Here is a 55291-nt window from a genome sequence, read left to right on the forward strand (position 1 = left end):
TTGGGAGGGTTTCCCGGCCCGTACTCCTCGTACGCCGAGGACACCCTCGGCATCGAACGCGTCCAGCGACTCGTCGCGGGCGAGGAAGATCATCGGGCGTCCTTCCGGTGTGTGCTCGCGTACTGCGACGGCGCGGACTTCGCGGCGAGTCCCGACCCGGTGGACAGGGACGAGCGCGCGCTCGCGGCCGCAGACGGCGAGCACCAGAGCGATTCGGGCGTGCCAGTCAAGCTCTTCGAGGGCACAGTCAGAGGGCGCATCGTTTCGCCGCGCGGCGACGGCGGCTTCGGCTACGATCCGATCTTCGAACACGAAGGGACGACGATGGCCGAGATGAGTACTGAAGAAAAGAACGCCATCTCCCATCGCGGGCGCGCGCTGGCGAAGTTCGGGGAATGGTTTGCTGAGCGATAGCGAAGTAAGCCAGACGAGTCGTAGCGCGAGCGGAGCGAATGAACCGAGTCGGAGAGATGAAACGATGCAACCACGCTGAGTTCAGCAGCGACAGAGAACCAGCGAGAACTAATCCTGCCACGAACGAGAGCCGCAAGCCATACTCCCCAACCGATTCGCTCACTCGCTCCGCTCGTTCGCTCATCCCTCGCACGAGTCGCGCACCTTCGGTGCACTCTCGCGCGCCACCGCTCTGAAAAGACGTATCGGTAGCATCCGCAGATGCATCTGCATGACCGGTCGGTTTGATTGCGTGTGGCTGGAAATCGAGAGCATGGATGTTCGCCCCGCGACCTACGAGGACCGCGCCGCGCTCCCGAAAGTACACACGGCCGCTGTCGAGGCGTTCGGTCCCGACGGCTACAGTGTGGAAGAGGTCCACGAGTGGGCCGGAGCCGACGAGCGCTCGCCCAACGATTACGCGATCGATGTCGGGGGCGAACATTTCACCGTTGCCGTTAGGAACGACGAAGTCGCTGGCTTCGGCCACCTCGTTCTCGATGTGAAGGAGGTTCAGGCCATCTACGTTCATCCCGACCACGCACGCCACGGCGTCGGGAGCACACTGCTCGCCGAACTTGAGGGATACGCCCGCGGTCGCGGACTTCGAAAACTGAACCTCCTGTCGTCGCTGAATGCCGTCGGGTTCTACGAGCGAGCGGGCTACGAGCGGGTCGGCGAGGGCGAGAGTCCGGGCGGGCTGGCGGTCGTCGGGATGGAAAAGCGGCTGTAGTTCATGCCCGCGGGTCGCGGTCCGGGCCGGGATAGTCGCCGCCGACGACCGTCGGATGGAGCTTTTCGGGATCGAACAGCCCGCAGAACCCCCGGGGATGTTTGACGCTCGTGGCAACGTGTTCGCGGATGCGCATGCCGGCTCTCGCGGTCCGGAGCGAGTCGTCGAACGAGAGCACGTGGGCGGCGTCGCCCGCCGCTGCCGAGGCGAGTGCCGGATGGTCCCTCGAGGGATGGTCGACGCGCACTCGAAGGTCGTCGACGCGTTCGCGCCAGTCGTCGGCGAGAGCGGGGTCGGCGAGGCGCGCGACGACGGCGCGGGCATCGGCGAGCAGCGGGTCGCTCGCGATCAGCGACACCCACGAGTGTGCACGGACGATGTCGAGTGCCTCGCGGGCGTCCCCGCCACAGAGCAGGTCGGCCGCGAGTACGTCGGCGTCCGCGACGACGCGCGCGGGCCGTGGCTCATCCATCGCGGCGCTCCCCGAGCACGCCCCGAACGTCGTCGAGCGCGACGTCGTAGTCCGCGGCGCGCTCGAACAGTCGTCCCCACGAGTCACTCATGCGCGGACTGAGACGCCCGTCGGCAAACGGTTTACGCCTCGACGGCCGGCCGAGCGGGGATTTCTCGCCGGGAAGCTCTCGATCACGTGGAAGCGCCGCCGACAACAGAGCCACAGCGCGGACACCACGAAAGTCGCGGTGAAAACACCGCGAGAGGGAACACCGTTTTCAGCCGGCACCGCTCATGGTGTGTGAACATGGACGACCCGAGCCGATTCAAGCGACCGCTCCGGTACGTGATGGGGCTGCTCTACGTCGGCGCTGGCGTGCTGCACTTCGTCGCCCCGAAACGGTATGCCCACGTCGTCCCGCCCCGGTTCCCGCGCCCGGTCGCACTCGTCTATCTCTCCGGCATCGCGGAGGTCGTCCTCGGAACCGGCGTCTTGCTCCGCCGGACGCGGCGTCGGTCCGCGTGGGGCATCGTCGCGCTCCTGATCGCGGTCTTTCCGGCGAACGTCCACATGGCGACCGGCGACGTGGCGACCGATGCGGTCTCCGACTGGGCCGAGGGCATTACCCGGGCGGCGCTGTGGGTCCGACTCCCGCTCCAAGCCGTCCTGGTGCTCTGGGCATGGTGGTACACGCGCCCGTCCGAACGCACCGCCTGAATCACGGAACTAATAGTTTCGAGGTCGGCGGCGAGAAGAGCGCGCCCAACCCGGAATCGTCCGTCTCGCTACCGTTCTTCGCCCGATTCGTCCCGTTCGTCGAGTTTCGCCTTGATCTTCTCGGCGGTGATCGGCAGATCGCCGACGCGGACGCCGACGGCCTCGCGGATGGCGTTGCTCAGCGCCGGCGGCACGCCGTTGACCGGGATTTCGGCGACGGACTTCGCGCCGAACGGTCCCGTCGGCTCGTGGGTCTCGACGATGAGCGACTCGATGGGTGGCTGGTCGGCGGCCGTCGGCATCCCGTAATCCCGGAAGCCGAGAGTCTCGGGCGTGCCATCCTCGTCGAAGGAGAGACCCGACGAGACAGCCAATTCGTAGCTCATGTGCAGCGCGCCCTCGATCTGGCCCTCGACGAGGGCCGGGTTGATGGCGACGCCGCAATCGACGGCGTAGACGAGGTCGTGGATCTCGAACTCGCCGGTGCGCTCGTCGACGGTGACGTCGACGAACTGTGCGCCAAAGGGCGGCGGCGATTCGTCGGTGCTGTGGCTCGCCTCGCCCATCACCTGCGCGCGCTTCTCGTCGCCGTAGATGGACTCGTAGCCGACTTCTTCGAGCGTGACCGATTCGCCGGTGCGCTCGGCGTGGACCGCGCCGTCGCGCGTTTCGAGCGTTTCCTCGGGTTCGTCGAGCATCGTCGCGGCGAATTCTATCAACTGTGTACGCGCCTTCTCGGCGGCTTTCTTGACCGCCTGCCCGGTGATGTAGGTCGTCGAGGAGGCGTAGGCACCGTAGTCGAACGGCGAGACGTCCGTGTCCGAGGGCTGGACGAGCACGTCCTCGGGAGGAGCACCGAGCACCTCGGCGGCGATCTGGGCCATCGCGGTGTCCGCGCCGGGACCGATGTCGACGGCCCCAGTTTGGAGGATGAAGGAGCCGTCCTCGTTCATCTTGATGTGGGCGGCACCGAGTTCGTCGCCGGCGACGCCGCTTTTCTGGGCGGTGAGCGCGACGCCACAGGCCCGGTGGAGATGCTCCTCGTCGGGCTGTTCGATCTCGTCCCAGCCGATAGCTTCCTTCCCACGATCGATGCACTCCTCCAATCCGCACGAGCGGATTCGGCGGGTGTCCGTGCCGCCCGAGAGTACCCCCGAGGCATCGTCGATGTCGCCCTCCCCGATGTGGTTGCGCGAGCGAAGTTCGAGGGGTCCCATCCCGAGTTCGTGGGCGACCTCGTCCATGTGGCCTTCGAGCGCGAAGTGGCCCTGTGGTGCGCCGTAGCCGCGGATCGCGCCCGCGATCGGGAGGTTCGTGTGGACCGCCGTCGCTTCGAAACGGATGTTCGGCGTGTGCGTGTACAGCGGCAACGGCTTCGACCCGACCGAGCTACCGACCGTCATCCCGTGTGGGCCGTACGCCCCGGAGTTCGTCACCGCCGCCATGTCGAGCGCCTCGATGTCGCCCTCGTCGGTGACGACGCTGCGCACCCGCACGCGGGCGGGCCGGCGCGAGCGCAGCGCGTAGAACTGCTCGCGACGGGTCGTTTCGAGCTTCACCGGCCGACCGGCGGCCTCCATCAGCGCGACCGTGATCGGCTCGATCAGCATCGACTGTTTGGCACCGAAGCCGGCACCGATGCGGGGCTTGCTCACGCGGATGTCCCGAATCGGCACGTCGAACAGATGCGAGAGCTGCCGGCGCGTGTGGTAGGGCACCTGCGTGCTCGTGATGAGGTGATAACGGTCGTCCTCGTCGCGGCGGGCGATGGTCGCGTGTGGCTCTGGCACGCAGTGTGACTGATATGGCAGTTCCCACTCCGTCTCGGTCACGACCCGGTCGTCGCGGTCGGTCGCCTCCTCGAACGCCGCCTCCACGTCGCCGATCTCGCCCTCGATGTGCGATTCGATGTTGCGCTCGTAGTCCGCGCCGGGCTGGTGGTTCTCGATGTCGTCGGGGTCGTGGATCTGCGGCGCGTCGGGGTCGGTCGCGGTCGCGGTATCGAAGACACCTTCCTCTTGCTCGTAGCTGACCTCGATAGCCCGCGTCGCCCGGTCGGCGGTGTCGCCGTCGACGGCGGCGACGGCGGCGATCGGGTCGCCGACGTAGTGGACTTCCTTCCGAAGGACGTGCAGGTCCCACGGGCTCGGTTCGGGGTAGGACTGGCCCGCCGAGGTGTACGGCTTGTCGGGAACTTCCTCGGAATCGGGCGTGATGACGGCGTACACCCCGTCCATCTCCTCGGCGGCGCTCGTGTCGATGTCGGTCACGCGCCCGTGGGCGATCGTCGAGCGCAGGACCGACGCCTCGGCGAGGTCTGGGAAGTGTCGCGCGTAGTCGGCGGTGTACTTCGACTCGCCGGTGACGATCTTGCGCGCGTCGTCTTTCTCCTCGCGCTCGGAGATGGTTTGGCGCTCGCTCGCGGGCTTGCGGTTGTTCGGCGCTTCCTCGAACTCCATCGGATGCTCGCTCTCGGCCGCCGGCGGCTGGCGCTCGCTGCTGCCGGCGTCGTCGGGCTTACTCATCGTTCACCCCACAGCCACAGCCCGAACAGGACGCCTCGGCATCGGGTTGTCCGCCGTCGGCGGCGATTTCGGTACTGCCGTCCATCCGTTCGGCCGCGTCCTCGACGGCGTCGAGGATCTTCTCGTAGCCGGTACAGCGACAGAGGTTTGCCGAGAGACCCTCTCGGATCTCCTCCCTGCCGGGGTCGGGGTTCTCCGCGAGGAGGGTGTGCGAGCGCATGATCATCCCGGGGATGCAGAAGCCACACTGGAGGGCGGCGTTGTCGACGAACGCCGCCTGTATCGGGTGGAGGTCCTCCTGGGTGCCGAGGCTCTCGATGGTTTCGACGGTCGCGCCGTCGATCGTTCCCGCCGGTTTGATGCAGGACATCGCCGACTCGCCGTCGACGGTGACGGTACAGAACCCGCAGTTACCCGTGTCACAGCCGCGCTTCGCGCCCGTGTACCCGTTCTTCCTGAGAACGTCGAGCAACGAGTCCGAGCGCTCGGCCTCGAAAGTCCGTTCCTCGCCGTTGAGCGTGAGGTCGATTTCGATAGTCATGTGGTTAGTCCTCGTTCGTCATGGAACCGTCTCCAGAGCTATGGATGTTGCTGTCGGTAGTCTTTTCGGTTTCGGGGATGACGAGATTGAGCACGAGTGCGCTGATTCCGCCCATGATGAGTCCGGAGCCGATGACCGTCTGGACGATCTGTGGGAAGTTCGCGATCGCGTCCGGTCGGACCTCGACCGCCAACCCGAGCGCGATGGAGACGGCGAGTATCGTCGTGTTGCGGTGGTCGAGATCGACTTGCCGGTTGATGATGGACACCCCGCTCGAAAAGATGGTCGCGAACAGGATGAGCGCGCCACCGCCGAGTACGGCGTCGGGCATCGCGGTGACGAGCGCGGCGATCTTCGGGACGAATCCCGCGAGTATCAAGAATCCACCGCCGATGGCGACCACGTGGCGGCTGAGAACGCCGGTGAAGTTGACGACGCCCACGTTCTGCGAGAAGGAGGTGTTCGGAAAGGCGTTGAAGACGGCCGCAAACGCACTCATCAAGCCGTCGGCGAGCAGTCCGCCACGGATCTCGTCACGCGTCGGCTCCCGGTTCGCCGCGGCCACGATGCCGGTCATGTCACCGATGGTTTCGACCGCGGTGACGGCGTAGAGGAAGGCGATGGTGATGATGGCGCTGGGTTCGAACGCGATGCCGAACTCCAGCGGAGTGGGGACCGCTATCCAACCGGCCTGTGCGACCGCCGAGAAGTCGGCGACGCCGAGCACGATGGCGACGATGTAGCCGATCAGAATGCCGAAAAAGACGCTTGCGATGCGAAGAAATCCCGAAAGAAACTGGTTCATGCCGAGCGTGATGAAGAACACGAGCGACGCGAGCCCGATGTTCGTCAGCGAGCCGTAGTCGGCGGCTCCCGCCCCGCCGGCAGCGTAGTCCATCCCGACCGGGATGAGCGTCAGTCCGATGAGCATCACCACGATACCGCTCACCAGCGGCGGGAAGAGACGGTCGACGTAGTCGTACGAGAAGCCGATACCGACCTCGACGACCGCACCGACGAGACAGGCCCCGAAGACCGTTGCCAAGCCGAACTGGCTGCCGATGGCGACGAGCGGTCCGACGAACGCGAAACTCGTCCCCATCATGACGGGGAGGTTCGAGCCGACGGGACCGACGGTGTACACTTGAACCAGCGTCGCCACGCCCGCGACGAGCAGCGCCATCTGGACGAGGAACGTCGTCTCGCCGGTTGCGAGCCCGACCGCACCGGCGATGATCAGCGGCGGCGCGACGTTGCCGAGAAACATCGCAAACACGTGCTGGAGACCAAGCGCTATCGCTTCACCGAGTGGCGGCCTGTCCTCTAGGTCGTACTGGATATGATCGGCCGATTGCTGTGACATGGTATCACAGATCACAGGTGAAGAGGATGCAATATATAAGTTCGTCTGAGAATTACTCCTGGAAATTTTGTATTCTTATGTATTTTTATTGTTAGTGATATAGGTGATGATCTGCTGGCGATCCGTACGACAGGGTTTCGACGGTTGCTCGCCGACCGCCGGAAGCTAATTGGCAGAGCGGGTGATCCAGCCCCGCTCGGCCGTCGATGGTGTCTCGCGGTCGTCGCGGCGACCACCACTTCCCCAACAATTAAGCGGGTTGGTAGTATGTGGGGAGGGTATGGCGAGCAGTGGCGAGCGCTCGACGGGCGACGGAGCCAGTGAAACGACCGACTCGGCGCTCGCGAACTACTTCGGGTTCGCCGACCACGACACCGACCTCCGAACCGAGGTCGTCGCGGGGATCACGACGTTCCTCGCGATGTCGTACATCGTCGTGGTCAACCCCTCGATCCTCACCGGGATCCCCGGCGAGAACGGCAAGCCCGGCATCATGATCGAGGGCTACACCGCCGGCGAAGTTCAGCAGATGCTCGCGGTCACGACCATCGTCTCGGCGGTCATCGCGATCGTCGTGATGGCACTGTACGCGAACCGGCCGTTCGCCCAAGCACCCGGGCTGGGACTCAACGCCTTCATGGCATTTACCGTCATCGGCACGCTCGGCATCCCGTGGCAGACGGCGCTCGCGGCCGTCTTCACCGAGGGTGTGCTGTTCATCGCGCTCACGGCGATCGGCGCGCGCAAGTACGTCATCAGACTGTTCCCCGACCCGGTGAAGCTCTCGGTCGGCACCGGCATCGGTCTCTTCTTGGGTATCATCGGCTTACAGGAGATGGGCGTCGTGGTCGACGATCCCGCGACGCTGCTCACCCTCGGCAACGTCGCGGCCGACCCGGCGGCGCTGCTGGCCGTGATCGGCTTCTTCCTGACGGCCGCGCTCTACGCCCGCGGCGTCAAAGGCTCCATCGTCGTCGGCATCCTCCTCACGACGGCCGCCGGCTGGCTGGCGACCACCATCGGGTTCGTCGGGCCGGGCGTGCTGTTCCCCGAGAGCCTGCCGAGCGCCCAGTACGATATCACGCCGCTGTTTGGCGCGTTCCTCGAAGGCTTCGCCAACGTCGATGCACTCGCGTTCTCGCTGGTGGTGTTCACCTTCTTCTTCGTCGATTTCTTCGATACGGCGGGGACGCTGGTCGGCGTCGGACAGGCCGGCGGGTTCCTCGACGAGAACAACGATCTGCCGGACATCGACAGACCGCTGATGGCCGACGCGATCGGGACGACCGTCGGCGGCATCGTCGGCACCTCGACCGTGACGACGTTCGTCGAGTCGGCGACCGGCGTCGAGGAGGGCGGTCGGACGGGGATGACCGCGCTCGTCGTCGCGGCGCTGTTTCTCGCGACACTCGTCGTCGTGCCGCTGGCGGCCGTCATCCCGTTGTACGCCTCCCACATCGCGCTGGTCATCGTCGCCCTGTTGTTGCTCAGAAACGTCGTCGCGGTCGAGTGGGACGACATCACGCAGGCGATTCCGGCCGGACTCACCGTCCTCATCATGCCGCTGACGTACTCGATCGCGTACGGCATCGCCGCCGGTATCGTCTCCTACCCGGTGATCAAGGCCGCCGTCGGCGAGTCCGACGAGATCAGCGCCGGCCAGTGGCTGCTCGCGGTCGCGTTCGTGGTCTACTTCGGCGTCCGCACCAGCGGTGTGATCGAAGGGATGGTCTGAAGATCGTTCAGTCGACGACCGTCTCGACGTACTCCATCGCCCTGACGTCGACGAGTCCGTTGTTCGTGAGGCGCAGTTCGGGAATCACTTCGAGCGAGAGGAAGGACAGCTCCATCAGTCCACCATCGTGGTCGAGACCGACCGCCCGAGCGGCGTTTTCGACCGCGGCGAACTCCTCGGCGACGGTGGCGAGCGGTTCGTCTGACACCAGCCCCGCGATCGGGAGCGCGAGCGCCGTCAAGCCATCCGACTCGGCCGCCGGGTCGTAGACGGCGACGCCGCCGCCGATCTCGCGGAGGTGGTTCGTGACCGTCGCCATCGCGTCGTGGGACGCGCCCGCGACGACGAGGTTGTGTGCGTCGTGGGCGACGGTGCTCGCGACCGCGCCGCGGTCGAGTCCGAGCCCGTGGACGAACCCGCGACCGATACCCCCATCACCGCCGTGGCGCTCGACGACCGCCAGCGAGAGCACGTCGTCGTCGGTGTCGGGTTGGAGCACGCCCGCCGACCGGGGAACGTCGGTCTCCAGCCGTGCGGTCTGCAGCCCACCGACGGCATCGATGGCCCGCACCGCGACCGGACCGTCGCCGTCCGCCGGCTCGATGGCGAAATCGGAAGCCACGACCGACTCGAACGAGACGGTGTCGGTGGGCACGGTCGACGACGGGGATTCCGAGTGGTCGGCGGTCGGGTCGAGCACGCCGTCGACCATCACGCCCTCGACGGTCCACGGGTCGAGATCGGCGAGAAAGAGGAGATCGGCGGGCGAGCCTGGTTTGAGCCGGCCGAACGGCAGGTCGTAGCTCTCGGCGACGTTGATCGTCGCCATCTGTACTGCCGTCACGGGGTCGACGCCTTCGTCGATTGCCGTGGCGACCGCGAAGTCCACTCCTCCATGCTCGACGAGGTCGGTCACGTGGCGGTCGTCGGTGCAGAGTCCGAGCCACCGATCCTCGACCGCTTCGACGAGACCGAGCAGGTCGACGAGGTTCTTGCTCGACGACCCCTCCCGCAAGTAGACCCGCAGACCGACGTCGGCCTTCGCGCGCGCTTCGTCGAATGTGATGCTCTCGTGGTCGCTGTCGAGATACCGCGCCGCCTCGTGGAGGTCCGCCCCCCGAACCTGTGGCATGTGGCCGTCGACGGGCAGGCCGCGCGCACGGGCGGCGTCGATCTTCGCGTGAACAGTTTCGTCGTCCGCAACGACGCCGGGCACGTCCATGACCTCGCCGAGCGCCACCACCTCGGGTGCATCGAGCAAGTCGGCGACCGCGTCGGCGTCGAGGGTCGCACCGGTGTCCTGGAGATCCGAGGCGGGAACGCTCGACGGCACGGTGAAGCGAGCCTTGAGCGGCGTGTGGTCGGCGTCAGCGATGACGGCGCGGACGCCCGCCGTACCGCAGACGTTCGCGATCTCGTGAGGGTCCCAGACGACGCCCGTCACGCCGCGCGGGACGACCGCCGCGCCGTAGTGCGGGAGCGTCACCATCGACGATTCGACGTGCATGTGGGCGTCGATCAGCCCCGGCGCGATGTAGCCGACGGCGAGTTCGCGCTCGGCCGGCCGCTCGGCGAGTGCGACGATCTCGCCGTCGTCGACCGCGACCGCGCCGTCTTCGAGGCAACCCGTATGAACGTTCACCAGCGTGCCGCGCACGACGGTGTCGACTGGTGAGGTCACGGCGCTTCGGCGGCGAGCGCGTCGACGTCGGGAGCCGCGTTCCGGGCCTCTCGACGGATCGCTTCGGCGTCGACGTGCGCGAACTCGCCGCCCTCGTAGAGCACGTTGCCGTCGACCATCGTGAACTCGACATCGTCGCCGTGGGCCGCGAACACGAGATGCGAGAGCACGTCGTGCAGCGGCGTCGCGCGCGTCAAGTCGGTCGAAATCCCGATGACGTCGGCCTTCCAGCCCTCCCTGAGTTTGCCGACCCGCTCGAAGCCGGCGGCGTCGGCCCCGTTGATCGTCGCCATCTCGAAGACCGTCTCGGCGGGGGTGCTCGTCGGGTCGAGCGCGTCGACCTTCTGGAGCAGGCTCGCTTGACGCATCTCCGTGAACGGGTCGAGCGTGTTGTTGCAGGGTGGCCCATCGTTACCGAGCGCGACGTTGATGTCCCGGTCGAGGTAGTCGGGAATCGGCGCGACGCCCGAGGCGAGCTTCATGTTCGAGGACGGACAGTATGTGACGTGCGTACCGGTTGCTTCGAGCACCTCCCGCTCGGTCTCGTCGGTGTGGACGCAGTGGGCGAGCACAACGTCCTCGCCCGTGAGTCCCACCTCGTCGAGCCAGTGGATGTTGCGGTGGCCGGTCTCGCGCTCGACGGTTTCGATCTCGTCTTGGTTCTCACTGGCGTGTGTGTGGATCGTCACCCCGTCGTACCGATCGGCGAGGTCGCGCGCGCCGCGGAGACAGGCCTCCGAACAGCTCACCGCGAACCGCGGCGTCACCGCATAGCGGATACGGTCGTCGAACGCGCCGTGGTACTCCTGGATGAGCTGCTCGCTTTCGTCGAGACCCGCGTCGGTCTCCTCTAAGAGTCCGTCGGGCGACTCCTGATCCATCAGGACCTTCCCCAGTCGCCCCCGGATACCCATCTCGCCGGCGGCGTCGAAGGCGCGGTCGGCGTGGGCAACCGACAGATGGTCGATACAGGTGGTCGTGCCGCTCTCGATGCATTCGAGGTAGCCGAGTTTGGCGGCCGCCTCCATCCCGTCGGCGTCGAGGTTCGCCTCCATCGGGAGGACGTACTCGAACAGCCAGTCGAGGAGTGCCGTGTCATCGGCGATGCCCCGGCCGAGGCTCTGGACCGAATGGATGTGCCCGCCGACGAGACCCGGCGCGAGCACGTCGTAATCGGCGCTCGCGTGGTCCGGGTAGCGCTCTTCGAGCGACGCTGCGTCGCCGACGGCAGCGATCCGGTCGCCCTCGACCACGACCGCGCCGTCGTCGAGGACGGTGTGTGCGTCGGCGACGACGGTGCCACGTAATAACATGACCGAGTGTCGGTCGCCCGCCGACGAACAAAAAGATTGCTAGCGCCACTCGCGAGCCGACAGTCGTCCGGGAACGCTCTCGGTGGCCACGCCGACCGTCCGGAGTGCGTCCCACACGGTCGCCGCGTTGCTCGTGATCACCGGCAGTCCGCGGTCGGTTTCGAGCGTCTCGACCGCCGATAGCGACGGGTAGTTCGTACACGAGACGAAGATGCCATCGGGGTCGTCCGCGTCCGCGAGAAGCGCCGTAACCTGCCGGTAGGCGTCCCGGGGCGTCAGCGCACCGATATCGGTGTTCGCCTCGACCGCTCGCCCGTCGACCGCGACGACCTCACGACCACCCGCTTCGAGATACTCGACCTCGCGCCGCGTGAGGTCGTCCACGTACGGCGTTGCGAGCGCGATACGTCGGCAGTCGAGCGCGTCGAGCGCTCGCTCGACCGAGAGCGCCGTCGCCACCGCCGGACAGCCCGCCGCCGCCTCGATGTCGGCCTCCAGTTCCGCGTCGAAGCCGTGTCCGTGGAGGAGACTGCCGGTCGTACAGCCGTAGGCCACGACGTCGACGTCGGCGTGACCCAGCAGTTCGGCACAGTCGGTCGCCCGGTCGGCCATCGCGTCGAGGTCGCTCGCGGTGACGTCTTCGAGCGGCATCCGGGCGGCGTGGACGCTCACACCGTTCGGGACGGCCGCCGAAAGCTCCGGCTCGGCGGTCGTGTTCGAGGAGGGAACGACGAGTCCGATCCGGGCGCGCCAGCCGTTCATCGCTCCTCCGTCTTGCCGTCCGCCCGGTCGCGCGCTTCGAGTTCGTCCTCTCGCTCGTCGGGGCTGCCATGACCGCCGCCGCCGGGCGTTCGGATCGTTACCGTGGTTCCAGCCGCGACCTCGCGGGTCGTCTTCGCCGGCACTCGCTCCCCGCCGATGCGGTTCTCGCCGGTCGCGCCGTCCTCGCCGCCGGCGATGCCGTGCGGGGCGGTGCGGCGGCGTTCGGTGAGCAGCGAGACGGTCGCATCGGTTTCGAGCTTGACGGAGCGCTCGATGCCCAACCCACCACGGTAGCGCCCCGCGCCGCCGCTGCCCGGCCGCAACGCGTAGCGCTCGACGGCGAGCGGGTAGGCCGCTTCGAGCGCCTCGATGGGCGTGTTCAGCGTGTTCGTCATCCCGACTTGCACGCCGTCCATCCCGTCCTTGTCGGGCCGAGCGCCGAACCCGCCGCCGATGGTCTCGTAGTAGGAGAACTCGCCGGTCGAGTCCTCGTTCGTTCGGCCGCCGATGGTGAGGTTGTTCATCGTCCCCTGCCCGCCCGCGGGCACCACGTCGGGCGCGGCGTCGGCGAGCGCGGCGAAGGTGACGTCGGTCACGCGCTGGCTCGTCTCGACGTTGCCGCCGACGACGGCCGCTGGCGCATCGGGGTTCAGCAGTGTTCCCTCGGGGACGTGAACGTCGATCGGTTCGTAACAGCCCTGATTCGGCGGGATTTCGGGGTCGGTCACGCACCGAACCACGAAATACACCGCGCTCTTGGCCACCGCCAGCGGCGCGTTCAGGTTGCCCGCGACCTGTCCAGCGGTCCCCGTGAAGTCCACTCGTACGTGCCCACCGTCGAGTTCGACGGCCACCTCGACGGGGACGTCCGCGTCAGTCACACCGTCGCCTTCGAGGACGTCGCTGGCTTTCCACGTTCCGTCGGGCAGTTCGGCAAGTTCGCTTTCGACCCGCTCGCGCGAGTAGTCGATGACCGCATCGAACGCCGCGAGCAGTTCCTCGCGGCCGTGGTCGGCGAGCAGTGCTCGAAGGCGCTCGCCGCCGCGCTCGTTGGCCGCGAGCTGGGCGCGCAGGTCGGCCCAGCGCTCGCGCGCGTTGCGCACGTTTGCGAGGATCAATTCCCGCACCTCCGCGTTGATCTCGCCGCCCTCGACGAGTCGCGTCGGCGGGAGACGAAGTCCCTCCTGCTGGATGTCGCGCGCGCCGGCCGGCATGCTGCCCGGCGTCATCCCACCGACGTCGGCGTGGTGGGCGCGCGAGACCGCGTAGCCGACGATTTCCTCGTCTGTCCGTTCGCCTTCCGTGTCCGCTTGGCTCCCGTCGAGCGAGATGGGCGAGACCATCGTCACGTCGGGGAGATGCGTGCCGCCGGCGAAGGGGTCGTTGAGCACGAACACGTCGCCCGGTTGTGGGTTTTTATCGAGCACGGCGGCGACCGCCTCGGGCATCGCGCCGAGATGCACAGGAATATGTTCGGCCTGGGCGACGAGTCTGCCAGTCGAGTCGAACAGCGCGGTCGAGCAGTCCCGGCGCTCCTTGATGTTCGGCGAGTACGCGCTCGTGACGAGCACTTCGCCCATCTCCTCGGCGACACCTTCCAGTTGGTTGCGGATGATTTCGAGCGTCACCGCGTCGATGCGGTCGTCGCTCATTCGCCCGCCTCCCGTTCGAGGACGAGCGTTCCGTCGGCTTCGACCGTCCCCTGCCACGTCGGTGGCACGACCACGGTGCTCTCGTCCTGTTCGAGGATGGCCGGACCGGTCAGTTCACGACCGGGTGCGAGCGCCTCGCGGGCGTACACCGGCGTCTCGTGGCGCTCGTCGACGAAGACCGCCTCTCGCTGCCCCTTCCGTGGCTCACCCGCGCCAGCGTAGGCCGGCGTCGTCGGTTCGTGCTCGATGGTCGCGGTCGTCCGCAGCGTCACGAGGTCGACCGCATCGTCCATCCGGTAGCCGTAGGCCGTCTCGTGGGCCGTCTGAAAGCGCTCTTCGAGCGCCGACGAGTCGAGCGGTTCATCGACAGGGATCGTGAGTTCGAAGCTCTGGCCAGCGTACCGACAGTCCGCCGCCCGCTCGATGCGAGCGGCGTCAGCGTCGGTGGCATTCGCCCTGACGCTCCCGGCGAGGTCGTCGTATGCGCTCTCGACGGCTTCGACGTCGAGGTCGTCGAGTGGCGTCCGGTAGGTGCGGACGGCGTCGTGTTTCTCGTCGGCCGCCAGGAGCCCGGAGGCCGACAGTACCCCGCAGGCGCGCGGCACGACGACTCGCCCGACGTCGAGTGCGTCGGCGAGCGCGCTCGCGTGCATCGGTCCCGCACCGCCGAAGGCGACGAGACCGAACTGTCGGGGGTCGTGGCCGCGTTCGACGGTAATCGAACGGATCGCGCGGGTCATCGTCGCGTTCGCCACGCGATGGACGCCGCGGGCGGCTTCCACCGGGCCGGCGAGGTCGGCTTCGTCGGCGAGGCTGGCGAGTGCGTCGTGGGCCGCCCCCGTATCGAGTTCGAGTTCGCCGCCGAGTGCCGAACTCCCGCCGATGTAGCCGAGTACGACGTTCGCATCCGTGACCGTCGGCGTGGTGCCGCCACGCCCGTAGCAGACGGGACCGGGGTCCGCGCCGGCGCTCTCGGGACCCACCCTGAGTGCGCCGCCCGCGTCGACCCACGCGACCGAGCCACCGCCGGCCCCCACCGTGGTGAGGTCGACCATCGGCACGCCGATGGGGCGACCGTCGATCGTGGCGTCGGTCGTGCGCTCGATGTCGCCGTCGCGGACGAGACTCACGTCCGAGGAGGTGCCACCCATGTCGAAGGTGATGAGTCCCGCGAGGTCGTCCGCGTGGTCGGCAGCGGTCGTCTCGGCCCCGACGACGCCCGCCGCCGGTCCCGAGAGCACAGTTGAAATGGCGTTTTCGCGCACGGTCGCCGGGTCGGCGATGCCCCCGTTTGACTGCATCACGCGCGGTGCGGGAACCCCCAACTCCTCGGCACGAGTTTCGAGCCGACCGATGTAGCTGTCGATGGCCGGCGTGACGTACGCATCCGCGACCGTCGTGGCGGTGCGCTCGTACTCGCGGAACTCGGCGAGCACTTCGTGCGAGACCGAAACGTGGGCGTCACACTCCTCGCGAAGTATCTCGGCGACGCGGCGCTCGTTGTCCGGATGGGCGTAGGCGTGGAGCAGACAGACCGCGACGGACTCGACGTTGTCGTCGAGGTCGCTGGCGAGACTCCGCACGTCGTCCTCGTCGACCGGCGTTTCGATGCCGTCGACGGTCGCGCGTTCCGTGAGTTCGTACCGCCGTCGGCGAGGGACCAGCGGCGTCGGCTTCTCGGCGTCGAGGTCGTACAGCGCGGGGCGGTCCTGGCGGCCGATCTCGAGCACGTCCCCGAACCCCTCGGTCGTGACGAGCGCCGTCGTCGCACCCGCCTCTTCGAGAAGGGCGTTGACCGAGACGGTCATCCCGTGGGCGAACGAGTGGATTTCGTCGGGGGCGACGTCGGCCTCGGCACAGGCCTTCTCGATGCCCTCGACGACGCCCTCGCTCTGGTCCGCGGTGCTCGGCACTTTCGCGGTCGTGAGTTCGTCGTCGGTGAGGAGGACGACGTCGGTGAACGTGCCGCCGACGTCGACGGCGAGACGCACATCGTGGGCCTCGACGGCGAGGCGTATGTCGTGAGCCTCGTCGTCGGAGTGGGTGTCGTGACTGTCGTCCTCGGGTTGGTTCTCGTCCATCAGAGCACCCCCAGCACTGTGAGCAGCGCCCGGATACCGAGCCAGACGACGATCGCCGTGACGATCCCGCCGAGGACGTTCGACACCGTCCCGTTGGTGTACTCGCCGAGGAGCGGTTCGGAGTTCATGGCGATGATGAGAAAGACCGCGACGACCGGCAGGAGGATCCCGTTGACGACCTGTGCGAAGACGATGATCTCGACGGGGCTACCGCCGACGAAGACCGACGAGACGCCGACGAGGAGGATGACGCCCCACACCGACTGAAAGCGAGTCGCCGAGAGGTCGGTGTCCCAGCCGAGCGCGCCCGCCGTGGCGTACGCACCAGCCAGCGAGGCGGTCGTCGCACTGGTGAAGCCCGCGGCGAACAGGCCGATGCTGAAAAACAGCGTCGCGTACGGGCCGGCGATCGGGCGGAGCTGTTCGGCCATCCGGCCGATGTCCGTGATCTCGGTGCCGGTCGGGAACGCGGCGGCCGCCGTCACGAGCACCGCGATCGTGATGACGCCGCCGATGACGATCGACAGTATCGTGTCCGTTCGACACGCCGGCAGTTCTTCGGGACCGCTCCAGCGCTCCTGAACGTTGCTCGCGTGCAAGAAGAGGTTGTAGCCGACGACGGTCGTCCCGATGAGTCCCGTGATGAGAAAGACCGACCCGTCGGGAATCGTCGGCACGAACCCGGCGGCGAGCGCGCCGAGGTCCGGCCCGATGAGTGCCGCCGACGCGAGAAAAGAGACGGCCATGATGGCGACCAGTCCGACGAGCGCGCGCTCGATGAGCTTGTACTTGCCCGTATAGAGCAGCGCACCCGTCACGATACCGATGACGATGCCCCAGACGGTCGAACTCACGCCGGTGATCGTCTCCAGACCGGCCGCCCCACCCAGAATGTTGCCGGCCTCGTAGGCGGCCGTACCGACGCCGATGGCGGCGACGACGAGCAGTATCGATCCCCATTTGGCGATCGGGTTGTCGAACTGGTCGCGCAACGCCTCGCCGAGTCCCGCACGGGAGACGAGCCCGAGACGCGCGCTCATCTCCTGGAGGATTATCGTCGCGAGTATGGAAAAGGCGAGCGTCCAGACGAGCGCGTAGTCGAACCGTGCGCCCGTGACGCTCGCGGTCGTCACGGTTCCGGGGCCGATGAAGGCCGCCGCGACCATCGCGCCCGGACCGATCGTTCGCAGCCGGTGTATGAGTCCCATTACCAATCTACCTCACGGTAGTTCATACACAATCCGTTGAAAAGGGTTGTTGTGAGCGGTGTGCACTTCGTATGCAGGCGTGTGAACAGTGCGGTCGAGATTTGGTCGTCCCTCCGCTCCCCGGTCACTCGTCGCGCTCGGTGAGCAGCACCTTCGCGACCCCCTCGTCGACGGCGATGTCGAAGTCGAGGGTCGTGGTGCTTCCCTCGATGAACCGGAGCATGAACCGCTTCATCGATTCGGTCGGAAAGACGACGTGGTAGGTGTTCCCTTCGGTGTGCCGAACGGTGAGGAAGCCACAGAACGAGAGCCAGTCGAGCAGTTCGCCCAGTTCCGAAAAACGCTTGTCGTACTCGCTCGCGTGGTATTCGGCGACGCGGTCGGTACAGTCGAGGAACGCGGGGTCGGGGTCGCCGGCGTCGGTTTCGACGTGTTCGAGAAAGCAATGCAGGAAGTCGATGTCGAGGAGGATGTGCTCGCCACCAGCGAGCATCCGGTAGTACGCTTCGAGGTCGACGCTCGTATCGGCCGTTGCCGCCGCGAAGTTCGCGGCGTAGAACGTGAGCGCCCGCCGCACGAGTTCGCTCTGGCCACTCCCGGTGCGGTCGAGGAGCGTTTCGAGGGCGGCGCTCGCCTCGTCGTCCAACGAGACCGTCACGCGGTCACCAGTCATGGGGTAGGGAAGGCCGGTACGGACTACACTCTTTCGTGGTCGTGGTGGTACTCCCGACGAGGGAGTCGGAGACACCAGAGAGCAACAGTCGTCGTACGGGCTTCGAAGCGCTTTTCTCGCGGCCGGCGAAGATTTCGGTATGGAACGGGAGACGTTCGTCGAGGCTGCGGTCTCCATCGCAGCCGTTGCGCTGTTTCTCGTCGCTATCGTGGCCGTCGGTCTCCTCTATCCGAACCTCACCGGCGCGGGACCGCTCGCGCTCGTCGGTTCGATCGTCTTCTTCGTCGTGGTGATGAGCGCGGCGGGCTACTGGCTCGCCGGGCAGTGATTCAGGCGTCGGCTTCGGTCTCGTTTTCCTCACCCTCCCCGTCGCGCCAGTCGGTGAGGTCCTCGTCGGCGTCGTCGAGCGCCTTCTCGTAGTAGGCGAGCGGGTGCGAGATCGTCTCGCAGCGGTCGTCCATGTTCACGCAATCCCCGTAGGACTGCATCGTCGCACACGAGGGCGGCGAGTACTCCGTCGGACCCGACTCGCCACGGATGTGGTCGGTCTGATAGCGGGTGATGTCCTCGCCGAAGCCCGGGTTCACCATGTAGAGGTCGACGATTTCGTCGGTGCTCATCCCGATCGAGGCGAGAAACGAAGTGATGGCGAACCGTGAGTGATGGGCGAGATGTTCACCCTTTTGAACGGAATCGAGCAGCGCCTTCATGCAGGGCGGGAAGCGGTCGGGCACGACGGTGTCGATGTCGCGGGTGAGTTCGAGGTCCGCGAGCGTCTCTCGAATCCGTTCGACAGTGGATTCGAGCGCCTCGGCGATCGGGTCGGGTACCGCGAGCGGCAGTCCTTCGGCGATGCGCTGCTCGATGGCCTTTGCGAGGAGGTCGCCGAGGTCGGTCTCCGAGACGGGGACCGCGCCCTCGGCGAGCGCGCGATTGACGAGTCGCCACTCGTCGCCCCACATGTCCGCCGCGAGCGGGAGGTAGGCACCGACGTCGACGCGATAGCCCTCGCCGTCGGCGTGGACGCTGCCAGCGAGGTCGAACTCCGCGAGGAGGTCTTCCGTACTCAGGCGCTCGGTGCGGGCGCTTTTCAACTGCCGGTGGCTTTCGGCGTCGGTGAGGCGCTCGTGGGCCGTCGCGGCCTCGGCGCGGGCGTATTTTCGCGTGAGCACGTGTTCGTCGACCAGCGAGACGAGCACGCGCGCGAGCGGATAGGAGAGGAGTTCGACACGCGTGTCTCGACTGGGGTCGCCGACGGTGCCGTCGTCGAGGGCGCGTTCGACCCGCTCGGTCGCGCGCTCGCGAACCCGCTCGTCGTCGGCGAGCGAGTGCAGGTCGAAGTTCGCCGCCTCGACGGCGTGACGGGCGTCGTCGAGGAACGGGTAGCGGGCGTGGTGGCGCTCCATTCGCTTGATCTACCGGGGCCGATTCAATAAGCCCGGTGGTCGGGCCACATCGGAAGACACACCTATCGGATGGGAATACCGGATAGCGTGCGAATCGCGCCCCATGCGTGGCGATACGCCGCTCCGATGTTCGCGCTCGCGCCGGTGGCGGCGCTGCTGTCGTCGATAGCCGGCGCGCTGGCCGTCGGGATGGGACTGGGCGCGCTCGCTTTCCATCGGGACCCCGAACGCGAGATCCCCTCCAAAGGTGTCCTCGCGCCGGCCGACGGTCGTGTGTCGGTCGTGCGCCGCGAGGGCGAGCGCCTGCGCGTCGGCATCTACATGGGAATCACCGACGTGCACGTCAATCGCGCGCCGCTTTCGGGCACGGTCGAATCGGTGACGCACTCGCCGGGCGCGAACCGGCCGGCGTTCTCGAAAGAGTCGGACAAGAACGAGAAGGTCGAAATCGACTGCGGCGCGTTCTCGATCGTCCAGATCGCCGGCGCGTTCGCCCGGCGCATCCATCCGGCGGTCGAGTCGGGCGACCGGGTGGCGCGCGGCGAGCGCATCGGCCACATCAGTTTCGGGAGTCGCGTGGACGTACTCTTGCCGCCTGAATTCGACCGCACGGACCTCTCCATCGAGATGGACGAAACCGTGCGTGCCGGCGAGACGGTGCTGGCTGGCGGTGCGGCGGCGGTGGAGTCGGAGAGCGGTGCGGGGCGGTCCTTGGCGTCTCAGCGAACGGAGTGAGCCGAGGCTCAGGAGAGCGAAGCTCTCCTAGCGGATGAAGGGCGAAGTCGTTCGAAACGGCTTCGCCGTTTCGTGATGACGAGAGAGTGAAGCTCTCTCGGACCACCGCGAGTGAAACGAGCGGCTGAGGGCTTCGACGGTGCGGTTGTGGTGTGGAAGCATCCGCGCGAACAGATATGAGTGCGGTTCACCGTGAGCGAGGCGAAGCCGAGCGAGCGGGTGTTTTTAGTCCAGGTTTTTGCGAGGAGTGGTGCGCGAGCGAAGCGAGCGCACCCGACGAGTGAAAAAGTGGGTTTTAGAGCACGAGTTCGAACGGGATGGGGGTAAAGCAGAGGATGCCGAGCGCGAAGGTGAGCAGTCCCAAGAGCACGCGTTTCGTGTCGAGCGCGTCGTCGTAGATTGGCGTCGCGGGACCGGCGTAGGCGACGCCCATCGTGAAGATACCCCAGAATACCCAGAGGAAGACGGCGTTGAACGCGGCGTGTTGGATGTAGTAGAGATAGGCCGCGAGCGCGAACAGCGCGGCGGGGACGAGCGCGCCCACGGTCTCTTGGCGCTCGCCGACCATCGCGCGCACGAGGTGGCCGCCGTCGAGTTGGCCCACGGGGATGAGGTTCAGGAAGGTGACGAACATGCCGACCCAGCCGGCGAACACGACCGGATTGACCGTCGTGCCGTCGGGGTAGTCGAGCGGCTGACCGGTGAGGTCCGCGAGCCACTGGACGAGGAGAGGGTAGTTGAACTCGATAGGAATCGCCGGCGTCGAGACGGGCGGGAGACCGAGACCGACGACGGTGACGACGCAGGCGACGGCGAGACCGGCCAGTGGGCCGGCGACGCCGATGTCGAAGAGGGTCTTGCGCGAGGGCATCCGCCCGCGCATGCTGATGACCGCGCCCATCGTGCCGATGACGTTGGGGAGGGGAATGAAGTAGGGTAGGCTCGCGTCGACGCCGTGATAGCGACTCAGCGCGTAGTGGCCGAGTTCGTGCACGCCGAGCACCGAGAGCACCGCGAGCGCGAACGGCCAGCCGGCGAGGACGGCCGTCGGGTCCGCGAGGAAGTCGCCGATGGTGTCGACGGTGCCGTACCAGCGTGCGCCGGCGACGAGCGTCGAGAGCACGGTGAGCAGCGCGAAAATCACGTTCGTCCACGGTACCCCGTCGATGCCGGTCGAGTGCGGCGTGGCGACGAGGACGTGTCGATGGTTGTTCATTTCGACGCCGGTGTAGGGGTCGCGTTCGGGTTCGCTCGTCAATCGAATCTCGTAGCCACGTTCACGAAACAGTGGCCAGAGGCGTCGTTCGAGACGTTGGCCGGCGACCAGCGGCTCGCCGTAATACCGGAGCTGTCCGCCCTCCACGTCCGTCTCGACGACGCGAAAGAGTCCGGCGAACGCGTCGGCCGGCGGCCCGTCGGCCGGCGGGTCGCTGTCAGCCATTGCCCGAGGTAGCGGCCGAACGGGCATAAACGTACAGACCGATTCGGGGAGGAAGGCGCCAACGGGGCCGGTTCGGCTTCGGGACCGCTTCGAGGGGGTGGGGGGAGGGTGGACGATTCGAGGAGAGGGAGAAGATAGTTCGGGGCGTGCGGACGGAGGTGGGTTCAGGCGGGTGCGACGCGCCACGTCGTCGCGCTGGTGTACGACCAGCGCTCGATGTCGAGGTCGACCGCCGACTCCGCGAGTTTGTGCATCAGCGCACCGATTTCCTTGGGCGAGAGACCGACTTCGTCGGCGATGAACTTGCTCTTGAAGTAGAGTTCGCCGTCGGCCGCGTTGCGCTGCAGATAGGCCTTCAGTCGCTGCTCTTTGGTGTTCGCGTCGACGCCGGCGGGCTGGGTCGTGCTCATTGTGACCTCACTCGCCCATCGAGCTACCATGTATTATACCCGACAGATGCTTCGGATGAATTCGGCGCTTTTCAGATTCGAAGCCCTCGTCGAGGACGTTTCACGACGCTTCGAGAAGTCGTTAGACGTTTCATACGGCTCGCAGCATCCGTCGATCGGGAAAACCCACTCGATCGCCGAGAGCCGTGCACGCATCGTCCGGAGATATTATTTCGAGTTCCCACATTTGAAATTATTTCGGTTGTGCGGACGAGCCGCTCACGCGCGGTCGTGGACCCAGAACTCCTCGTCGCTCGTGCGCTCCTTTTTGAATATCGGGACCTCCTCCTTGAGCCGGTCGATGCCGTCCGCCACGGTCGAAAACGCCTCGCGGCGGTGGCCCGCGAGCACCACGACGAAGACGATGTCCTCGCCGGCCTCGATGCGCCCCACCCGGTGATGGGTGAGCACGGCGTGGACGCCCTCGCGCGCCTCCAGTTCGGTTTCGAGTGCCCGCAACCGCTCGTCGGCGACTTCCCGGTAGGTCTCGAATTCGAGCGCCTCGGTCGGGGTGTCGTCGGGCGCGTCCTTCGCGCGGACGCGCCCGGTGAAGGTGGCGATCGCACCAGCACGGTCGGCGTTCGACGATTGCTTCAGCTCGCTGACGAGCGATTCGAGCGTCACGCGCGGTTCGAGATCGTCGATTGCCGTACAGAGCGCGTCGATGTCGATACCCTCGGCGTCGGGGGCCGCTGTGAGTTCGGGACCGGCGTGTTCGCGCCCGTCGAGGACCACGGTCGGCAGCCCGTGGTTCGAAAACCCTTCGACGAGGGCGTAGTCGTGTTCGGGAGCGAGGTCGTCAAGGAGATCGGACAGCGAGCGTTCCGCGCCGGTGGCGAACCAGCCCTCGTCGCTCAATCCATAGGTGACGCGCGCACCGGCCGCGCGGTGGCGGGCGGTGTCCTTCCCCTCGGTATCGATGTCGGGCGCGTGATCGAGGTGTTTGACGGTGGCGACCGCCCCATCCAGCCGTTCGACGAGGCGCTCGACGAGCGTCGTCTTCCCCGTATCTGAGGGGCCGACGACGGCGACAGTTTTCATGGTCGGAGAACGGTCGGCGGTCGCTTGTACCCTTCGCCGGTGTTGACAACCCTTAAGAGCGCGTCCGGGCAACCGCCGGCAATGAAAATCATCGTCTCCCTCGGCGGGAGCGTGCTCGCGCCCAGAGACCCCGAACGCGTGGGCGCACACGCGACCATCATCGAGGGACTCGCCGAAGAGGGTCATACCGCAGGCGCGGTCGTCGGCGGCGGAACAGTCGCGAGGGAGTACATCCACACCGCGCGCGAACTCGGTGCGAACGAGATCGAACTCGACCAGTTGGGCGTCGACACCACCCGGCTCAACGCCCGCCTGCTCATCGCGGCGCTCTCGGAACGAGCGGCGACCCGACCGTCGAGAAACTACGAGGACGCAGGGGCGGCCCTACGCCGGGGCGAAATCGCCGTCATGGGTGGCGTCGCACCGGGCCAGACGACCGACGCGGTGAGCGCGGCGCTCGCCGAATACGTCAACGCCGACCTGCTGGTGTACGCGACCAGTGTCCCCGGCGTCTTCAGCGCCGACCCGGCCGAAAACCCGGACGCGCAGCGTTTCGAGTCCCTCTCGGCCGCCGAACTCGTCGACGTCATCGCCGACATCGAGATGACCGCCGGTTCCTCCGCCCCAGTGGACCTGCTCGCGGCGAAGATCATCGAGCGCTCGGGCGTTCGGACCGTGGTACTCGACGGCACCGACCCCGAACGTATCGAGCGCGTCGTCAACACCGGCGAGCACGAGGGGACGGACATCATCCCAGCAGAAAGCGACGAACCGACCTACTGGGCGATGGATGACTGAGGACCCCTACACGCTCGGCGAGGACGGTCACCACGCCTTCTGGGCCGACGAGGTCGCAGACCGCATCGAATCGCGTCGTGACCGAATCGACGCCGAGGGACCGATAGTCATCAAGGGCGGCGTCTCGCCGTCGGGCGTGCCACATCTCGGTCACGCGAACGAACTCATGCGCGGGTATTTCGTCGCCGAGGTGCTTCGTGGACGGGGCCACGATGTCGAGCAGGTGTTCACGAGCGACGACCGCGACCCCCTGCGGAAGATACCACGAACGCTCGCCGACCGCGAGTGGCGGGTGATGGACCTCGGTGACGTGCCGAATCCGGGCGTTCTGGGGCGCAACCTCGGCAAACCGCTGACGGACATCCCCGATCCCTTCGAGTGCTGTGAGTCCTTCGGCGACCACCAGACGCGTCTTTTGCGATCGATGACCGAGCAGTTGGGCATCGACGTCGAGATCCGTTCGACCACCTCGCTGTACGAAACGGGCGCGTTCGACGACGTAACGCGCGAACTGCTCGCAAAGCGCGAGCGCGCTCACGAACTCCTCGGCGAGTATCAGGCCTCGGTGCGCGACGCCGAGGAATACGTCCCGTTCAATCCCATCTGTGCCGAGTGTGGGAAACTCACCGAGACCGTGACGGCCGTCGAGGAAGGGGAAGTAGAGTATCGCTGTACCGACTTCGAGGCGGGCAATCGGGTCATCGAGGGCTGTGGCCACGAGGGAACGGCGACCATCCGCGAGGGGAAGTTGCCGTGGCGCTTCGAGTGGCCCGCCCAGTGGCGAGTTCTGAACGTCGACTTCGAACCCTTCGGCAAGGACCACGCCGAGGGGTCGTGGCCGAGCGGCGAGGCAATCACACGGGAATTGCTCGATTTCGAGCCGCCGACGCCGATGGTTTACGAGTGGTTCACACTCAATGGCGAGCCGCTGTCCTCGTCGTCGGGCCACGTCGTCACGGTCGCCGAGATACTGGAACTGCTCGAACGCGAAGTCCTGCACTACTACTTCACGAAGAATCCGGCGAAAGCACGTGATTTCGACGTTTCGCGACTCGACCAGCTCGTCGACGAGTTCGACCGTTTCGAGGGACTCGCGTTCGGCGAGTCCGTCATTGGTGACGAGGAGAAGATCGAGGAGGAACGGGCGCGTACCGAACGTGTCTATCCGCTCGTCGTCGATGAAATGCCCGACGAGCGGCCAATCCGACTTCCTTACACCTTTGCCGCCGTGCTCGGCATGACCGACGACCGCGAACTCCGTGAGGGGATGGCCCGGCGTGAAAACCACATCCCGGACGAGGCACCCGAAGCGGCCGTCGGGAGCGCGCTCGACCGGGTGAATCGCGCTCGACAGTGGGCCGAGCGGGTTGACAACGCCTACAACTACCGCCTCGCAACCGACCGCCCCGCCGTGGATCTCGACAGCGATACCGAGAACGCGCTCGACGAACTGGCCGACTTCGTCGCGGCGGGCCACGCGGGCGAGGCGATCCAGAGCGAGATCTTCGAGACCGCACGCGACCACGACCTCTCTCCCGGCGACCTCTTTTCGGCTGGCTACCGGCTCTTTTTCGACACCGAGCAGGGGCCGAAGCTCGGGCCATTTTTAGCCGAACTCGACCGGGAGTTCGTCGTGCGACGGCTCCGCCGCGAGGGGTAGCTGGCGAGCGAGCGGAACCAAACCCTCATGACTGCCCATCGCTGAAATCGGTCAATGGCGAGCACGCTGCTGTGGGTTCTCGCGGGAGTGCTCCTCTACAGCGTCGTGGCGACGGCGCTGTCGGCACAGGGGTTGCTCCCCGAGTGGGTGCGGGTCTCCGGACCCATCACGACGCTGCACACCGAACGCGGCAAGGCCGTCCTCGACCGACTCGCGCGCCCGAAACGGTTCTGGCGGGCGTGGGCGAACGTAGGAGTAGGCATTACACTCGTCGTGATGGTCGGCTCGTTCGTGCTCGTGATCTTCAGTGCCGTCACGATACTCGACCGGCCTTCATCGACGGTCATCACCGAGCCACAGGACGCCCTCGTCATCCCCGGCGTGAACCAGTTCCTGCCCCTCTCGGTCGCGCCGGAGATCGTCCTCGGCCTCTTGGTCGGACTGGTCGTCCACGAGGGCGGCCACGGGCTGCTCTGTCGCGTCGAGGACATCAGTATTGCCTCGATGGGACTCGCGCTCATCACCCTGATTCCGATGGGTGCGTTCGTCGAACCCGACGAGGAAGAACAGCGAACGGCCGAACGCGGCGCACAGACGCGGATGTTCGCCGCCGGCGTCACGAACAACTTCGCCATCACGGTGGTGGCCTTCGCGCTGCTGTTCGGCCCGGTCGTCGGATCGATCGCGGTTACGCCGGGCGTTCCCGTCGGTGGGGCGTTGCCGGGCACGCCAGCAGCGCAAGCGGGCATCGGCGAGGGGAGCGTCATCACGGGCGTCGCGGGCCAGAACGTGACGAACGAGAGCGATCTCGACGGCGCGCTCGCCGACGCGAGTCGAACAGTAAGGGTCTCGTTGTCCGACGGCACGACGACGACTGTCGAGCGCTCGCCGGTCGTCACGGGTGCCGTCCAGAACGGCCCCACCGGACTCGGCACGGGCGCGACCATCGCGGCGGTCAACGGCTCCCCGGTGGCGACCGAGAGCGGGTTCGAAGCGGCGCTCGAAAACCACACCGTAGCGACGCTCCGAACCGAGAACGGCTCGACGACCGCACCGATGGGAGCCTACGCGAGTCGAGTCACGCCCGACGGCCCGCTGGCGAACGCGACCGGACAGGCCGGCCAGCCGGTGGTCGTCACGCGCTTCGCCGGCGAGCGGACCACGAACACCTCGGCGCTTTCGGCTGCGCTCTCGGAGACGAATCCCGGCGACGAGGTGCAAGTCGAGGCGTTCGTCGACGGCGAGCGCACGACCACGCGCGTGACCCTCGGCGAGAACCCCCAGACGGGGAGCGGGCTGGTCGGCGTGACCGGTCTCCAGCAGGGTACCACGGGCATCGTCGTCGACGATTTCGGCATCGACGCCTACCCCGCGGCCGGCTATCTCGCGGCGCTCGGCGGTAGTGGCGGAGCGGGCGGCGGTGGCTCGGCGCTGTTCGGTGTTCTCGCCGTGCTCACGCTGCCGTTCGCGAGCGTCGCCGTGCCGGGCGCGAGCTACAACTTCGCCGGCTTCGTCGGCTCGAATCTGGGATATTATACCGTCACCGGTCCTCTGGAGTTCCTCGGTGGCGGCGTGTTCGTGCTGGCGAACGTGCTCTTCTGGGTCGGCTGGGTCAACCTCAATCTCGGCTTCTTCAACTGCATCCCGGCCTTCCCGCTCGACGGCGGCCACATCCTCCGGACGAGCACCGAAGCCGTCGTCTCGCGCCTGCCCGTGGGCAGCCGTCGGTCGCTCACCGGTGCGGTCACGACCGCGGTGAGCCTGACGATGCTCGCGGCGCTCGTGTTGATGGTCTTTGGTCCATCGCTGCTGTCGGGCTAGTATCCCGAAGAGCGGCGAGATGGCCGAACGCGGCTTCGGAGACCCTTATCGAACCGGGGAAGCGATCGAACGGCTCGGCGAGTCGATCCGCGCCGATCGGGCGTTCGACCGGGGTTTGGCCTGCTGGTAATCGACGAACTCGACCTCGACGGTGACCGGCCGCGTGGTGTCGCGGGCGATGTGACGCTGGATCGTCCGCGCGAGGGCACCGTAGTTGCGCTCGGTGGTCCGCCCGACGGTGACCGAAACCGTGTCGTCACCGCCGACGCGCGGGACGAGCTGTGCGCCGTAGGTGGCCTGTGAATCGATGAGTTCGAGCTCGGCGTAGCGCTGCTGGGTCAGCACTTCCTCGGTGTTGTGGTTGACCGTCTCGACGAACACCAGGTACTGATAGGTGCTCGCGAGCGCGCCGACGAGGGCGACGAGCACGACGACCGCCACGACGGCGTAGCCGATCGTACTGAGAGAGATAGCGACGTGATCGCGAAAGCGCGTCGATGGAGTGGCACGATAGCCGAAAAGCGTGAGCGCGATGTACGCGGAGACGTTGATGAGCAGCAGGTTCATCAGGAGGAGGACGAGCGCACCGATGGCGAGGACGGGTTCGCGCCAGACGATGCCGAGGCCGACCGCGGCGGCCGCCGGGACGACGGCCGCCGCGACCGCGACGCCCGCGAGCGAGACATCGAGGTCGGTCGCGAGCGCGAGCGCGCCCGCCGCACCGGCGAAGATCGCGATCACGTAGGTCAGCACGATCGGGATCGAGAAGGCGCTCACCTGCGTGATGTTCTCGATCGCGAGGTTCGGCGGCACGAGGTAGCCGCGTCTGAAGACGAACGCGGCGGCGGTCGCGCTGGCGATGGCGATCGTCAGCCCCATGAGTTGAGACTTGAAGCTATCGAGGATGGACTCGTAGTCGCCGATGACCGCGCCGACGCTCGCCGACAGTGACGAGCCCGCGAACGGCGAGAGCACCATCGAGCCGACGATGACGATGGCGGAGTTGAGGATCAGCCCGGCGGCGGCGACGATGGCGCTGACCGCCGCGAGCACGACGAACATCGGCCGGCCGGGCGTCACTTCGCGGGCGTTCGCCCGCAGCGTCGCGTGTGAGAGTCCGACCTCGTCGTCGGGACCCTGCGTGTACTGGCTTTCGAGTTCGTCGAAGGTGGGTGTCGTGGCCGACTGAATATCGGTGATGATCGTGAACGCGTCGTCTTCGAGTCCGACCTCGTGGAGGCGTTCCATGACTTTCTCGACGGCCCCGTCCGGGAGGGGAAAGTACAAGATCATGCCGTCGCTGTCGCCGCGCTCGTCGGCGGCGACGTGCTCGATGTTCTCCTCGTCGAGCGTGTCGAGCACGTCCTGGCGCATGTCGGCGCGAACGCGCGTCTGTACGAGTCGCACGGCTCTGCTTTCGCCATCCCCCTAAAGAAGGCTCCGCCTTTGCCTGCAAGGCGGGGGGTTTTCACTCCCGCCGCCTCAGACGGCGTATGTCCATTCTCGAATCCGTCGAACGGGCGATACCGGACCGCTTCGAGCGCGTCGAGCGGGCCGCCGTCGAACTGTTCGAACCCGTCGAGCAGCGCCCGACGACCGCCGACGCGCTCCGAACCACGACGCGGGTCTGTAGCCTGCTGGTCGCGCTCGCGGCTATCGCGTGGGTCAGCGGCTACCCCTACCTCTTCCCGAGTCTGGGGCCGTCGGCGTACGCGCTCGCCGTGAGTCCCTCCGCGGCGACCAGCCAACCCCAACGGGTCTTCGGCGCACACCTCTTCGGCGTCGTCGGCGGTCTCGTCGCCTACCACCTGCTCGCCAGCGGGCTGACGGTCACGAAACTCCCGCCGGCGTTCTCGCTCGATGCCGCCCGACTCGCCGCGAGCGCACTCCTCTCGCTCGGGTTGACGAGTTTCGCCATGCTGACGACCGACCTCCGGCACGCGCCGGCGTGTGCGACGACGCTCATCGTCGCGCTCGGCCTGCTCACGACGGTCCCGCAGGCCGCCATCATCCTCTCGGCGGTGCTCGTGCTCTCGGCGACCGACCGTCTCTTTCCGGGGTTCGGCGGCATCGAGGACCCGCCGCGATAACCTCATCGAAACCCTCGGCGCGCTCAGCCACGTCCCCGCCGACGCCGCAACCCGCCGAGCACCGACGGATGGTGTCGTCCGCGCCGCGTCCGTTTGCCGTCGGTCCCACAGAGCGGACATCGTCCCCGTTCGGCCTTGTAGTATCCCGAACAGACGCTACAGCGCTCGATATGAGCCATGGCAACTAGAAACATCGTTGTGGAGCGTCATAAGACACGTGGGAGATCACCGTTTCGACCGATGAAAGCAACCCTTCGGCCGGTCGGCAATCGACAGTGGGGGGTCTCAGCCCTCGCCGAGACTCTCGGCGTCGACGTCGACGTCCTCGGGGTCGCCGGCCTTGATCGCCTGGCCGTAGTTGAGCAGCGCGACGAACACCGTGCCGCCGGCGGCGTTGCCGAGTGTCGTCCAGACGAGCACGGTGAGAAATTCCGCGACGGTCACGCCGTGGCCCATGAACAGCGCCGCGAGCAGTTCGGTCGTTCCCAGCAGTGCGTGATGGAACGGCGCGAAACCGATGACGCCGGTGATGAGCCAGATCAGGAGGACCTGCCCGACCGTATCGCGGCCGGCGGCGACGAGCCACGTCACCAACCCCATCAGCCAACCAGCGATGACGCCGCTCGAAAGGACCACCCACCACGGCAGTCCCAGGAGCGCGTCGGCGAGCGACCCGGCCGCCGCCGGCGTCAGGATCTCCAATGGGGGACCGATGAACGCCATGAACCCGGCGAACACCGCACAGCCGACGAGGTTGCCCACGAGCACCACGCCCCAGAGTTCGCCGAGTTCGGCGAGGGAGGCGCGGCGGTCGATGACCGGCAGCACGCCGAGGGTGGTGTGGGCGGTGAACAGTTCGGTCTGACCGATGACGACGATGACGAATCCGACGGTCGAGACGCTTGCGAGGACGAACCGTTCGATTAGCGGCGAGGAAAATCCCGGCGCAAAGGTCAATACCATACCCATGAGCAGCGCGCCGAAACTCACGTTGAGACCCGCCGCGATGGCCGAGATGAACAGTCCACTCGGGGGCCGACGGATCTGCTTGAGTGCATTTTCGAGTTCGCGGCCGAGGATCTGCTGGGCGGCCAGCGGCGGTTCGGGCGTGCTCCGGGTGGTCTCGTTCGAGTCGGACTCCCGACTCATCTCTCGCCTCCCGACGGGAGCCAGCCAGTCGATGCCCACGACGAACCGAGAGCCGAGAGGAATCTCACGGCCCGCCCCTGCGGTCTTCGAGGGCGGCCAGTTCGTCGTAGCGCGCTGTCTCCAACTGGTCGCTCTCGCGGAGGACGAACGGACCGATGGCGAGCGTGCGCTGGATCATCGTCAGGATGCGCAGCACGTGGGCGAGCACGACCGCAAAGGGCAGTAGCGTGAACACGAACAGCGCACTGACGAGGAGGAAGGCGGCGTCGATACCGAGCAGAGCGGTACCCGAAAGCCCCGTGGGGTCGAAGACGAGGATCATGTAGGCGGCGACCGACAGCGACGGCATCGCGCCGTAGAGGACGCCCCGCGAGATGTTGATGATCTCCCACTGGACGTAGTGGGTCTTGAAGTGCTCGCGCGCCGGGGCGAAAAACCGCAACGCCTCGATGAGGTCGTCGAAGGCCGCGTCCGCTTCCGCGGGGAGCGAATCGGCGTATTTGGCCTTCAGGTTGCGCGCGGCGAATATCTTCCACGAGTAGTTGTAGTTGAGGACCGGCAGGAGGACGTCGAACGAGCCGAAATCGGTACCGGTGAGGTCGTCGCTGACGGTCCGGCTGTGATCCAAGAGCCCCTCGGCGTACCGTTCGATCTCCCGAAGGTCGTTCTCGTCGCTCACGGCCCGCTTGAGCGTTCGTGCCCGTGCGTCGGCCGTCTCGATGAGCGTTCTGAGAAAGCGCGACGGTTCGGCCGGCGCGACCGCGATACCGGCGGTCCGCTCGACGTCGTTGCGAAAGTCGGTCTCGTTTTCCATGCGCGTCTCCTGTTCGCCGAGCGGGCCGATCTCCTGTGAGAGGACGAACTGGGCGATCGAGAGCACGAGCGTGATACTCGTGACGAGTGCGATGACGACGGAACCGAACAGCGACGCGACGCCGCTGGTGGTGACGAGTTGGCGTGCCGCACTCGGACCGAACAGATGCAGCGCGAGCAGCGTCGCGTACGCGCCGACCGAGAAGATGCCCGTCACGAGCCAGCGGTTCGCGCTGATGAGAAACCACATCTTCAGTCGGCTCTCGCCGGCACGCTCGCGCATCGTGTCCGCCGGCCGTGAGATCGTCTCCGAGTCGCCCATCGCGTTGGCCCCCGTTCGGGGGTCGATGGGTTAAACGGCCGGCTTGTATACTCATAGAGCGGCTCTCGCCACCGATCCGCAGCGTTCCCGGACGAGTTGGAAGCGGACGAAAAGACCCTTGTTCGACTCGCCCGAATCACCGACATGAGCCGACGAGAGCCACCGCAGACCGAGGAAGGCTGGTACGCACTCCACGACTTTCGAACTGTGGACTGGGACGGCTGGCGAGCGGCCCCCGACCGCGAGCGCGAGCGCGCCATCGAGGAGGGCGTCGACTACCTCAGCGAGCACGAGGCGCTCGCGGACGCCGACGCGGGCGGGTCGGCCGTCTTCAGCGTGCTCGGCCACGGTGCGGACCTGCTCGTCCTCCATCTCAGACCCTCGATGGTCGACCTCGACACCGCCGAACGGCGTTTCGAGCAAACGGCCTTCGCGGAGTTCACCGAGCAGACCGACTCCTATCTCTCGGTCACGGAGGTGTCGGGCTACATGTCACAGGAGTACTTCGAGGGCGAGGAGGTCGAGGACACGGGGATGGCCAACTACATCGAATCCCGGTTGAAGCCCGACATCCCCGACAGCGAGTACGTTTCGTTCTATCCGATGGACAAGCGCCGCGGGCCCGAGAACAACTGGTACGACCTGCCCTTCGACGAGCGCGCCGACCTGATGAGCGGCCACGGCGACATCGGGCGCGATTATGCAGGAAAAGTCACGCAGATCATCACCGGTTCCGTCGGCTTCGACGATTACGAGTGGGGCGTGACGCTCTTTGCCGATGATCCGGCCCAGATCAAGAAACTGCTCTACGAGATGCGCTTCGACCCGTCGAGTTCGCGCTACGCCGAGTTCGGTCGATTCCGGTTCGGTCGCCGGTTTCCACCCGAGGACCTCGGAGCGCTGCTCGCCGGCGAACCGGTCCCGACCGGCGACGACCCACACGCCGGTACGGACACGAGCCACGGCGAGGGGAGTCCACACGGCGACCACGGGGACGACACGGGCGAGGACGAGAGCGAGACGATCCGCGACGTGCTCGACGAGGAGGGCATCTACGCGGGCCAGCCCCACGGCGAGGACGTCCACGCAATGGTGCTCTACTCCGAGGCCGATCCCATGGAGCTCGAGGCGGACGTGTCGGGGCTGCGCGGCAACTTCGAGCACTACGATACTCACGTGAAAACCGCAGTGTACGAAAACCCGGACGGTGGGAAGTCGGCGGTCGTCAGCATCTGGGACACGGCGAGCGCGGCCGAGACCGCCGGCGGCTTCCTCTCGGATCTCCCGGGCATCGTCGCGCGTGGACGCGGCGACGGCGGCGAGGGCTTCGGCACGATGGGGATGTTCTACACCACGAAACCCGACCAGCGCGAGGCGTTCGTCGAGCGCTTCGATACGGTCGGGGAACTCCTCGCGGAGATGGATGGCCACGACAGTACTGATTTACTGGTCAACCGCGAGAACGAGAACGACATGTTCATCGCCAGCCGCTGGCGCTCGCGCGAGGACGCGATGGACTTCTTCCGCAGCGACGAGTTCCGCGAGACGGTCTCCTTCGGCCGCGAGGTGCTCGCCGACCGGCCCCGTCACGTGTTCCTCGCGTGAGAAGCGTCGGGAGCGGGCGAAGAGTTTTGTACCATCCCCGAGGCCCTGCACCGTGAACGCGCTCACGGACCTGCTACGCCTGTGCTGTCTGCCGCTGTTGGGCTGGGCGGCCGTCCGCGACGTTCGCACCCGACGCGTGCCCGATCGGACGTGGCTGCCGCTGCTCGCGCTCGGCGGCGCGCTGCTCGCGTGGGACGTTTCGAGCGTGCTCCGGGGAACGCGCCCGCTCGACACCGGCGTGTTCGCGCTGCGAGTGGTCATCAGTCTCGGCGTTGTCGCTCCCCTCGGACTGCTCTTCTGGCGGGTCGGCGCGTTCGGCGGTGCGGACGCGAAGGCCCTCGCCGTGCTCTGCCTGCTCTTTCCATCCGTTCCCGCCTACCAGTTTTCGAACGTCGCGCTGCCGCTCGCCGAGACCAGCGGCGTCTTTTCGCTGACGGTGCTCACGAACGCGGCACTCGTCGGCGGGACGGCTCCAGTTTACCTGTTCGCCCGGAACGCGCTCGCCGGGCGATTCACGCCCGAGAGTTTCGTCGGTCGCCCGGTTCGCTGGCGGGAACTCCCGAACACTCACGGCCGACTCCTCGCGCGCGCGAACGGTCTCGACGGTGGTTTCGACCTCGACGCGCTGCGGCTGTATCTCTGCTGGCGCGGGGCGAGCCTCGAACGCCTCCGGGCGACCCCCGACCGCTCGCGCGACCCGACGAGCCTCCCCGAAGAGCGGCCAGCACCGGACGACGGTGCGATCGACCCGTTCGCGGACGGTGGCGAGCGCGCCGACCTGTGGGCTGCGGCGGCGTTTCTCGACGCCGTCGAAGGGAACGCCTACGGAACGACGCCGGCCCGCCTGCGCGCCGCGCTCGACGCGCTCGTGGCCCGCGACCGGCTCTGGGTGACGCCCGGGATACCGTTTCTCGTGCCTTTGTTCGTGGGGCTCTGTCTCGCGCTCGTCTACGGCGACCTGCTGTACGCCGCGATGGGCGCGTTCGGACTGCTGTGACACCCCTCAGCCGAACAGTCTCGCGATCCGCGACAGCAACCCACTCGGTTCGGGTTCCTCGGCCTCCCAAAGCCGGAAGGCCGCGGCGACGTCGGCGTTCTCGCTGGCGACCAGCTCCGCTTCGTCCGGCGCGACGACGAGCAGGTTGATCTCGTAGTGGCCGTAGTAGCCGTACTTGAGCAGCGTTCGGTCGCTGAAGCCCGCGACGAACTTCTCTACCGCCCCGGGGATCGTCTCGACGACGAGTGCGAACGTGAAGTCGGTGCTGAAGTGCTCTTCGTCGGTGTCGATATCCCCACCGAGGTCGTGGCCGAGGGCGACGAGGGTTTCGAGCGCTGCCACGTTCACCCGCTCGTTCCGACGGACGAACAGGTGCTCGAACGAGCCGTGATTAGCGTACGACAGCGCCTCGTGGAAGAACTGCTTCTTGCTCTCCACGCGGAGGTGGCCGTAGAGCGTGAACGGCTCGCCACGAACCCGGTGGTCGCGCTCCAGGTCGTAGTTGAACATGAGCCGGTCGGACACACGGTCTACGTACTCGTCGTCCCAGTCCGGAACGTCTCGGACGGATCCGTCCCCGCGTTCGGCGTCGGAACTCATGGCTCGTAGGCGTGGACATCGCCCGAGACCGGCGGTGCGCCGATGGCGAGGACCTCGACGGCCGCGGTGGCGGTTTCGGGGTTGAACGCTCGCTGTGGGCTGCCGGGGTCGACGGCGAACAGGCCGTTCTCTCCGATTTCGTGGGTCTCTTCGGGCGTTTCGACGTGGAGGGTTCCCGAGAGCACGTAGAAGGCTTCCTCCTGTTCGTCGTGGTAGTGGTAGGCGAGCGGCAGCATCTCGCCCGGTTCGGCCCGAAAGCGATTGAGCGCCAGCCGTTCGAGTCCGGCTGGTTCGGCGAGTCGTCTGAGGGTACAGGGACGGTCGTCGCTCGGTTCGACCGCGCTGGTGTCGAGTGTGCGATAGCCCATACCGTGCCGACGACACAGGCGGACAAAAGCGCACGGTGCACGCCACGCGAACGTTTAAACGGTCGCTCGACGTACGGGACGAGCATGGGTGGAACGGACCGCGAAACGTGCGGTCGGTGTGCCATGACCTCCGTGACCGGCGTCGTCAGCGAGAACAGGGACGGCGAACGGGCGAGCGCGGACCCGTTCGCCGGGTCGCGTATCGAACTGTCCGACCGCGAACTCAGACGAGTCTCGCCGTCGGCGTGGTTCGCCGGCGTCAAGCACAGACTCGATGCGGTCGTGACGCGACTCACCTACGGACAGTAGAGAGGTAGTAGATGGAAGAGAGCATTTCAGGATTCAAAGAGCGCGGCGGGTGGAACGAGATCGTCGAGCACGGCGAGCGTATCACGCACGCACTCGCCGAGTTCGGAGCCGAGGGCGAGGCGTTCGACGAGTGGGACGAGTGGCGGCCGAAAAACCACGAGCGCCTCGACGAGGACGTCAACGAGAAGACCGCCGAACAGGCGAGCATCGGGGAGGGCGAGGGTGAGCGCGCCGGGAAGGCTCCCGACGAGGACCTCAAAAGTGCCGGCGAGAAGCTCTCCCAGTCCTACGCGAACATCGACGACCCCGACGAGGCGGTCGACTCGTGGGGCGAGTCGCTCGAATACGTCGCGCGCGCGGCCGATTCGGCGGGGCGAAAGGCGATTCGTACTGTGGAAGACACGGTCTACAAGAACGTGATGACGCAGGTCGCGCCCTACTACTTCGACAACGAACTCGTGAGCGCGAACCTCCAGCGAACCGACAGCGCCCGCGAGGGCGAGTATGCGGGGTACATCTTCGAGGTCAACGTCAACGACGACGACCTCAAAGACGAAGTATCAGAGCGTCTCGGCGAGTACGAGGACCGCGTCGACCGCTGGCACGTCACGACCGAAAAGCGCACCGAGGCGCTCGAAGCGGTCGAGGGCGGCGAGGTCGACGAGCCGGAGCCGGATACCGACTTCACGACGAACTAGGCTCGTCGTCGACCTCGACCGTCTCGCGTTCGGTCTCGGGCAGTCGATGGACGCGCGCGGTCGTGATGCGCGTGTTCTCGACCGACTCGACCGTGATCTCGACGCCATCGTAGTCGATGCTCTCGCCCTCCTCGACCAGCCGGCCCGCACGATTGAAGATGAAGCCCGCGATGGTCTCGAACTCCTCGCCCTCGGGCAACTCGATGTCGAGGGCTTCGTTGACCTCGTCGATGTTGACTTCGCCCGCCACGAGCACCGTCTCGTCGTCGATGTGCTCGACGGGTTCGCGCTCGCCACCTTCGAGGATCTCGCCGACGATCTCCTCGATCATGTCCTCGACCGAGACCAGTCCCTCGGTGGTGCCGAACTCGTCGACGACGATGGCGATGCGCATGCGATCGCGGCGCATCTCCGTGAGCAGTTCGTCGACGTTCTTCGATTCCGGGACGTGCAGTGTGGGTCGGATGAGGTCCGCGAGGTCGAGATCGCCCGACTCGCCGTAGTTCAGGTCGCGGACGAGGTCGCGGATGTGGACTGTGCCGATGACGTTGTCGAGGCTGCCCTCACAGACCGGGATGCGCGCGTGGCCGCTCTGGACACAGGTCTCGATGGCCTCCTCGATCGACGCCTCGGCGGTGACGGCGGTCACGTCCAGTCGCGGCGTCATCACCTCCTTGGCGATGGTGTTGTTGAACCTGAAGATCCGCTGGAGCATCTCGCGTTCGTCCTCGGCGATGACGCCCTCGCGCTCGCCCGTCTCGATGATGTCCTGGATTTCGTCGCGGGTGACGTAGGAGGTTTCGATGGCCGACCCGCCCCCAGTGATGCGATTGATCTGGCGGGTGAGGTAGTCGAAGACGACGATCAACGGAAGCAGGCCGTATTCGGCGAGTTTCAGCGGGCGGGCGATGGTGAGCGCCCATGACTCGGTGTTCTCGACGGCGTAGGATTTGGGCGCGCTCTCGCCGAACAGCAGCACGAGCGCCGTGATGCCGAACGTGGAGATGGCGACGGCCGCTCCCTGCGAGTAATAGAGCGCGAGCAACCCCGTCGTGATGGAAGTCATGGCGATGTTGACGATGTTGTTCCCCACGAGAATCGTCACCAGCAGGCGGTGCGGGTTGGATTTGAGGTCGGCCATCGTCGCCGCACCCGGCGTTCCTTCCTCGACGAGCGCCTCCACGCGGTGGGAGGCCAGCGAGAACATGGCGATCTCCGAAGAAGAGAAGAACGCCGAGAGACCGATGAGCACCAGCACGACGACGACACCGATGGCGGTGAACGTCCCATTGGAAATCGAGACCCCGAGGACATCGACGGCGAGCGGGGTGGCGGGCGCATCCATCACGAACGCGAGAGGTTGCATCAACGTAGCAACCGTTGCTTGCCGGCCGGATTAAACGTTCGCATGGCGGGGGTCGGTCGAGGCGAAGGGCTTAGGCGGCTCTCGACCCAACCCATGCCATGAGCGCCACCCGCACCGACGTCGCCGAATCGACCGAGCCGCTCACCCTCTACCGGCTTCAGGCCTGCCCGTTCTGCGAACGGGTCGTGCGCCGACTCGACGAACTGGACGTCGACTACGAGTCGCGCTTCGTCGAGGCGCTGCACTCGAAACGCGACGCCGTCAAGCGGGTCTGTGGCAAGCGCACCGTTCCGGCCATCACCGACCCGAACACCGGCGTGACGATGGCCGAGAGCGCCAACATCGTCGAATACCTCGACGGCACCTACGGGGAGCACGCCTGATGGTCGACTTCGACGTGGTGGAACTCGACGCCACCGACCACCCCGAGGCGGGCGAGCAGGCACCCGACTTCACCCGCCCGCTCGTCGACGACGAACTCTGGGCGGACGTCTCGCTCTCGGAACTCCTCGACGACGGCCCGCTCGTCCTGCTCTTTCATCCGATGGACGGGGCGTTCCCGGCGACCTATCTCTGGAACGAGGTTCGAGAGCGCGGCTGGACGGACGACATAGCGGTCGTCGGTCTCTCCATTTCGACGCCGTACGCACACAAGCAACTCATCGCGGAGCGGGGTATCGACGCACGGCTGTTCTCGGACCCACAGAACGGCGTCGCCGAGAAATACGACATCGTCAACGACCTCGATGGGATGGCCGGTGTTTCGGAACCGCGGCCCGCGGCGTTCGTCGTCGACAGGGAGGGGACGATTCAGTACACCTGGGTCGCTGAGGAGTGGCCCGCCTTCCCCGACTACGACGCCATCGAGGCAGCCATCGACGAGCTGTGATGGACGTCTCGCGCGCCGCCGCGGCCGTTGCGGAGGGTGGGCTCGTCGTCTATCCGACCGAGACGGTCTACGGTCTCGGTGCCGACGCGCTCGACGCCGACGCCGTCGGCCGGGTCTTCGAGGCGAAAGGTCGCTCACACGAGAAGCCGATCTCGCTGGCCGTCCCCACAGTGGAGGCGGCGTTCGAGCACACGGACCCGACCGAGCGCGAGCAGCGGTTCATGGACGAGTTCCTCCCCGGTCCCGTCACCGTGCTCGTCGAGGCGGGAGAGGAGGTCCCCGAGAACCTGACCGCCGGGCGTTCCCGTGTGGGGGTGCGCGTGCCCGACCAGCCAGTGGCCCGAAAACTGCTCGAAGGGACCGGGCCGCTGACCTCGACGAGCGCGAACGTGAGCGGGCAGCCGAGCGCGCGGCGCGTCGCGGAGATAGACGAGGGAATCCGTGCGGCCTGCGGGGCCGTCCTCGACGACGGCGAGTGTCCGGGCACCGAGAGCAGCGTCGTCGACGTTTCGTCGGGGAGCATCCACCGGCGCGGAGCACGGGCCGCGGACGTTGCGGCGTGGCTCGACTAGCCCAAGCCAAGCAACGAGCGCAGCGAACGGGTCTTCACGCCACACTCCTCGCGGTACTCGCAGGATTCACACTTCGAGCGGTCGTCGAGGCGCGGCGGCGGGCCGTCGATCGATTCGAGGGTGCGGACCGCCGTGCGGTAGGCTGCCTTCCGTCGCGTCGTCAGCGGTACCTCTCGAACGACGCCATACGTCGGGTACTCGACGAACGCGCGCTCGACGGGCGTCTCGCGTTCGTAGGCGAGCGCCTTCGCGGCCGCGACGGCGTGCACGGTTTGAGGGTGCCAGACGCCGTTTTCGGGCGGGCTACCGGCCGAAATCAATGATGGAACGGGCACATCGGTCTCGACTATCTTGTGGGCGATACCCCGACAGTCCTTGCCCGTGAGGAGCACGTCGCGGTCGGCGGGATCACAGAGCGCCTCGAAGGCATCGAGGCGGGCCTTCGCACACGAGAGGTTGGTCCGGAGCTGGGTCGGCGTGACCTCGATCGGCGCGTCCACGAGGTCGACGCCGTCGAGGATTTCTCCGTAGCGGAAGGCGAGTTCGCGCCGCTCCTCGACTTCCGGCGGCGGGTCGCGGTCGGCGTCGTCCTGCCAGCGATAGTAGCACTTCCGTGGGCAGTAGGCGGCGGTTCTGAGGTCGCTGAAGGCGTGTTTTTTCATGTGAGGGATGGCCGGATCATCCGATATAAACGCTCGCACCACCGCCACTGCGCGCCGACTGGGAGAGCGTATCGGCGCAGTGACGGAAGCCATATTGGCACAGAGCCGCAATTCTCGGCGATGACGAAACGCCACGTGACGCTGCCGCCGGCCGCCAAAAGCGGGTTGCAGGAGTTCCTCACCGACGTCGACGAGCGCCTCTCGGGTCCCGAAGACACCTGTGATGTGGTCGCCGAAACGCTCGCCGGTCTCTACGGCGACGGCGACGCCTATCGACGGTTCCTCGACGGGGCGGACGTCTCGCCGGCCGAGCGGGTGCGATTGCAGGGGTACGACCCCTGCAACGCGACGCTCGAAAGCGAATACTACGCCGAGAAGGATGAGAAAAAGTTCGAGGAATCGAAACATCTCCAGTGGCTCTGGCGGCAGTTCGACGCCACGCCGATGGCTGACAACGTCGACTTCGCACTACGGTTCAGGGAGATGCTCGCCGACCATCTCTTCGCGGAGGCCGGTGAGAACCTCAGACTGTTCAAGGGCATCTCGATGACCTACGGCCACAACATCACGATGGGTGACAATACCGTGGTCCACGACGACGTGCATCTCGACGACCGCGGGGAACTCGCCATCGGCGATCGGGTGAGTATTGCCGATGACTCACATATCTACAGCCACGACCACGACCTCGTCGACCAGACCGCAATCGAGAACTTTCGGACCCTTATCGACGACGACGCACGCCTCGGCTACGACTCGATGGTCCGGGCGGGCGTCCGGGTCGGCGAGAACGCGATGGTCGGCGCGAAGGCCGTCCTCCAGCGCGACGTTCCGGCCCACCACGTCGCGGTCGGCACGCCGGCGAAATCGGTGAGGGTGAAACCCGGCTGGGAGTCGGTCGCCGAGCCAGTCGAGGACGCGAACGCCGACCGTCGCGAACAGCGCCGCATCGAGACCGATCTGCCCACCGGGATGAAGGTCTTCGACGAGTTCGGCCGCGACCTGACGCCGCCGAACTGATTATTTCTCCGGCCACGACGAGTCGGACGCGGTGATGGAGTCGGGCGTCGCGGCGACGGCCATCCGGCTCTCGGGGTCGTACTCGATCGCGCCCCGTTCGACGAGAGCCGGGATGTGGACGTGATGGAGTCTGATGGCGACGCGCGCCCGCTCGTCGTCGCTGACCGATTCGAGAGGGACGGTCTGTTCGCCCGCCACCACGTGGGCCGCGAGCGTGTCGAGTTCGACGGGATAGGCGAATCGCCCGAGACAGCCGAGGAGGTGGCGCTTGCGAGCGTCGTCCGTGCTCGGGACCGACGGGTCGCTCGATGCGAGCGGCGTCGGCTCCCTAGGCGAGGGGTCTTCAGACATGGCGACGGACAAAGAGACGAACGGACCGGTGATAAAGAAATTGCATGACTATTCCGGGTGAACGAAGGTCGTCGCCGAGCCGTTCGAAACATTGGACAACAGCGAACCGACCGCGTGGCGTGCGGTCGCGTCACTCCGCCCCGCTCGCCCCGTCGGTCTCGGCCGTGCCGGCAGCGGGTTCGGAGCCGACGTCGGTGGCCGGACTCGCTTTCGGGCCGATCGTGCCCCCGTGGAGCAGTCCCGGCAGCACGATGTTGACGAACTGAACGACGAAAACGACGACCAGCGGGCCGAAAAAGAGGCCGTACCAGCCGAAGAGCACAGTTCCGAGGATATAGGCAAACATTACGAGTCCAGTATGAAGGGTCTGGCCCGAGAGATACGGCCGGAGAAACATGACGGGCAGCATGTCGAGGAGGACGAACGCGACGACGAAGAAGAGCGCCGGAAACCACAGGAGGGTGGGGTCGGTGCGGAGCGCCTGCCCGGCGAGATACAGTCCGAGCGGAACATAGACGAGTTTGCCGACGACTATCGGCACGAAACTCGCAAGCCCCGTCGCCAGCGCGAGCGTGGTCGGCAGCGGAATCGAGAGCCGTGGCGGGGCGAGAACGTTCAGCCCGTTGTAGACGGCGACGGCGACCAGCGCCACGAGCAACACGGTGAGCACGTTGCCGAAGTACACCGAGTGGAGGTCGCGGTCGATGGCCGAAAGGAAGGCGTGAGGAGTCGTTCCCTCTTCGCCCACTTCGGCGCGAAACCACGCCGCGAGGTCGTGGTCGTCGCGCAGGAGATAGAAGGCGAATGTCAGCGACAGAAAGACGTGCAACAGACCGCCGGTGAGCGTCGAGAGCACGCCGAGACCCTGGCTGACCGCCTGTTGGAAAACGCCGGAGCCGCTCAACTGCTGTCTGAGACTGCTGAGTGCATCGAGCGGGCCGCCCCGGAGCTTGGAGACATCGAAATACGGCTGGAGGAACTGGGTGTACTGGTCGGCAAACGGTCCCTGGAGCGAACTGAGCTGGCCGAGACCGATGACGACGAGATACGCACCGAGAAGCAGTGCCGGCAGCGCGACCACGACCATCGTCAACGCGGCCGCCGGACCGCTCGATACGTGCCCTTCGAGCCGGCGATTGACGGGTCGAACGGCGTAGTAGACGAACAATCCGAGCACGAAGGTTCCGACGAAGGAGTAGCCGACGAACAGCACCGTCGCCGCGACCACGAGTCCGACCAGCCACCAGCCGAGGCGCGAGCGGTCGCCGAGAACGTCGAGGTTCATACGGAAGGAAACGGCGAGCGCGGGAAAACGCTGCTGCCGGCGCGAGGTCGTCCGCACCATGATGAACCACCACAAAACTCATTACGAGCAACCGGCTACTGGGAAGTGGGACGACGGTGCTCCCGCTCGAAGGCAGGTTCGCAAAACGGTGAGAACCCCGTTGCGTGGCATCACCCTGTCTTCGGGGTTTTCCAGACTGGTCCGCTGCCAGTCTATCGACTTCGAGTCCCCTCGGGACAAAAACGTTCCGCTTTCCGCGTAGTGCCTCGAAGAGCGCGTTCAAACCCGTGTGAACGGCCATCTAGTTTTTCGAGCGATGTTGGCCGTCGGTCGGCGGTGTTCCGTGACCGTCATCGTTATCACGGCGGTGGCACAATCGTGCGACGAGCGTCAGTGGTGTAGCCTGGTATCACCTCAGCTTCCCATGCTGATGACCCGCGTTCAAATCGCGGCTGACGCATCCTCAGTCCGTTTCGATCTCACCCTCGGGGTCGCCCGTCGGCGCGCCCACCGGCTCCGACTCCTCGCTCGTGTCGGCCATCGCCTCGATGCCGCCGGTGCCCTCGGCCTCGGTCGGGCGCTGCTGGCTGAGTCCCTGTCGAGTGAACTCGGGGGTAGCACGCGTCCCCGAGCGCCCGCTCCGGAACGAACGGATCAAGAAGAGCGCGACGCCGACCGAGAAGGCGGCGGCGACGACGGTCGCGCCCGTGGTCGCAAACGAGTAGAGCATCGCCGTCGAGATGACGCCCGCGGTGAGCAGCGCGCCGAAGATGAGGCGGTTGGCGAGCGACTCGAACAGGCCGTCGGTGTCGTCGAGGTCGGCGTGAACGGAGAGATTTCCCTGATTCAGCGAATCGAGCGTGCGCTCCAGTTTGGGCGGGGTCCGCACCGCGGCCTGTGCGAGGTCCTGGACCTCCTCGCCACGGCTCTCGAGGAACTGCTTGATGCCCTCCTCGCGATAGCCCTCCTCGACCAGATAATCGGTGGCGACTGAGATGAAGTCGAAGTTCGGGTCGAGCGTGACACAGACCCCTTCGACGACCGTGGCCACGCGGAGCACCAGCGCGAGGTTGGCGGGCAGGCGGAGCGGAAATTCGTAGATCGTGTCCTCGACTTGCCCGACGACTTCTTGAATGCGATACTGGTCGACCTCCTCGCCCCGGACGTCTTGAATGGCGAGTTCCATCACGTTGCCCATCGTCTCGCGGTCGGCCTCGGGACTCAGGGTGCCCATCTCGACGAGCGCGTCGAGGATGGCGTCGATGTCCTGATTGGCGATGCCGATGTAGAACTCGACGATCTTGTCCTGAACGTAGCCCTCGACGCGGCCGCTCATCCCGAAGTCGTAGAACACCAATGTCCCGTCGGGCTTGACCGAGAGGTTGCCCGGATGGGGGTCGGCGTGGAAGACCCCATCTTGGATTATCATCTGGAGGTAGATGCGTTCGAGTCGCTCCGCGAGTCCCGTGCGATCGATGCCCATCGCGTCGAGTTCGTCGATGGCGGTGATCTTCGTCCCGCCCACGTACTCCATCGTGAGAACTCGGGGTGTGGAGTGACTCTCGACGACGCTCGGGATGCGAATCGTCGGGTCGGCCTCGAAGTTCCCCTTGATCTCGTCGAGCATCCGCGCCTCACGCGCGTAGTTGATCTCCTGATGGATGGTAGTGTCGAACTCGTCGGCGAGCGTTTCGAGCGAGAACGAACGTGCCTCGCCGATGAAGCGGATGATGACGGGCAGACTCCACTTGATGACCTTGAGGTCGGCCTCGACGAGTTCCTCGATACCCGGTCGCCGAACCTTCACCGCGACGTCTTCGCCGTCGAGTTCGGCCCGATAGACCTGTCCGAGGCTCGCTCCGGAGATGGCGTCGGTGTCGAAACTATCGAAGGCGTCCTCGGGCGCGCCGAGTTCGTCCTCGATGACTGGCTCGGCTTCGCTCCAGTCGGCCGGCGGCACCTCGTCCTGGAGTTTCGAGAACTCCGCGACGTACTCGGGCGGGAGGACGTCCGGGCGCGTCGAGAGGATCTGGCCGAGTTTGATGAACGTCGGGCCGAGTGTGAGAAGGGTGTCGAGCAGCGTTCGCGCGCGCTCGCGGCGCATCGCGCCCGTGACCTGCCGCGAGCCACCGAAGAGGAGAAAACGGCGGCGGTCGCGCAGATAGGCGACGATGAGCGGGAGGAACTGCCCGATAACGACGAAAAAACGCCCGTACGCGCGAAGGTTCACAGCGCGCTCCCCGTCACGTCCCGGCGGCCGACCCCGACTCCTCGCCGGCCGTTATCGGAATCGCCGTCTCGTCGGTGCCCCCGCGTTTGGGCAGGCGCAGCGTGAGCGTACCGCGGTCGAGCGAGCCGTCGGCCGCGCTCGCGTCGACGTCCGGCGGCAGCGGGAGGTCGGTGTCGAGAAAGAGCGGACGGTCCTCGCGCTGGTAGCGAAATTCCATCGGGAGGTTTTTCTCCCGACGCGCTTCGACGTGGAGGTGTGTATCCTCGGTGCGGACGTCGAGCGTCTCGCTGCTCACGCCGGGGAGGTCGATGACGAGGAGATACGCCGTCTCGGATTCGTACAGGTCGGCGAACACCGGGTCCGGGAGGTCACCCAGCGCGTTCGACAGCGCGGACATGGTCGTTCGAAGCAGCGCCACGGCGAAAAACCCCGCGGTAGCGGCCGTCGAGGTCCTCGATTACGCCGGTGAACGGTCCGAAACGGTCCGAAACAGTGAGAAACCGTCCGCAACCATCGGCACCCTTCTTGTCTGACACGGTGCTGGTGAACAGTAATGACGCAGGCCTCCCGCGACGGTGTCGAGACGAACGGACGTGACTTCCCCGCAGTGGTGCTCCGCAACGAGGACGACGCTGCCCACGCGCTCGACGTGCGTATCACCGCCAGCGACGGTGTGGTCGACAGAGCCAGCCACACCGTCGCCGGCGACAGCCAGTACGCCATCGAATCGACGGGAACGAACGGGGAGACGCTACGGGTCGAGCTGCACGCGGACAACGGCGGGGCCGCGAGCCTCACCGTCGACGCCGGGCGCTCGCTCGTCCCGGAGTTCGTCGTCCGCCGGGAGACCATCCTCGTCGCCGGCCTGAACTGACCGCGGGACGTTTTTGCACCCGCCGTCCAATGGATAGTCATGAGCGACGCCACCGCCGGGTTCAAGCGACTGACGCGCCTCGCCGACGTGCGCGAGCGGCTCTCCGAGTATCTCACGCCGGTCGAGCGCACGGCGACCCACCGGCTGGAGGCGGCCGACGGGCGCGCCCTCGCGACACCGATCGACGCCCAACGCGACGTGCCCCACTACGAGCGCGCGGCGATGGACGGCTTCGCGGTGCGCGCACGCGACACCTTCGGGGCGAGCGAGCGCTCGCCGGTCCGTCTCGCTCGTGCCGAAACGGTCGGGCCGAACAGTGGAACATGGGTCCACACCGGCAGCGAACTCCCCACGGGAGCCGATGCGGTGGTGATGGTCGAACACACGGAGACGAGAGGCGAGGAGATCGAAGTCCGCGAACCGGTGGCCGAGGGGGCGAACGTCGCGCCCGTCGGCGAGGACGTCACAGTGGGAACGCGCCTCTACGAACCCGGCCACCGGCTGCGACCGTCCGATCTAGGCCTGCTCAAATCCGCCGGGATAGGTGAACTCGAAGTCTACGAACGGCCGACCGTCGGCGTGATCCCGACCGGTGAGGAACTCGTCCAGCACGAACCGGAAGCCGGCGAGACGATCGAGACCAACGGTCTCACGGTCTCGCGGTACGTCGAGCGCTGGGGCGGCGCGGCGACCTACCGGGCGGTCGTCACCGACGAGCGGGCGGCGCTGCGGGCGGCCATCGAGCGCGACCTCACAGAGGATATCGTGGTGACCACGGGTGGGTCGTCGGTCGGCGAGCGCGATCTCGTCCCCGGAATACTCGACGAACTCGGCGAGATGCTGGTCCACGGCGTCGCGCTCGAACCCGGTCATCCGGTCGGGATCGGAGTGGTCCAGGACACGCCAGTGCTCGCGCTGCCAGGCTACCCGGTCGCGGCCATCGTCACCGCCGTGCAGTTGCTCCGACCGGCGCTGAAGCGGATGGGGCACCTGCCCCGCCATCCACAGCCGACGACCGAGGCGCGCCTCGACGGGAAGATCCCAAGCGAACCCGGTACGCGGACGTTCGCGCGCGTCGAACTGCGCAAGGGCGAGGCGGGTCGGATGGCCGTGCCGGTGCGGACGGGCGGGGCGGGCGTGCTATCGAGCGTCGCGCTTTCCGATGGGTGGGTCGTCGTCCCCGAATCGAGCGAGGGGTTACCCGCCGGCGAGACCGTCGCCGTCGAACACTGGGAGCGCCTGCCATGAGCCGCAAGGAGTTCCGTGACCTCGCAGCCCCCGAAGAGGCCCACGCGACCATCGCCGACCTTGACGTCGGCGGCGGGAGCGAGATCGTTTCACTCGCCGAGGCGAGCGGGCGCGTACTCGCCGAACGGGTCGATGCCGGCCTCGACGTGCCGGGGTTCGACCGCTCGGCGCTCGATGGCTACGCGCTCCGCGCGCGGGACACCTTCGGCGCGAGCGAGGGCGACCCCGCCGAGTTTTCGATCGTCGGAACCGTCGAGGCGGGCGAGCGCCCGGCGGTCGAAATCGGAAACGAGGAGGCGGTCGAAATCGCTACTGGAGCCGTGATGCCCGACGACGCCGATGCAATGGTGCCGGTCGAGCGAACCGAAGAAGTCGAGGACGGGTTGCTCGTCCGCACGTCGGTGACGCCGGGCGAGAACGTGATGGCCGCGGGCGCGGACATCGCGGCCGGCGAGCGCGCGCTCGGTCCCGGGACCCGTCTCACCGCCCGCGAGATCGGCCTGTTGTCGGCGCTCGGCGTCGACGAAGTCCCCGTGCGCGCGAAGCCGCGGGTCGGCATCGTCTCGACGGGTGACGAACTCGTCCGCCCCGGCGAAGCGGTCGACAGCGGGCGCGGGCAGATCTACGACGTGAACAGCTACACGACGGCTGCGGGCGTCAAGGAGGCCGGCGGCGAACCCGTCGTCTATCCCCACGCGGGCGACGACATGGACGCGATGGAGCGGGTACTTCGAAAAGCCGCCGACGAGTGCGACCTCGTGCTCTCGTCGGGGTCGACCTCCGCGAGCGCCGTCGATGTCGTCTATCACGTCATCGACGAGCAGGGCGAGCTGCTGCTGCATGGGGTGGCGATCAAACCCGGCAAGCCGATGCTCGTCGGCCGGCTGGCGGGGGCGGCGTACGTCGGCCTTCCCGGATACCCGGTCTCGGCGCTGTCGATCTTCCGCACGTTCGTCGCACCGGCCATCCGTCGTGCCGCTGGCCAGTCGGAACCCGCAACGGCGACCGTCGAGGCGTGGATGGCGAACCGTGAACGCTACGAGGGCGGTCGTCGTCGGCTCGTGCCGGTCGGGTTGGTGGCTGACGGTAGCGGGGAGATGCTTGCCTATCCCGTCGACAAGGGCAGCGGCGCGACGACGAGCCTCGTCGAGGCCGACGGTATCGTCGAGATGCCGGCGGACGTCAACTACCTCGACGAGGGTGAGCGGGTCACAGTAGAACTGTTCTCGCCGGAGGTTCGCCCGCCGACGCTGTTCGGCGTCGGCGAGGACGACCCGCTCGTTTCGCGGCTGCTCGACCGTCTCGACCGTCCGCGATATCTCGGACAGGGCAGTCGCGGCGGTCAGCGATGGCTGCGCGACGGTGTGGCCGATGTCGCCGTGAGTTCGGTGACCGAGGCGGAGGTCGGTATCGACCTCGGCGGCTGGACGCGCGAGTGGGGATTGGTGGTACCCGACGGGAATCCCGACGGTGTCGAAGGGCTTGCGGACCTCGTCGATAGGGAGGTGCGCTTCGTCAATCGACCGACCGAATCGGGTCTCCGGACGAGTCTTGCGAACGCGCTCGCCGACCTCGCCGACGAGCGCGGCGTGGAGCGCCACGAACTCGTCGAGTCCATCGACGGGTTCGAGTTTACCCTCGAAGCCCACGAAAGCCCCGCGCGCCGGGTGCTCGCGGGCGACGCGGACGTCGGACTCGGCCTGCGCGCGACGGCTGCGAAACTCGGCTGTGGATTCATCCCAGTTGGGAGCGAGCGAGTGGCCGTGCTCGCAAACCCCGAGCGCACGGACAAACCAGGTGTCGAAGAACTCGAAGCCGAACTCGACGAGATCGACGACCTGCTCGACGAGTTGCCCGGCTACGGCCGCTGAAGGGCCGGGCGGCGGCCGGTTGCGGTGCGGCGCGGGGTCTCGGCGGATGAAGGGCGAGCGACCGAACGGATGTGAGGGAGCGAGGGCTTCTGTGGTGCTGTGCGAGGAGTGCCCGCGCGAGTGGAACGAGCGCGGTTCGCCGCGAGCGACCGCAGGGAGCGAGCAGGAGTTTTTGATAAGCGTTTTTACGAGGGGTTGACCGAGCACCGCAGGCGCGAGGGAGTACCCTCTGTAAAAAAGTGGATGCTTACGGATAGAGGAACCACTCGTCGTAGTCGTCGGTCCAGCGCTCGACGACTTCGAAGAACGTCGATTGGATGGCTTCAGTGACGGGACCCCGCTCGCCCGCGCCGACGGTGACGTCGTCGACAGAGCGGATGGGCGTGATCTCGGCGGCGCTCCCGGTGAAAAAGAGTTCGTCGGCAGTGTAGAGTTCGCCGCGGCTGATGGCCGCTTCGTCGTGGACCGTGTAGCCGAGGTCCTCGGCGAGCGTGATGGCCGTCCGGCGGGTGATACCGTCGAGAATGCTCTCGGCGAGACCGGGCGTGTAGATCTCGCCGTCGTTGACGAGGAAGATGTTCTCGCCGGGACCTTCGGCGACGTTGCCCTCCTTGTTCAGGACGATGGCCTCGACGTAGCCATTCCTCCGGGCTTCCTCGCCGGCGAGCATCGAATTGACGTACAATCCTGTCGTCTTCGCGTTCGTCGGAATCTGGCTGGAGGCGTGTTTGCGCCACGACGAGACCATCACGTCGACACCCTCTTCGAGCGCTTCCTCGCCGAGGTAGGTGCCCCACGGCCAGCAGGCGATGGCGGTGTTGGTGGGACAGTCCCCGGGGCTCACGCCCAGGCTGTTGTAGCCGTAGTAGGCGATGGGACGGATGTAACACGACTGGAGGTCCTGCCGGTCGATGAGTTCGAGGGTGGCCTCGGTGAGTTCCTCGCGCGAGTGGTCGATCTCCATGTCGTAGGGCTTCGCGGAGTTGTAGAACCTGTCGAGGTGTTCGTCCCAGCGGAAGATGGCCGGACCTTCCTCGGTGTCGTAACACCGGACGCCCTCGAAGATGCCCGAGCCGTAGTGCAGTCCGTGAGTGAGCACGTGCACCTGGGCATCCTCCCAGTCGACGAACTCGCCATCCATCCATATCGTGTCGACGTCCATGTCCTCGAAGCCGCTCATACCCCGAAATCGTCGGGTGGCGTCTTAAATCCACGAGTGTCGGTTGGCCCAACGTTTGCCGCTCCACGTCGATACCCTGAGATAATTATACCGCGGCGTTTAATTACCGCGAGAAATTACTCGGCGTCGATGAACGACTTCGCTCCCCTCGCCTACGAGGACATCGCGCCGTCGCAGCGGCCGAGCCTCGCCGAGGCGCTCGTGCCGGTCGCCGCGGTCGTCCTCGCCCTCGGCATCGGGTCGGGCTATCTCGGTCTCGCACCGCACGGGCCGTTGCTGTGGGCCATCGTCTTCACGGGGTTGTTCGCCCGCTACCGACTCGGCTACGACTGGGAAGCACTCTACGACGCCGCCGCGAGCGGCCTGCGGATGGGCTTACAGGCGATTCTCATCCTGTTCGTCATCTACGGTCTCATCGCCACGTGGACGAGCGCCGGCACGATTCCGGGCCTGATGTACTACGGTCTCGGCCTGCTCACGCCGACGATATTCCTGCCGGTGACCGCCGTGCTCGCGGCGGTCGTGGCCTTCGCGGTCGGCTCCTCGTGGACCACGGTGGGAACGCTCGGGGTGGCGTTCATCGGCATCGGCGAGGGACTCGGGGTCGCCGCCCCGATGACCGCTGGCGCAGTCGTTTCGGGGGCTTACGCCGGCGACAAGCAGAGTCCGCTCTCGGACACGACGAACCTCGCGGCCGCCATCACCGACACGGACCTCTACGATCACATCCGGGCGATGCGCTTCGGTACCGCGGTCGCGTTCGGTCTCTCGGTGCTCGCCTACGCCGGCCTCGGTGCGGTCGTCATCGACGGTGCCGGCGCGAACGCCGCGGCCATCAGCGACCCGCTCGCGGCGACCTATGCCCTTGGACCGCTCGTCTTCCTTCCACTGGTCGTGACGTTCGGTCTCGCCATCTACGGGGTTCCGGCGCTGCCGGCGCTGCTGGCGGGCGTCTTTTCGGGCGTGTTCACCACGATCCTCGCACAGGGCGCGTCGTTCACGCAGGCGTGGGACATGTTCTTGAACGGCACAGCTCCAAAGACGGGCAGCGAAGTCGTCAATGGCCTGCTCACGACGGGCGGCATCACCGGCTCGGCGTGGACCATCGCGGTCGTCGTCGCGGCGCTTTCGTTGGGAGGATTGCTCGAACGCACCGGTATCCTCGCGGTACTGGCTCACCGCCTCGCGGCAGCCATCGACTCGCCCGGCTCGCTGGTCGCCGGTACCGGCGTCGCCGCGCTGGCGACCAACGCCGTCACCGCCCAGCAGTACATGAGCATCGTCGTCCCCGGACTCAGCCTGCGAGGCCTCTACGACGAGTATGACCTCGATACGACCGCGCTCTCGCGGGCGGTCGAAGCCGCCGGCACGCCCTCCGGACCGCTCTTCCCGTGGCACGCCGGCGCGGTCTACATGGCCGGCGTGCTCGGGTTCGCCACGTCGTGGGCGTTCGTGCCCTACTACTTCTTCGGCTTTCTCTCGCCGGCCGTGCTGTTCGTGATGGCCTATACGGGTCGCGGCACCGACCAGCGCACCCGGACGAACGCGGTAGCGGCCAACGACTAACGGAGGGCGTCGAGGAGGTCGCGTCCCTCGACGTACACGAGTCCGTTGCGCTCGGCGTAGGCCTGCGCGCCCGCCGGCGAGAGCGCCCCGCCGGCGTCGTCGAGCATCTCACAGACGACGACCGCCGGCGATCGGTCGGCCACGTCGGCCAGTGCGAGTGCGAGTTCGGTGTGGCCGCGGCGGTCGGCTACGCCATCGGCAGCCCCACGGAGCAGATGGACGTGTCCAGGGGCACGGAACTCGTCGGCGAAATCGGTCTCGTCGGGTGCGGCAGCTGCACGACCGAGCGCGGTGATGGTCTTCGATCTATCGTCGTCGGTGATACCCGTGTAGGTGTCACGGTGGTTCACCGTCAGCGAGAACGACGACCGGTCGCCGTAGCTCAGTTTCCCCCCGTCGGCCGCGGGGTGGTCGATCGCCTCGCGGGCGAACGGGAGATCGAACGCCCGTGCCACGCTATCGGAAAGCGCGACACAGACCAGTCCGCCGGCGTCGTTGCGCAGGCGTGCGAGCGCGTCAGGCGTGACCGCGCTGGCGGGATAGACGAGGTCGGTCTCGCCCTCGCGGTCGGCAGCGTCGTGAATCAAAACTGGTTCGCCCGCGGCCAGCGCCTCGATCGCGCGCTCGACCGGCTCCGCGCTCCCGTGATCGACCGCGTGGTCGCTCGTTCGCGAGGTCACGGTGCCACCTCGATACGCACGGTGATGGAATCCTCGTCGTCGAGTCCGAGTTCCTCACGGAGTTTTGCGGGGGCGATGACTTCGAGTTTGTCCTCGTCGTGGTGGGTGCGTTCGGGCGCGATGACGTGCGCGCGGTCGTACTCCGCTTCCCCACTCAGCACGGTCGCGGGATAGCAAAACGCCGGCCCGTAGGTGCGCTCGTCGTCCTCCCAGCCGTCGATTTTCACGGGTGTGGCGGCGTCGAGCGCCGTGCGCGCTCTGGTGCTCTCGGCGGCGAGCGAGACGTTGAGCGTGCCGGGAAACGGCTCGTAGCCCAGTCGCTCCTCGAACTGGGCCATGTAGCCGGGGAGCGAGATGTAGTGGCGGCCCTCGCCCATCCCGCTCGTCACAGTCCCATCGAGTTCCACGGTCATCTCCTCCTCGAACAGCCGTCGGTAGTCGGCGTATTCGGCCCGGAGCGCACGCTCGCCGGCATCCGTCACCGCGACCCACTGGCCGTCGGCGACGGTCTCGCGGGCGAGGAAGCCGGTATCGTCGAGATGCTGGAGGCGTCTGGAGGCGGTCTGGTTCGAGGCGTCGAGGTCGGCCGCGAGGTTCGCACACGAGATCTTGATGTCGCCGCCGAGCGCGCCGTCGAGCGCGAGCAGCTTGAGCGTGGCGAGTTCGTCGTTGCCAACTGTACCCTCGGTTGCCATCGACATGCATCGACAGAGCGGACCGGCCCGGATAAGCATACCGGATATAGGATGGATAACAAAATCGTGATGGTCGAGTGGTGGTCGGATGGTGCTTGGAGAGACGTCGGGCCGGCGACGGTAAATCCCTCGGCTTCCGGCAGCGAAACGTGCACCCATCCGATCTCCTCGAACCGCCTCCGTTCGAACCCAACACGCATTTAGCGGGAGCCACGGAAGCCGAGGTATGTTCCTCTCCCTTCGCACCGACGTCGCCGGGGCGCTGTCGGACGCACTCGCCACGCTCGACGTCGAGACGACCGACCCCGGCATCGAGGACCCCCCAGAGAGCGTCGATGCCGTCCTCGCCTCCAGCGTGGCCTTTCGGTTGGCTGCCGAGGTGGGTGCGCCGCCGCCACAAATCGCCGGCGACCTCGCCGCAGCAATCGACCCCTCGGCGTACGACTACATCGGCGAGGTTTCACAGGAAGGTCCGTACGTCAACTTCCATCCCTCGCAGGCCTACTACGACGATACCCTACAGACGGCCGGCGGCGAGGGGTTCGGCCGGCTCGATCGGAAGGACGAGACGGTCGTCGTCGAGCACACGAGCGCGAACCCCACTGGTCCCGTGCACGTCGGTCGGGCACGCAACCCCATCGTCGGCGACGCGCTCGCGAACGTGCTCGACTTTGCTGGGTACGACGTCTCGCGCCACTACTACGTCAACGACGCCGGCCGGCAGATGGCCGTGTTCACGTGGGCCTACGAGACCTTCGAGGAGAGCGATCTCCCCGAACCGGCGCGCGACAGGGGCGATTACGACCTCGTACGCTACTACCGCAAGGGCAACGAGTTTCTGGAGGAAGCAAGCGAAGCCGAACAGCGAGCCGTCGAGACCGAAATCAGCGCGATCCTCGAAGGACTCGAAGCGGGCGACGAGGCGACCTATGACCGGGTAAACGAGGTCGTCGAGGGTGTGCTCTCGGGGATGCGCGAGTCGCTCTCTCGCCTGCCCGTGGATTTCGACGAGTTCGTGAAGGAAACACGATTCATCCGCGACGGCTCGACGGAGGACCTCGTTTCACGGCTCAAAGAGACCGACTATGCGGTTTACGAGGAGGATGCGTGGCAGCTCGATCTGCCGAGCTTCGAGAAGAATCTGGTCTTTCTGCGCTCCGATGGAACCAGTCTTTACACGACGCGCGACTTGGCCCACCACGAGTGGAAGTTCGCCAACTTCGACCACGCCGTCACCGTGTTGGGAGAGGACCACAAACTGCAGGCCGAACAGCTCCGCGAAACCCTCGATATTCTCGGCAACGACATCGACAAACTGGATTCGGTCTACTACTCGTGGATCAACCTCCCCGAGGGCGGGATGAGCACCCGCGAGGGCACCGGCGTCGACCTCGACGACCTGCTCGACGAATCCATCGAGCGCGCCCGCGAGGAGGTCCAGTCCCGCCTCGATACGCGGATCCGCGACGACGAACTCGACGACGGGGACGTGGCGCGCATCGCTCGCCAGGTTGGCATCGGCGCGGTGCGCTACGACATCGTGGCCAAACAGCCCGCGAAGTCGATCACCTTCGAGTGGGAGCGCGCGCTCGATTTCGAGGCCCAGAGCGCGCCGTACGTCCAGTACGTCCACGCGCGGACCTGCGGAATCCTCGACGAAGCCGAGGGGATCGACGAGATTCCAGAAACCGTCGACGCGAGCCAGCTCACGACCGACGCGGAGCGTGAATTGCTCGAAGTCGTCGCCCGGTTCCCGGCGGTCGTCGAGCGCGCGGCCGACGAACTCGCCCCCCACGTGGTGGCGACCTACACGCGCACGTTCGCCGAGGCGTTCAACGCCTTCTATCGCGAGTGTCCGGTGCTCTCGGCCGAGGGTGAGGTGCGCAGACAGCGCCTCGCGCTCGTGGCTGCCGCGCGACGGACGGTTGCGAACGCGCTCGGGCTACTCGGCGTCGCCGCACCCGAATCGATGTAGGCCAGCGCTGCTAGTGAACAATCCAGGATCCTATTCGCCGCGAACGAACGCGTCGAGTTCGTCGGCCGAGAGGAACCCCGTCTCAGTGCGGCCGTCCGCGACGAACGTCGGGACGTCCGTGACACCGCTGTGACGCGCGTCGGCGAAGCGTTCGGCGAGTCGCTCGCGAGACTCGTCGTCGGCGAGGACGCCGTGAACGGTATCCGCCTCGATACCGACGCTTGACGCCACGTCGGCCAAGACGTCCTCGTTGTCGATGTCGCGGCCGTCCTCCCACAGCGCCGCGAACAGCGCACCGTCGAGGGCCACCCACCGGTCGGGATGGTCGTTTTTGACGGAGAGCGACACCAGCTGTGCGTCGTGTGAATCGACCTTCGGGACGGTATCGGGGGCGAGCATCTCGCTCGCGTCGTGTTCCGCTCGCAGTTGCTCGATGGGCTGTGCGACTTGCTCGGGGTAGCCCATCCCGCCCTCGATGTCGCCGTTCGCGTCGCGGCTGTCGCCACGGAGGTCGTAGGGCCGCCAGTCGACGACCAGCGGTTCCTCGCGCATCCCTCGATACCGTTCGAGGGAGCGATGGGTGAGATAGCAAAACGGGCAGGCGTAGTCGGCGTATTCGCGAAGCGTCGCTCTG

General features: G+C 66.7%; 55 protein-coding genes and 1 tRNA gene (2 of these 56 running past the window's edge). 25 read left to right on the top strand and 31 right to left on the bottom strand.

Features of this window, described 5'->3' with window-relative positions; all coding sequences use genetic code 11:
* Both ACP97_RS09985 and ACP97_RS09990 read left to right on the top strand, forming a co-directional pair.
* Nucleotides 1-414, top strand: partial view of a non-canonical purine NTP pyrophosphatase gene (locus ACP97_RS09985; RefSeq protein ID WP_049997680.1) — the 3' portion only. 198 nt of this gene lie to the left of the window's left edge; only the last 414 of its 612 coding nucleotides appear in the window; its start codon lies beyond the left edge, outside the window; its stop codon occupies nt 412-414.
* 271 nt (nt 415-685) lie between these two features.
* On the top strand, nt 686-1186 hold the full coding sequence (locus tag ACP97_RS09990) for a GNAT family N-acetyltransferase (RefSeq protein ID WP_237561148.1): 501 nt from the start codon (nt 686-688) through the stop codon (nt 1184-1186).
* Between the two features lies 1 nt (nt 1187).
* Here the strand turns inward: ACP97_RS09990 and ACP97_RS09995 are convergent, their stop codons facing one another.
* Nucleotides 1188-1658 (bottom strand): DUF7384 family protein, encoded by a 471-nt coding sequence (locus ACP97_RS09995; protein ID WP_049997682.1) that lies wholly within the window; start codon nt 1656-1658, stop codon nt 1188-1190.
* Between the two features lie 288 nt (nt 1659-1946).
* Between ACP97_RS09995 and ACP97_RS10000 the strand changes: the two genes are divergently transcribed.
* Nucleotides 1947-2357, top strand: a complete 411-nt coding sequence (locus ACP97_RS10000) for a DoxX family protein (protein WP_049997683.1) — start codon at nt 1947-1949, stop codon at nt 2355-2357.
* 68 nt (nt 2358-2425) lie between these two features.
* Here ACP97_RS10000 and ACP97_RS10005 read toward each other — a convergent pair whose 3' ends face one another.
* The 3 genes from ACP97_RS10005 to ACP97_RS10015 are packed head-to-tail and all read right to left on the bottom strand — an operon-like array spanning nt 2426 to nt 6786.
* Nucleotides 2426-4882 (bottom strand): xanthine dehydrogenase family protein molybdopterin-binding subunit, encoded by a 2457-nt coding sequence (locus tag ACP97_RS10005; RefSeq protein WP_049997684.1) that lies wholly within the window; start codon nt 4880-4882, stop codon nt 2426-2428.
* Nucleotides 4875-5423 carry a (2Fe-2S)-binding protein gene (locus ACP97_RS10010; RefSeq protein ID WP_049997685.1) on the bottom strand — a complete coding sequence of 183 codons (549 nt, stop codon included), beginning with the start codon at nt 5421-5423 and terminating at the stop codon, nt 4875-4877. Before ACP97_RS10010 ends, ACP97_RS10005 begins: the two co-directional genes overlap by 8 nt.
* A 4-nt stretch (nt 5424-5427) precedes the next feature.
* Nucleotides 5428-6786 carry a uracil-xanthine permease family protein gene (locus ACP97_RS10015; RefSeq protein ID WP_049997686.1) on the bottom strand — a complete coding sequence of 453 codons (1359 nt, stop codon included), beginning with the start codon at nt 6784-6786 and terminating at the stop codon, nt 5428-5430.
* A gap of 280 nt (nt 6787-7066) precedes the next feature.
* Here ACP97_RS10015 and ACP97_RS10020 point away from each other — a divergent pair, with 280 nt between their 5' ends.
* Nucleotides 7067-8521: an NCS2 family permease gene (locus tag ACP97_RS10020; RefSeq protein ID WP_049997687.1), complete on the top strand. Its 1455-nt coding sequence runs from the start codon at nt 7067-7069 to the stop codon at nt 8519-8521.
* Nucleotides 8522-8528: 7 nt separating this feature from the next.
* On the opposite strand, the gene ACP97_RS10025 is transcribed toward ACP97_RS10020, so the two are convergent.
* The 7 genes from ACP97_RS10025 to ACP97_RS10055 form a co-directional block, all read right to left on the bottom strand.
* Entirely contained in the window at nt 8529-10202 is a 1674-nt protein-coding gene (locus ACP97_RS10025; protein WP_049997688.1) for an adenine deaminase, read from the bottom strand.
* Nucleotides 10199-11515 (bottom strand): 5'-deoxyadenosine deaminase, encoded by a 1317-nt coding sequence (locus tag ACP97_RS10030; RefSeq protein ID WP_049997689.1) that lies wholly within the window; start codon nt 11513-11515, stop codon nt 10199-10201. The genes ACP97_RS10025 and ACP97_RS10030 overlap by 4 nt, the downstream gene beginning before the upstream one ends.
* A 39-nt stretch (nt 11516-11554) precedes the next feature.
* Nucleotides 11555-12277: a maleate cis-trans isomerase family protein gene (locus ACP97_RS10035; RefSeq protein WP_049997690.1), complete on the bottom strand. Its 723-nt coding sequence runs from the start codon at nt 12275-12277 to the stop codon at nt 11555-11557.
* Entirely contained in the window at nt 12274-13929 is a 1656-nt protein-coding gene (locus tag ACP97_RS10040; RefSeq protein ID WP_049997691.1) for a hydantoinase B/oxoprolinase family protein, read from the bottom strand. The genes ACP97_RS10035 and ACP97_RS10040 overlap by 4 nt, the downstream gene beginning before the upstream one ends.
* Entirely contained in the window at nt 13926-16010 is a 2085-nt protein-coding gene (locus tag ACP97_RS10045; protein WP_079977610.1) for a hydantoinase/oxoprolinase family protein, read from the bottom strand. Before ACP97_RS10045 ends, ACP97_RS10040 begins: the two co-directional genes overlap by 4 nt.
* Nucleotides 16010-17218, bottom strand: coding sequence for an Nramp family divalent metal transporter (locus ACP97_RS10050; RefSeq protein ID WP_049997692.1), 1209 nt, complete (start codon nt 17216-17218; stop codon nt 16010-16012). The genes ACP97_RS10045 and ACP97_RS10050 overlap by 1 nt, the downstream gene beginning before the upstream one ends.
* Before the next feature lie 124 nt (nt 17219-17342).
* Nucleotides 17343-17891, bottom strand: coding sequence for a ribbon-helix-helix protein, CopG family (locus tag ACP97_RS10055; protein WP_049997693.1), 549 nt, complete (start codon nt 17889-17891; stop codon nt 17343-17345).
* 139 nt (nt 17892-18030) lie between these two features.
* Between ACP97_RS10055 and ACP97_RS10060 the strand changes: the two genes are divergently transcribed.
* Nucleotides 18031-18219: a DUF7472 family protein gene (locus ACP97_RS10060; RefSeq protein WP_049997694.1), complete on the top strand. Its 189-nt coding sequence runs from the start codon at nt 18031-18033 to the stop codon at nt 18217-18219.
* Nucleotide 18220: 1 nt separating this feature from the next.
* On the opposite strand, the gene priL is transcribed toward ACP97_RS10060, so the two are convergent.
* Nucleotides 18221-19297 carry a DNA primase regulatory subunit PriL gene (gene priL, locus ACP97_RS10065; RefSeq protein WP_049997695.1) on the bottom strand — a complete coding sequence of 359 codons (1077 nt, stop codon included), beginning with the start codon at nt 19295-19297 and terminating at the stop codon, nt 18221-18223.
* A 69-nt stretch (nt 19298-19366) separates the two neighbouring features.
* Between priL and ACP97_RS10070 the strand changes: the two genes are divergently transcribed.
* Nucleotides 19367-20032 carry a protein sorting system archaetidylserine decarboxylase gene (locus ACP97_RS10070; protein WP_154019992.1) on the top strand — a complete coding sequence of 222 codons (666 nt, stop codon included), beginning with the start codon at nt 19367-19369 and terminating at the stop codon, nt 20030-20032.
* A 295-nt stretch (nt 20033-20327) separates the two neighbouring features.
* Here the strand turns inward: ACP97_RS10070 and ACP97_RS10075 are convergent, their stop codons facing one another.
* The 3 genes from ACP97_RS10075 to ACP97_RS10085 form a co-directional block, all read right to left on the bottom strand.
* The gene (locus ACP97_RS10075; RefSeq protein WP_049997696.1) at nt 20328-21473 is read right to left on the bottom strand and encodes a site-2 protease family protein; all 1146 of its coding nucleotides are present in this window, start codon (nt 21471-21473) and stop codon (nt 20328-20330) included.
* 164 nt (nt 21474-21637) lie between these two features.
* The gene (locus tag ACP97_RS10080) at nt 21638-21883 is read right to left on the bottom strand and encodes a DUF7123 family protein (protein WP_049997697.1); all 246 of its coding nucleotides are present in this window, start codon (nt 21881-21883) and stop codon (nt 21638-21640) included.
* Between the two features lie 258 nt (nt 21884-22141).
* Nucleotides 22142-22963 carry a molybdopterin synthase gene (locus tag ACP97_RS10085; RefSeq protein ID WP_049997698.1) on the bottom strand — a complete coding sequence of 274 codons (822 nt, stop codon included), beginning with the start codon at nt 22961-22963 and terminating at the stop codon, nt 22142-22144.
* 81 nt (nt 22964-23044) lie between these two features.
* Between ACP97_RS10085 and pyrH the strand changes: the two genes are divergently transcribed.
* Genes pyrH through ACP97_RS10100 form a run of 3 tightly spaced genes read left to right on the top strand, consistent with a single transcriptional unit; the run spans nt 23045 to nt 27242 of the window.
* On the top strand, nt 23045-23761 hold the full coding sequence (gene pyrH, locus ACP97_RS10090; RefSeq protein ID WP_049997699.1) for a UMP kinase: 717 nt from the start codon (nt 23045-23047) through the stop codon (nt 23759-23761).
* Complete coding sequence (gene lysS / locus ACP97_RS10095) at nt 23754-25421, top strand: lysine--tRNA ligase (RefSeq protein ID WP_049997700.1); 1668 nt, start codon at nt 23754-23756, stop codon at nt 25419-25421. The genes pyrH and lysS overlap by 8 nt, the downstream gene beginning before the upstream one ends.
* Before the next feature lie 54 nt (nt 25422-25475).
* Nucleotides 25476-27242, top strand: coding sequence for a site-2 protease family protein (locus tag ACP97_RS10100; RefSeq protein WP_049997701.1), 1767 nt, complete (start codon nt 25476-25478; stop codon nt 27240-27242).
* Between the two features lie 45 nt (nt 27243-27287).
* Here ACP97_RS10100 and ACP97_RS10105 read toward each other — a convergent pair whose 3' ends face one another.
* On the bottom strand, nt 27288-28649 hold the full coding sequence (locus ACP97_RS10105; protein ID WP_049997702.1) for a TIGR00341 family protein: 1362 nt from the start codon (nt 28647-28649) through the stop codon (nt 27288-27290).
* 86 nt (nt 28650-28735) lie between these two features.
* Here ACP97_RS10105 and ACP97_RS10110 point away from each other — a divergent pair, with 86 nt between their 5' ends.
* The gene (locus ACP97_RS10110) at nt 28736-29332 is read left to right on the top strand and encodes an HPP family protein (RefSeq protein ID WP_079977611.1); all 597 of its coding nucleotides are present in this window, start codon (nt 28736-28738) and stop codon (nt 29330-29332) included.
* A 23-nt stretch (nt 29333-29355) separates the two neighbouring features.
* Here ACP97_RS10110 and ACP97_RS19910 read toward each other — a convergent pair whose 3' ends face one another.
* The 3 genes from ACP97_RS19910 to ACP97_RS10120 all read right to left on the bottom strand — a co-directional run bounded on the left by ACP97_RS19910 (nt 29356) and on the right by ACP97_RS10120 (nt 31616).
* Nucleotides 29356-29526, bottom strand: a complete 171-nt coding sequence (locus tag ACP97_RS19910; protein WP_154019993.1) for a hypothetical protein — start codon at nt 29524-29526, stop codon at nt 29356-29358.
* Between the two features lie 91 nt (nt 29527-29617).
* Nucleotides 29618-30481, bottom strand: coding sequence for a formate/nitrite transporter family protein (locus ACP97_RS10115; RefSeq protein WP_049998478.1), 864 nt, complete (start codon nt 30479-30481; stop codon nt 29618-29620).
* A 64-nt stretch (nt 30482-30545) separates the two neighbouring features.
* The gene (locus tag ACP97_RS10120) at nt 30546-31616 is read right to left on the bottom strand and encodes a hypothetical protein (RefSeq protein ID WP_049997703.1); all 1071 of its coding nucleotides are present in this window, start codon (nt 31614-31616) and stop codon (nt 30546-30548) included.
* A 144-nt stretch (nt 31617-31760) separates the two neighbouring features.
* Between ACP97_RS10120 and ACP97_RS10125 the strand changes: the two genes are divergently transcribed.
* The gene (locus tag ACP97_RS10125) at nt 31761-33221 is read left to right on the top strand and encodes a heme-binding protein (RefSeq protein WP_049997704.1); all 1461 of its coding nucleotides are present in this window, start codon (nt 31761-31763) and stop codon (nt 33219-33221) included.
* A 52-nt stretch (nt 33222-33273) separates the two neighbouring features.
* On the top strand, nt 33274-34218 hold the full coding sequence (locus ACP97_RS10130) for an A24 family peptidase (protein WP_049997705.1): 945 nt from the start codon (nt 33274-33276) through the stop codon (nt 34216-34218).
* 6 nt (nt 34219-34224) lie between these two features.
* On the opposite strand, the gene ACP97_RS10135 is transcribed toward ACP97_RS10130, so the two are convergent.
* Together ACP97_RS10135 and ACP97_RS10140 are read right to left on the bottom strand one after the other, a co-directional pair.
* Nucleotides 34225-34818, bottom strand: coding sequence for a hypothetical protein (locus ACP97_RS10135; RefSeq protein WP_049997706.1), 594 nt, complete (start codon nt 34816-34818; stop codon nt 34225-34227).
* Nucleotides 34815-35186 (bottom strand): cupin domain-containing protein, encoded by a 372-nt coding sequence (locus tag ACP97_RS10140; RefSeq protein WP_049997707.1) that lies wholly within the window; start codon nt 35184-35186, stop codon nt 34815-34817. Before ACP97_RS10140 ends, ACP97_RS10135 begins: the two co-directional genes overlap by 4 nt.
* 84 nt (nt 35187-35270) lie before the next feature.
* Here ACP97_RS10140 and ACP97_RS10145 point away from each other — a divergent pair, with 84 nt between their 5' ends.
* Nucleotides 35271-35495 carry a hypothetical protein gene (locus ACP97_RS10145; protein ID WP_049997708.1) on the top strand — a complete coding sequence of 75 codons (225 nt, stop codon included), beginning with the start codon at nt 35271-35273 and terminating at the stop codon, nt 35493-35495.
* An 11-nt stretch (nt 35496-35506) separates the two neighbouring features.
* Nucleotides 35507-36193: a DUF5828 family protein gene (locus ACP97_RS10150; RefSeq protein ID WP_049997709.1), complete on the top strand. Its 687-nt coding sequence runs from the start codon at nt 35507-35509 to the stop codon at nt 36191-36193.
* On the opposite strand, the gene ACP97_RS10155 is transcribed toward ACP97_RS10150, so the two are convergent.
* The gene (locus tag ACP97_RS10155) at nt 36180-37559 is read right to left on the bottom strand and encodes a hemolysin family protein (RefSeq protein WP_049997710.1); all 1380 of its coding nucleotides are present in this window, start codon (nt 37557-37559) and stop codon (nt 36180-36182) included. The genes ACP97_RS10150 and ACP97_RS10155 overlap by 14 nt on opposite strands.
* Nucleotides 37560-37657: 98 nt before the next feature.
* Here ACP97_RS10155 and ACP97_RS10160 point away from each other — a divergent pair, with 98 nt between their 5' ends.
* From ACP97_RS10160 to ACP97_RS10170, 3 genes are read left to right on the top strand one after another with little or no spacing between them, the layout of a single operon-like run.
* Nucleotides 37658-37942: a glutathione S-transferase N-terminal domain-containing protein gene (locus ACP97_RS10160; RefSeq protein WP_049997711.1), complete on the top strand. Its 285-nt coding sequence runs from the start codon at nt 37658-37660 to the stop codon at nt 37940-37942.
* On the top strand, nt 37942-38448 hold the full coding sequence (locus tag ACP97_RS10165; protein WP_049997712.1) for a redoxin domain-containing protein: 507 nt from the start codon (nt 37942-37944) through the stop codon (nt 38446-38448). The genes ACP97_RS10160 and ACP97_RS10165 overlap by 1 nt, the downstream gene beginning before the upstream one ends.
* Nucleotides 38445-39020 (top strand): L-threonylcarbamoyladenylate synthase, encoded by a 576-nt coding sequence (locus ACP97_RS10170; RefSeq protein WP_079977612.1) that lies wholly within the window; start codon nt 38445-38447, stop codon nt 39018-39020. Before ACP97_RS10165 ends, ACP97_RS10170 begins: the two co-directional genes overlap by 4 nt.
* On the opposite strand, the gene ACP97_RS10175 is transcribed toward ACP97_RS10170, so the two are convergent.
* The gene (locus ACP97_RS10175; RefSeq protein ID WP_049997714.1) at nt 39017-39682 is read right to left on the bottom strand and encodes a CRISPR-associated protein Cas4; all 666 of its coding nucleotides are present in this window, start codon (nt 39680-39682) and stop codon (nt 39017-39019) included. The genes ACP97_RS10170 and ACP97_RS10175 overlap by 4 nt on opposite strands.
* Before the next feature lie 120 nt (nt 39683-39802).
* Between ACP97_RS10175 and ACP97_RS10180 the strand changes: the two genes are divergently transcribed.
* Nucleotides 39803-40702, top strand: a complete 900-nt coding sequence (locus tag ACP97_RS10180) for an acyltransferase (protein ID WP_049997715.1) — start codon at nt 39803-39805, stop codon at nt 40700-40702.
* Here ACP97_RS10180 and ACP97_RS10185 read toward each other — a convergent pair whose 3' ends face one another.
* Nucleotides 40703-41053, bottom strand: coding sequence for a DUF7344 domain-containing protein (locus ACP97_RS10185; protein ID WP_049997716.1), 351 nt, complete (start codon nt 41051-41053; stop codon nt 40703-40705).
* 130 nt (nt 41054-41183) lie between these two features.
* The gene (locus ACP97_RS10190; protein ID WP_049998479.1) at nt 41184-42338 is read right to left on the bottom strand and encodes an AI-2E family transporter; all 1155 of its coding nucleotides are present in this window, start codon (nt 42336-42338) and stop codon (nt 41184-41186) included.
* A 387-nt stretch (nt 42339-42725) separates the two neighbouring features.
* Here ACP97_RS10190 and ACP97_RS10195 point away from each other — a divergent pair.
* Nucleotides 42726-42798: transfer RNA gene (locus ACP97_RS10195), tRNA-Gly, on the top strand.
* A 3-nt stretch (nt 42799-42801) separates the two neighbouring features.
* Here the strand turns inward: ACP97_RS10195 and ACP97_RS10200 are convergent.
* Both ACP97_RS10200 and ACP97_RS10205 read right to left on the bottom strand, forming a co-directional pair.
* Nucleotides 42802-44568 carry an ABC1 kinase family protein gene (locus ACP97_RS10200; protein WP_049997717.1) on the bottom strand — a complete coding sequence of 589 codons (1767 nt, stop codon included), beginning with the start codon at nt 44566-44568 and terminating at the stop codon, nt 42802-42804.
* A 13-nt stretch (nt 44569-44581) separates the two neighbouring features.
* The gene (locus ACP97_RS10205; protein ID WP_049997718.1) at nt 44582-44965 is read right to left on the bottom strand and encodes an Hsp20/alpha crystallin family protein; all 384 of its coding nucleotides are present in this window, start codon (nt 44963-44965) and stop codon (nt 44582-44584) included.
* Here ACP97_RS10205 and ACP97_RS19915 point away from each other — a divergent pair.
* From ACP97_RS19915 to ACP97_RS10220, 4 genes are read left to right on the top strand one after another with little or no spacing between them, the layout of a single operon-like run.
* Entirely contained in the window at nt 44964-45101 is a 138-nt protein-coding gene (locus tag ACP97_RS19915; RefSeq protein ID WP_154019994.1) for a hypothetical protein, read from the top strand. The two genes, ACP97_RS10205 and ACP97_RS19915, sit on opposite strands and share 2 nt — an antisense overlap.
* Before the next feature lie 20 nt (nt 45102-45121).
* Nucleotides 45122-45442 (top strand): hypothetical protein, encoded by a 321-nt coding sequence (locus ACP97_RS10210; RefSeq protein WP_049997719.1) that lies wholly within the window; start codon nt 45122-45124, stop codon nt 45440-45442.
* Nucleotides 45443-45481: 39 nt separating this feature from the next.
* Nucleotides 45482-46690, top strand: coding sequence for a molybdopterin molybdotransferase MoeA (locus tag ACP97_RS10215; protein WP_049997720.1), 1209 nt, complete (start codon nt 45482-45484; stop codon nt 46688-46690).
* A complete protein-coding gene (locus tag ACP97_RS10220; RefSeq protein WP_049997721.1) occupies nt 46687-48561 on the top strand; it encodes a molybdopterin biosynthesis protein in 1875 nt (624 codons plus the stop codon). The genes ACP97_RS10215 and ACP97_RS10220 overlap by 4 nt, the downstream gene beginning before the upstream one ends.
* 247 nt (nt 48562-48808) lie before the next feature.
* Here the strand turns inward: ACP97_RS10220 and ACP97_RS10225 are convergent, their stop codons facing one another.
* Nucleotides 48809-49741: a branched-chain amino acid transaminase gene (locus ACP97_RS10225; protein WP_049997722.1), complete on the bottom strand. Its 933-nt coding sequence runs from the start codon at nt 49739-49741 to the stop codon at nt 48809-48811.
* Nucleotides 49742-49870: 129 nt separating this feature from the next.
* On the opposite strand from ACP97_RS10225, the gene arcD reads away from it, so the two are divergent.
* On the top strand, nt 49871-51307 hold the full coding sequence (gene arcD, locus ACP97_RS10230; RefSeq protein ID WP_049997723.1) for an arginine/ornithine antiporter ArcD: 1437 nt from the start codon (nt 49871-49873) through the stop codon (nt 51305-51307).
* On the opposite strand, the gene ribB is transcribed toward arcD, so the two are convergent.
* A complete protein-coding gene (ribB, locus tag ACP97_RS10235; RefSeq protein ID WP_049997724.1) occupies nt 51304-51987 on the bottom strand; it encodes a 3,4-dihydroxy-2-butanone-4-phosphate synthase in 684 nt (227 codons plus the stop codon). The two genes, arcD and ribB, sit on opposite strands and share 4 nt — an antisense overlap.
* Complete coding sequence (locus ACP97_RS10240; RefSeq protein ID WP_049997725.1) at nt 51984-52688, bottom strand: DUF120 domain-containing protein; 705 nt, start codon at nt 52686-52688, stop codon at nt 51984-51986. Before ACP97_RS10240 ends, ribB begins: the two co-directional genes overlap by 4 nt.
* Nucleotides 52689-52908: 220 nt before the next feature.
* Between ACP97_RS10240 and argS the strand changes: the two genes are divergently transcribed.
* Nucleotides 52909-54657, top strand: coding sequence for an arginine--tRNA ligase (gene argS, locus ACP97_RS10245; RefSeq protein WP_049997726.1), 1749 nt, complete (start codon nt 52909-52911; stop codon nt 54655-54657).
* A 30-nt stretch (nt 54658-54687) separates the two neighbouring features.
* On the opposite strand, the gene ACP97_RS10250 is transcribed toward argS, so the two are convergent.
* Nucleotides 54688-55291 carry the 3' portion of a DsbA family oxidoreductase gene (locus ACP97_RS10250; protein ID WP_049997727.1) on the bottom strand. The gene runs 11 nt beyond the window's last position, so 604 of the gene's 615 nt are visible here — the last part of the coding sequence; its start codon lies off the right edge, out of view; it ends in the stop codon at nt 54688-54690.

It is taken from the genome of Halococcus sediminicola (assembly GCF_000755245.1).
Lineage (GTDB): Archaea > Halobacteriota > Halobacteria > Halobacteriales > Halococcaceae > Halococcus > Halococcus sediminicola.

Coding starts and splice junctions, on each gene's coding strand:
- lysS (WP_049997700.1), top strand. CDS start 23,754: ATGACTGAGGACCCCTACACGCTCGGCGAGGACGGTCACCACGCCTTC.
- argS (WP_049997726.1), top strand. CDS start 52,909: ATGTTCCTCTCCCTTCGCACCGACGTCGCCGGGGCGCTGTCGGACGCA.
- ACP97_RS19915 (WP_154019994.1), top strand. CDS start 44,964: ATGGTCGTTCGAAGCAGCGCCACGGCGAAAAACCCCGCGGTAGCGGCC.
- pyrH (WP_049997699.1), top strand. CDS start 23,045: ATGAAAATCATCGTCTCCCTCGGCGGGAGCGTGCTCGCGCCCAGAGAC.
- ACP97_RS10100 (WP_049997701.1), top strand. CDS start 25,476: ATGGCGAGCACGCTGCTGTGGGTTCTCGCGGGAGTGCTCCTCTACAGC.
- ACP97_RS10040 (WP_049997691.1), bottom strand. CDS start 13,929: ATGAGCGACGACCGCATCGACGCGGTGACGCTCGAAATCATCCGCAAC.
- ACP97_RS10155 (WP_049997710.1), bottom strand. CDS start 37,559: ATGCAACCTCTCGCGTTCGTGATGGATGCGCCCGCCACCCCGCTCGCC.
- ACP97_RS10190 (WP_049998479.1), bottom strand. CDS start 42,338: ATGAACCTCGACGTTCTCGGCGACCGCTCGCGCCTCGGCTGGTGGCTG.
- ACP97_RS10135 (WP_049997706.1), bottom strand. CDS start 34,818: ATGAGTTCCGACGCCGAACGCGGGGACGGATCCGTCCGAGACGTTCCG.
- ACP97_RS10055 (WP_049997693.1), bottom strand. CDS start 17,891: ATGACTGGTGACCGCGTGACGGTCTCGTTGGACGACGAGGCGAGCGCC.
- ACP97_RS10060 (WP_049997694.1), top strand. CDS start 18,031: ATGGAACGGGAGACGTTCGTCGAGGCTGCGGTCTCCATCGCAGCCGTT.
- ACP97_RS10110 (WP_079977611.1), top strand. CDS start 28,736: ATGTCCATTCTCGAATCCGTCGAACGGGCGATACCGGACCGCTTCGAG.
- ACP97_RS10010 (WP_049997685.1), bottom strand. CDS start 5,423: ATGACTATCGAAATCGACCTCACGCTCAACGGCGAGGAACGGACTTTC.
- ACP97_RS10035 (WP_049997690.1), bottom strand. CDS start 12,277: ATGAACGGCTGGCGCGCCCGGATCGGACTCGTCGTTCCCTCCTCGAAC.
- ACP97_RS10150 (WP_049997709.1), top strand. CDS start 35,507: ATGGAAGAGAGCATTTCAGGATTCAAAGAGCGCGGCGGGTGGAACGAG.
- ACP97_RS10000 (WP_049997683.1), top strand. CDS start 1,947: ATGGACGACCCGAGCCGATTCAAGCGACCGCTCCGGTACGTGATGGGG.
- ACP97_RS09995 (WP_049997682.1), bottom strand. CDS start 1,658: ATGGATGAGCCACGGCCCGCGCGCGTCGTCGCGGACGCCGACGTACTC.
- ACP97_RS10045 (WP_079977610.1), bottom strand. CDS start 16,010: ATGGACGAGAACCAACCCGAGGACGACAGTCACGACACCCACTCCGAC.
- ACP97_RS10115 (WP_049998478.1), bottom strand. CDS start 30,481: ATGAGTCGGGAGTCCGACTCGAACGAGACCACCCGGAGCACGCCCGAA.
- ACP97_RS10005 (WP_049997684.1), bottom strand. CDS start 4,882: ATGAGTAAGCCCGACGACGCCGGCAGCAGCGAGCGCCAGCCGCCGGCG.
- arcD (WP_049997723.1), top strand. CDS start 49,871: ATGAACGACTTCGCTCCCCTCGCCTACGAGGACATCGCGCCGTCGCAG.
- ACP97_RS10015 (WP_049997686.1), bottom strand. CDS start 6,786: ATGTCACAGCAATCGGCCGATCATATCCAGTACGACCTAGAGGACAGG.
- ACP97_RS10050 (WP_049997692.1), bottom strand. CDS start 17,218: ATGGGACTCATACACCGGCTGCGAACGATCGGTCCGGGCGCGATGGTC.
- ACP97_RS10120 (WP_049997703.1), bottom strand. CDS start 31,616: ATGGGCGACTCGGAGACGATCTCACGGCCGGCGGACACGATGCGCGAG.
- ACP97_RS10205 (WP_049997718.1), bottom strand. CDS start 44,965: ATGTCCGCGCTGTCGAACGCGCTGGGTGACCTCCCGGACCCGGTGTTC.
- priL (WP_049997695.1), bottom strand. CDS start 19,297: ATGGAGCGCCACCACGCCCGCTACCCGTTCCTCGACGACGCCCGTCAC.
- ACP97_RS10080 (WP_049997697.1), bottom strand. CDS start 21,883: ATGAGCACGACCCAGCCCGCCGGCGTCGACGCGAACACCAAAGAGCAG.
- ACP97_RS10020 (WP_049997687.1), top strand. CDS start 7,067: ATGGCGAGCAGTGGCGAGCGCTCGACGGGCGACGGAGCCAGTGAAACG.
- ACP97_RS10145 (WP_049997708.1), top strand. CDS start 35,271: ATGGGTGGAACGGACCGCGAAACGTGCGGTCGGTGTGCCATGACCTCC.
- ACP97_RS10225 (WP_049997722.1), bottom strand. CDS start 49,741: ATGAGCGGCTTCGAGGACATGGACGTCGACACGATATGGATGGATGGC.
- ACP97_RS10125 (WP_049997704.1), top strand. CDS start 31,761: ATGAGCCGACGAGAGCCACCGCAGACCGAGGAAGGCTGGTACGCACTC.
- ACP97_RS10165 (WP_049997712.1), top strand. CDS start 37,942: ATGGTCGACTTCGACGTGGTGGAACTCGACGCCACCGACCACCCCGAG.
- ACP97_RS10215 (WP_049997720.1), top strand. CDS start 45,482: ATGAGCGACGCCACCGCCGGGTTCAAGCGACTGACGCGCCTCGCCGAC.
- ACP97_RS10070 (WP_154019992.1), top strand. CDS start 19,367: ATGGGAATACCGGATAGCGTGCGAATCGCGCCCCATGCGTGGCGATAC.
- ACP97_RS10210 (WP_049997719.1), top strand. CDS start 45,122: ATGACGCAGGCCTCCCGCGACGGTGTCGAGACGAACGGACGTGACTTC.
- ACP97_RS10175 (WP_049997714.1), bottom strand. CDS start 39,682: ATGAAAAAACACGCCTTCAGCGACCTCAGAACCGCCGCCTACTGCCCA.
- ACP97_RS10240 (WP_049997725.1), bottom strand. CDS start 52,688: ATGTCGATGGCAACCGAGGGTACAGTTGGCAACGACGAACTCGCCACG.
- ACP97_RS10160 (WP_049997711.1), top strand. CDS start 37,658: ATGAGCGCCACCCGCACCGACGTCGCCGAATCGACCGAGCCGCTCACC.
- ACP97_RS09990 (WP_237561148.1), top strand. CDS start 686: ATGACCGGTCGGTTTGATTGCGTGTGGCTGGAAATCGAGAGCATGGAT.
- ACP97_RS10030 (WP_049997689.1), bottom strand. CDS start 11,515: ATGTTATTACGTGGCACCGTCGTCGCCGACGCACACACCGTCCTCGAC.
- ACP97_RS10180 (WP_049997715.1), top strand. CDS start 39,803: ATGACGAAACGCCACGTGACGCTGCCGCCGGCCGCCAAAAGCGGGTTG.
- ACP97_RS10085 (WP_049997698.1), bottom strand. CDS start 22,963: ATGAAAACTGTCGCCGTCGTCGGCCCCTCAGATACGGGGAAGACGACG.
- ACP97_RS10185 (WP_049997716.1), bottom strand. CDS start 41,053: ATGTCTGAAGACCCCTCGCCTAGGGAGCCGACGCCGCTCGCATCGAGC.
- ACP97_RS19910 (WP_154019993.1), bottom strand. CDS start 29,526: ATGTTTCTAGTTGCCATGGCTCATATCGAGCGCTGTAGCGTCTGTTCG.
- ACP97_RS10075 (WP_049997696.1), bottom strand. CDS start 21,473: ATGGCTGACAGCGACCCGCCGGCCGACGGGCCGCCGGCCGACGCGTTC.
- ACP97_RS10220 (WP_049997721.1), top strand. CDS start 46,687: ATGAGCCGCAAGGAGTTCCGTGACCTCGCAGCCCCCGAAGAGGCCCAC.
- ACP97_RS10140 (WP_049997707.1), bottom strand. CDS start 35,186: ATGGGCTATCGCACACTCGACACCAGCGCGGTCGAACCGAGCGACGAC.